We start from the raw sequence: 57,671 nt of genomic DNA, 5'->3' as shown, positions 1-57,671 counted from the left end.
GTTCTACTTTTACAAATTACAAATTACTATTTTGACGTTGATTAATATGAGATAAATGCTGACTAGCCCATTCGTGCATTGCATAGAGAATTGGTTTGAGACTTTCTCCTAAAGGTGTGAGTGAATATTCTACCTTAGGTGGGATTTGTGCATAGATTTCTCGGTGTACAATACCATCCTCTTCCAATTCTCTAAGTTGCTGAGTGAGCATCTTCTGAGTAATCCCGTGTAAAGAACGTTGCAACTCCCCAAACCTTTTTGCTCCCGTAATTAATTCTCTAATTATTAATACCTTCCAACGTCCACCGATGATCTTAATCGTGTTTTCCACTTCACAAGTCAGCCTCATCACACTATTGTTTTCTGCTTCTGCTTTCATAGTTACTTTTTAGTAAGTCTAGTACTTTTAAGTGCCTACTATTCATAGTAGTTGTACATAGGGTAAAGTCAATAGTTATTAGAGGAATAAGGAGAACACTATGAACGAACCTGTAATTGCTGATAAAAAACCTGCGATTTTAGAACTAGAAGCAGGGACTTATTACTGGTGTACCTGTGGAAATTCACAGAATCAGCCTTTTTGCGATGGTGGTCATAAAGGTAGCGAATTTATACCCCAAGCTTTTGAATTAACTGAGAAGAAAACAGTCGCTTTGTGTCAATGTAAATATACAGCTAATGCCCCTTTTTGTGATGGCGCTCACAGTAAACTTTAAGCTGTAGTGGGAACAAAAATTAACAGAAATATTTTTTGTTCTAGTAATTAGCGTTAAATAATTACTGTTGAAAAACTCAACAGCCCCTTTTCCTTTTTTCACCCATTTAGAGAATTGGTGGGTGTTTTATATTTGAATATCTTAGAGGATGTTTGAAAATTCCCAGAAGGTATAATTTGTCATTCTGAGCGCAATAAAACGGAGGGAATAATCTAGGGTTTCGGAGACATACCGAGATGTTTCACTCCGCTTCGCTGCATTCAACATGACATAGACAGAACTTTTTCTGATACTTTTAAAACATCCTCTTTGATGCTGTTAAGGTACTTCAATGGGAATCAAGGTATTTTCCGGTAAGTAGCTGTGAAAACATCCTTCATCTGCTAAAACCAGCATCAAACGCAGGGGATAATCTGGGGGAACTTGCAAATCTGCCCAAGGTATGGCTATTTCTAAACAAGTATCTAAAGCAGCTTGAGCGCGACTAACACGAGGATGCCATTGATAGTTATCTCCTGCTTCTCGAAATTGAATTGATTGTGTGAGTAAATTAATTTCTAGATGATGGTGAAACAGATAATTAACTGGCGATATATCTGGTGCTTCTGCTAAGGGTACGGGGCTATTAACCATTGTTCGGTCTGGATAAAACCAGAGTAAATTCAATTCTGGTGGTAGTTCTTTTCCTGGTGCAATGCCGCTTTTAAAGTCTACCCGCAAATAGAAATTCAGGTGATCTACTCCATACCACAGTCTCTGAACGAGGCTGCTGTTGTGCATTGTTCCCCGTGCGCCACCGATTTCTAAGCGTCCAGCTTTATCCCAGTCTTGTTCATCACCTAGACCATTAATAACTGGATGAATAAAGCCTTCAGGCCGATGATCTGCCCGTGCTGCATGGATTTCTAATGGTTTTGTCAAATAGGCGGGTATGGGTTCATTTAAGGCTTTATAAATGCCATAGAGATGTTCACGAAATAACTTGTCAAAGATGGCATCTTGATTTGAGGAATGTCCTTCGCCAAACCACCAAAACCAGTCCGAACCTTCGGCTGCATATAAGGCTTCCCAAGCCGTGGGGTTGTTCTCTTCTGTGGCTTCGGGGTGATTGGCTAAAACTTTTCTGGCGTGGGTGAGGTAGTCCCAGGCACGATTTTTGGCGGGATCACCTATCCAGGTGGTGAAGCTGCCATCTACCCAGGAACCGCTATGGAGTTGTTCTCCGGGAATGGTGGCTGTGGGGGGAAATTTGTCTAGGAATTCGGAGACGGTGACGAGTTTGATGTGAGGTTCGTCACTTAAGCTTTGATATAGGGTTTCTAGGAAGGGTTTACCATCTTGGGGATAAAATTCCCAGCAATTTTCACCATCTAGGGCGATGGTAACTAACCAGGGCTGTTCGCTGGGGTTCTCTCTTTGCATTTTAGCGATCGCTTGCAAATGTCCCACTAAGTCTGCTGTAGCCTGTTTTGGTGGCATCGAACTGTATGTAAAACCAATCAAATCTGATAATCTATGGTCGCGGAATACTATTGATACATCACCAGCGGGAGTTTGTAACCGATAAGGACGATAAAGCAATTCTGGTTGCATTACATTTCCTGCCCCGTCCCGATGGAAAAAGTGTTTCAGCGTCCAACCCAAAACGGCTTCATCTGAGCAAATCCACTTAAAACCTTGTTTAATAATATACGGTAAAATTTCTGGACTAACTGACTGTTCAGAAGGCCATAAACCGCGTGGTTCTTGCCCAAAGCGGTCTTGATATAAATCCCAAGATTTTTGTAAATGACGGGGAATATCTTCAGCCCACTGAAAACGATCATCCGGTAAGTTCATGTTGGGGACTGCTACCCGTCCGGAATTGGTATCTGCTAATAAGGGTAAAATCGGATGTGTGTAGGGGGTTGTAGTGACTTCTAGTTGACCCGTTTCCTGCATTTTCCGGTGTTGGGGAATAATGCGGCTGAGGATTTGGCGTTGTTTAGAATAAATGCGTTGGCGATCGCTTAAAGTAAAATTTCGTCCCTGTTTTAACCAAGCCGCAATTTCTGGGTCATCCCAAAACAGTGGGTCAATCCAAGCCAAATTATGCCAAGCCAGTAAATCGCTGTAATCTGAAGCTTGCCAATTTGCTAAACACCAACCTTGTCCTCGTTCCTGCCTTTGGCAGTACAACTCGGCATAGCGAGGATGAGGATCAATTAGTGTGTGGTGATTCGCATCAAAAAAATGCTCAACAATAAATTCCCGCTGTTCTGTGGTTAATTTTTCAACAGGTGTCAAGCTGGCTGTCAGGTAAGGATCAAAGGCAGTACCAGCAATATAATCTTCTAGTTGCAAAATCAAAGATGGTACTAAATTCACCGTTTGGTGTAACTTAGGATACTTTTCTAACAGCAATATCAAATCCAGATAATCTTTAGTTCCATGTAACCTTACCCAAGGTAGACGGTACTGCTGGCTAAGAGAACCCGCGCCACTGCTGCTAGGAGACTTATACAGTGGCTGATGTTGATGCCAGATAAAAGCGACATAGAGGGGGTGAGACATAGGGAGTGATCAAGTAATGGGGAATAATTTTGAATTATGAATGATAGTAATTCATACTGGGTAATTGGTGATTGGTAATTGGTAATTGGTAATTGGTGATTAGAACAATGACTTTCTCATCCTACCCATCTTTCCCAGTCCCAAGTCCCAAGTCCCCAATCCCCAGTTCCCAGTCCCCAGTCCTCAGTCTCTAGATAACCTGCTCGATTTCGGAGATTTCGGGGATCATTTCCTTAAGACGGCGTTCAATACCCATTCTCAGAGTCATTGCTGAACTGGGACAAGAACCGCAAGCACCTTGTAACCGCAGTTTTACAATCGGTCCATCGAGTTCTACCAGTTCCACATTACCGCCATCAGACATCAGGTAAGGACGCAATTCATCTAATACGGTTTCTACGTTTTCAGTTGTCAGTTCCAGAGTTGCCATAGTTGTAGACCTGCTAAATTAACGATTGGGGTGAAAATTGGAGTTTAGGAATTGTCTGCTTTACCCAAAATATCCAAAATTTATACTTTTGCTGATTTAAATCGATCCTAGATCCAATTGTCGCTATATTCTCAGTTATCTGTTTTTGATCACTAAAGCAGCTTGATATGAGAGTAGGTAAAATTAGTGATGGAATGAGCCGCATTCAAGGAAACATCACTAATACCATTTTCATACTCTTCTACCACTTGCTTAGTCATGATGTAATAATCATCAAATTTTTCATAAGTGTCTGTAAATTTCAGTACACTGCTAACTTCATTGGTTTGAGAGTCGCAAAACACCACATCATAGCGATTGGCAATGTAACCAGCACTAGTATCAAAGTAGTCCAGAGTCTCAATCAGCAAAGCCATACGACCCATGACTCGATTTTCTTGATAAATTCTGCGATCGCGGATTTTATACTGGGAATCTATAGATTTACCTTTCACTAAAACTATCACTGAGTCTGTTTCATCTGTCTGCCCCAAACTAAACTCGTGCTGACTGTAGGACTGCTGAAAATTAGTGCGTTTGCAGCGTGTAACTGTTTCTTGTAACTGGATATAAATGCCTTCTTCGATTTCGTTATCTACAACACCTGTAACTTCTATATTTAAGTCAGGGTTAATCTGAATTTTGCCAGTATAAGCATCACTTCCCTGTAGCAGTTGTACATCTGCGCTGTAACCAGGAAAGTTATCGTCCCAAGTGTAACGACTTTCGTAAGCAGTTTGAAATAAAATGCCTGCTGTTGTCTGAACTGTCATAAAAGCACTTTGACTTCACTTTTATTCACTCTAGCAGATACTTCAAGTTGGGTAATTTATGCCGATAGATAGGCAAAAACTCAACTCTCTTTTCTCTATTCCCTTTTAAAATTTAGTTTCTATCTCGCACTCGCTAGGGGAACACAACACGGGTTGTTGATAAAGTGGGACAGTAAACGTGACAGTTGATCCAAGCCCTTCGCCTAAACTGTAAAAATGTACCTCACCCCCCATAGCCTCTATCAGCTTTTGGGATATGGTTAGTCCCAAACCTGTACCACCATAATGACGAGTACGGGAACCATCCACCTGAGAAAATAATTGAAACAATTTATCTTGTTTATCTAAAGAAACACCAATACCAGTATCTGCAACTCTTACCTTCACCATGCCAGGTAATATCTGTGATTGTAATTTGCCTTTGCCTTTTTTGAGGACTAAATCGGCACTGATGGTGACACCACCTTCGTTAGTGAATTTCAAGGCATTGCCCACCAAATTAAGCAACACTTGTAATAACCTTCGGTAGTTACCTTGAACGATGATTTCATCGGATGTAGTCGGCATTTGGATCTGAAAGCTGAGGTTTTTCATCTCGGCTTGGGGACGCACAAAGTTTTCTACATCAGTGAATAACTCATGAAGTCTGACAGGACCGCAGCGGATGTCCATTTTGCCAGCTTCAATTTTGGCAAAGTCTAAAATATCATTAAGAATACTGAGAAGATGAATGGATAAGTCATGAGCATCTTGTACAAATTCATGCTCTTCTGGCCCATCTGCCATCCCTTCTAAAATCAGCTTTAACAACCCAATCATGCCGTTGAGAGGGGTACGAATTTCATGGGATACGTTAGCCAGAAATTCGCTTTTTAGGCGTGAAGCTTCTTCTGCTTCTTGCCGCGCCTCTTCTAGTTCTTTATATAAAGTAGCATGAGCGATCGCAGTTCCTAACTGGTCTGCTAATTCTCTGCTCAATTCCAATTCAGTTTCTGTTAATATGTGGCATTCATTGCTTAAGCTTAAGGCAAATAATGCATTCGCTTGGTCTTGATAGCAAGTAGCCACCAGCAAAAATTTTTGTTTTTGAGAATGCTTAGGAACTGGAAACTCTATCACCATCGGTTCTAAAGTTGCCAAAACTTGAGCAAAGGCAGGTTCAGAAGATATATCTATTTCTGAGCCAAGCATGGGATCTAAGCCTGGTTGGTGATACTCTGCGATGACCTGGACTTTCGTTATATCGGGCTGATAAGGACAGATAACACAGCGTTCTAGTTTGAGTACCTTTCCTAAACTATCAACCGTTTGCTGCCAAATAACATCTAAATTCAGGGTTCGCCGAATATTTCTGGTGATTTTATTTAATAATTTTTGGTGTTGCTGCGACACTTGCGACATTTTCAGCGCAGGCAAAGTCATTTCTGGTTGTGAAGGCTCTCTGGATTCTTGATTCACTACTTGAGTTTTAACTCTAGCTTGCAACAACCGCCCCATCACCAAAACTGTTGTCGCGACTTGACCTAATCGCGGCATGATCGGAGTAATTGTCAACTCCAACTCTAATAAATCCTGACTGCATTTAAACCAGCACTGAACCCTTTCTGGAACTAGATTTGTCAAAATCCGGTGCAATCGTTCCAGATAGGCAACTTCATCTACTGGACTAAAGGTTTTATGCTTATTAAGCACATCAAGTATTTTCCCAGTCTTTAAATCTAGGAATTCGCTATGCTGCCAATCAAATGTCAGATAACGCCCAGTTCTATCTTGCGTATATACCAACTCAGATCCGAGAGTTGCTAATAGGCTATCCGTGCTGCGGTTGATAGATTCCAGGTTCTGAGAAAATAAGTTCGCCAATTGGGTGTTCGCAGTAATAGTCATTAATCGAGTTGGATAGACAAATTGCTTTCCACCGTAGTTGTACTAAAGCTGTTTAAATTTTGGCATAAAGTTTTACAGCTTTTACATTTTCGATTGTGTATTTTTGACTTTTTTGGAATCTAGAGCCTTAAAATTTACATTTCTTATCATTAAGGGGTATATAGCGCAGGTAATTGATAGCTAATTTCAATCATTCCATTCACCACGAGGAGGAACTGGTGTCCGCATCGGAGTGCGTGTTAACTCATCATCTCTAGGTACATCTCCCCGCAACCATTGACGGATAGCAACCTCAATCACTTTACTAGGATCATTGGTGAGATGCTGAATTTGCGCTATTAACTCGGAGTCTAGGCGAACAGCTATTTCTACCTTATCGGGGTGTTTTTTTTCCACATCGGTAGGTTTTTCTTGCATATTCATGGGTTTAAATGCTCTGAAATGTTTTGTTTAAAGATATGTCAAGCAGTTATACTGATAATTTAGGCTATTTCACTGACAAAATTGCGCCTCCCTTTCGGGGTAAGTCCCTTTGGTGTAATTAATGCTTATTTATTGTATGCTCTTGGTTGAAAAATACTAGCAGCTATCATTAGACTTTCATAATATTATTAAAAATTCACCTATCTAGAGAGTGGGGATTGAGGAAGTACTCTACCACCAATCACCAATTACCAATTACTCATTGCCTAATAAAGCATTAAAATACATTAAGTAAATAGCTTTAACTTTTGTTTGCTGCTGAAGCAAAGATGGTATATGACTGACGTTCCCGCAGTTCGCATTCGTAATTTTTGTATTATTGCTCACATTGACCACGGGAAATCTACTCTCGCTGATCGCCTTCTACAAGCCACTGGGACTGTAGAAAATCGACAGATGAAAGAACAGTTTCTCGACAACATGGATCTGGAACGGGAGCGCGGCATTACAATTAAGCTGCAAGCTGCCCGGATGAACTATACTGCTAAAGATGGCCAGCAGTATGTTTTAAATTTAATTGATACTCCTGGACACGTAGACTTTTCTTATGAAGTGTCGCGTTCTCTAGCTGCTTGTGAGGGCGCTTTATTAGTAGTTGATGCTTCCCAAGGTGTAGAAGCACAAACTTTGGCCAATGTCTATTTGGCACTGGAGCATAATCTAGAAATTATCCCAGTTTTGAATAAAATTGACTTGCCAGGAGCAGAACCTGACAGGGTAATTGGTGAAATTGAAGAAATTATTGGTTTAGATTGCAGTGGTGCGATTCTGGCTTCTGCTAAAGAGGGAATTGGTGTTCCCGAAATTTTAGAAGCCATCGTCGATCGCATACCACCAGCACCAGATATCATTAATGAACGTTTACGGGCGTTGATTTTTGATAGTTACTATGATAGTTACCGGGGCGTAATTGTTTACTTCCGGGTAATGGATGGTAGTGTCAAAAAAGGCGATCGCATTTACTTGATGGCATCTGGTAAAGAATACGATATCGACGAGATAGGCGTTCTTTCTCCCACCCAAAAACAAGTTGAAGAACTACACGCTGGGGAAGTGGGCTATTTAGCTGCATCAATTAGGGCTGTAGCTGACGCACGGGTAGGAGACACCATTACTCTAGCTAAAGCCAAAGCCACAGAAGCTTTACCTGGTTACACCGAAGCCAACCCTATGGTTTTTTGTGGGATGTTCCCCATTGATGCTGATCAATTTGAAGATTTGCGGGAAGCTTTAGAAAAACTCGAACTCAATGATGCAGCCCTGCATTATGAACCAGAAACTTCTAGTGCTATGGGGTTTGGTTTCCGTTGTGGGTTCTTAGGTTTACTGCACATGGAAATTGTCCAGGAACGCCTAGAACGTGAGTATAATTTGGATTTAATCATCACAGCCCCATCGGTTGTTTATAAGGTGATTACGGTCAAAGGGGAGGAACTATACATTGATAATCCTAGTCGCCTACCCTCTCCGAATGAGCGCGAAAGAATAGAAGAACCCTACGTTAAAGTAGAAATGATTACGCCGGAAACCTACGTTGGCGCTTTAATGGAGTTGTCGCAGAATCGCCGGGGTATTTTCAAAGATATGAAATATCTCACCCAAGGACGAACCACACTCACCTATGAGTTGCCTTTGGCAGAAGTAGTCACAGACTTTTTTGACCAAATGAAATCGCGATCGCGCGGTTATGCCAGTATGGAATATCATATCATTGGCTACCGTGAGAATCATTTGGTGAAGCTGGACATCATGATTAACGGTGAGCCTGTAGATTCTTTAGCGATGATTGTTCATAGAGATAAAGCCTACAATGTCGGCAGAGCAATGGCTGAAAAGCTCAAAGAACTGATTCCCCGTCATCAATTCAAAGTCCCCATTCAGGCTTCTATTGGCAGTAAAGTCATTGCCAGTGAACACATTCCAGCTATGCGAAAAGACGTTTTAGCGAAATGTTACGGTGGTGACATTAGCCGCAAAAAGAAACTCTTACAAAAGCAAGCCAAGGGTAAAAAACGCATGAAAGCAGTAGGTACAGTAGATGTACCCCAAGAAGCATTTATGGCTGTGCTGCGTTTAGATCAAAACTAAGATTACCGAAGCAGGGTTTTTCCCTGCTTTTCGGAATCTACACCTGAAAAAATTATCCTTGCGGTTCTATTCCCAAAGCTCTTAACTGTGCTTCTAGTTGTAAAGTGCGTTGTCGAGCTAATTCGGCTTCTTCTTTTGCGGTTTGAGCTTCCTGTTGAGCTTGTTGTGCGCTTTCTGTACCTGTGGGGAGAATGTTTCCGGCTTTGTCGCACCAACGCAACCAAATATCTTGTTTCCCCTCAAATACTCCTTCCCACAAAGTTAAACCCAAACCTACTTCGGGAAAATAGAAATCATCGGTTTCTAAATATTGTCTAATTCCTAGTTGGTAAGTACGCAGTAGCTGATCTCCCAGCATTCCCAAAGGATCAAATATGGCATAATACCAGACACCCATGCGAGCATAATCTTTCAATTTAGAACCTAATTCCTTGCCTTCGCGGTTGGAAACTATCTCTATCACTACATCTGGCGCTTTACCAAACTGCCAATTAAAATAACTCCGGTTCTTCTTCTCTCCCCAATTTTCCGGCATAGTGACATCTAAACTGAGGAAAACATCCGGTACAAGCGGGGGGTAAACCGATGTTTTGACACTCCCCGGTCTAAAGACACAGGGATTCTTGGTTCAACGAGACCACTTAAACTAGACTCCTTGCGTTATCTAGTATCAGAGGTGGGACTCTCCACGCCAGTTGCTTCAAGTCGGGAAACCCGCCCAACGCACTGGCTTCCAAGCGTTAACTTTCGGTCTGCCCGACCGTAGTTGCATGACTGCAAGTCCTGTTGAGGATGAAACTTTTTAGTTTCAAAATTCTGATTTGTCTAGCTCCTATAAATTTTTTACCTACTGCTAGGGAGAAACTAGAACAATGCAGTAGAACCGCATAGATGAGGCAGTGCGGTCTTGGGGTCTCCCCAAATAGAACAACTGCCGTTTAATTGTCAAGGTACAGATTACCGCTAGGCAGTTAGGTTTTTATACAGGTTGATTACCTTTCCTGTCGCAAGCAGTATAACATAAGTCGCTGGAAGCTAAAGCCTCTAATTGGCTTTCATCCCTGGCTTAAAAGACACCAAAACCTAAAATTTTTTTGGGTTTTTAGATTTAGATTCCAGGGTTTTCAGCCTAATTTCTTATAATTTAGTTTATCCTCTGGAAGTGAGCAGTGCGATTGCCTCCAGCACTACACGCCGCACAATCGCACTCTTTGGGTATTTTAAAATCTCAAATAGTTCCCTAAGTTTGACAACTCTGATAAGCTTTATGAAAAAAACTATTAAAAAATTAAAAAGCTTTAGTAATCATCCTAATTGTCAAACTTGTATTTTGAGACAAATATAGTTTTTTAAAGTTTTGTAAATCATCGGGGAGTTGCGTAAATGAAAATACTAGTACTGAGTTGGGAATTTCCGCCGAGGATAGTGGGAGGAATTGCCCGTCATGTAGCAGAATTATACCCAGAACTGGTGAAGCTAGGACATGACATTCACCTGATTACACCTGAATTTAATCAAGCATCACTGTATGAAATAATTGAGGGTATTCATGTTCATCGCGTACCAGTAGAACAAGGCAACGACTTTTTCCACTGGGTAGCCAATTTAAACGATAGTATGGGAGATCACGGTGGTAAATTGATCATAGAGGAAGGCGGATTTGATATTATCCATGCCCATGATTGGTTAGTTGGAGATGCAGCGATCGCACTCAAGCATACTTTTAAAATCCCACTAATTGCTACTATTCATGCTACAGAGTACGGTCGTTATAATGGTATTTATAATGACACGCAAATGTATATTAGTGGTAAAGAAAAGTTGTTAACTTACAACGCTTGGCGAATTATTGTGTGTACTGAATATATGCGTGGAGAAGTAGTGAGAACACTACAGAGTCCTGGAAATAAAATAGATGTTATTTATAATGGTATCCGCCCCGAAAAAAAACAACATCACAAAGATTTTCATGCTCAAGATTTTCGTCGCCAATTTGCTGCTGATCATGAAAAAATAGTTTATTACCTTGGACGGATGACCTATGAAAAAGGTGTACCTGTATTACTTAATGCGGCTCCTAAAGTACTTTGGCAAATGGGAGGATATGTTAAATTTGTGATTGTTGGTGGTGGTAATACTGACCATCTCAAGCGTCAAGCTGGGGATTTAGGAATTTGGGATAAATGCTATTTTACTGGTTTCCTATCTGACGAATACTTGGATAAATTCCAAACAATTGCAGATTGTGCAGTTTTTCCTAGTCTTTACGAACCCTTTGGGATTGTGGCTTTAGAAAGCTTTGCTTCTCGTGTACCAGTCGTAGTTTCAGATACGGGTGGTTTTCCTGAAGTAGTGCAACATACCAAAACAGGAATTGTGACTTGGGCAAACAATTCTGATTCTTTAGCTTGGGGAATTTTGGAAGTTTTAAAAAATCCAGGTTATCAACAATGGTTGGTGGATAATGCTTATCAAGATTTAGAACGACGTTTTCGATGGCCGAAATTAGCCAAACGCACAGAGGCAGTATATGAGAGAGTGGTAAGAGAGCGATCGCAAATAGATTGGTAATTGATTAGTCATTTAACACAAAGCAAAACTGAGGTTTTTGCAGAGTAGTAGCGAGAATTAAAAATTACTCTGGATTTTTGGCGTAAAAAAACATTACAAGTCCTGTACGCTGGGAATTTTACCCTTTCTGGTGAGAGAGTTAGCAATAATTGCTGTTTGCGCCAAAAAATTAGTATGACAAGAGCATTCCCCATAACAAAGCGTTTGAAGAATGCAAGAACTAAGTTGTTGAGGATGGTAAACCGCATCATAAACCAACTCACAGCAAACTTGAAACGTTTTTTTAGAAACATCTCCACCGATGTCCGTCCTCCCTCAGCGAAAACTGGTTATAAATTGCCCCTCTTAGCTGGCCCTGTGCATAATCTGGGTGGAGGTGGGGTTGATGTCGATGACGCTATTCAATGGATGATTAACAGTGTCAGAGGCGGTTCTAACTCAGACACCAAAGTAAACGTTTTAGTGATTCGCGCTGCTGGTGACGATGATTACAATCAGCTAATTTATCGGATGAGAGGGGTAAATTATGTAGAAACTTTAATCATTAGTAACAGGCAAGAAGCAAACAGAACTGATATTTTTGATAAAGTTAGAAATGCTGGTGTAATTTTCTTTGCTGGTGGTGATCAATGTGAATATATTCGCAACTGGAAAAACACAAAATTAGAAGTTGCAGTCAAATCAGTTTACGATAAAGGTGGTGCTATTGGTGGTACAAGTGCAGGTGCAATGATTCAAAGTGAATATATTTATGATTCTTGCGCTTGTGAAGACAGCATTGAAAGTAAAGAAGTACTTAATGATCCCTATCGAAATGTCACCTTTAGTTATAACTTTTTTCAATGGAAATATTTGCGGAAAACCATCATTGATACCCACTTTGATGAACGCAAAAGAATGGGTAGAATCATGGTATTCATTGCGCGTCAAATTCAAGATGGTGTATCTGCAAGTGCTTTAGGTATAGCAATTAGTGAAGAAACATCTTTACTAGTTGATAAATACGGAATTGCAAAAGTCATGGGTAAGGGTGCAGCATATTTTGTTTTGGGAGATCATTTACCAGAAGTCTGTCAACCTGGCAGTCCTCTCACTTTTTCTAACTACAAAATTTGGAGAGTTCCTAGAGGTGATACTTTTGATTTAAACAAAATTCCCACTAAAGGTTATTATCTCAGAAGTGTGAAAAGAGGAAGATTTGACTCAGATCCTTATTAATTGGGTAGAGTGCAAAATTTGGCGTAACCAAAAATCAAGCATTGGTAGAGCTTACTGAAAATTTTTTGGTAAAGAGTAGAGGTAAAGCGCATTGCTTAATGGTGTCAACTTAAGCTCAAATCCTGATGATATTTTGTTCCCAGTCTCCGACTGAGAATACTATTACAGAGGCTCTGCCTCTGTTTTCATAGAAGGCAGAGCCTTAGAGAACTCCACAAAAAGAAATGCCCAATGTCATTCTGAACGGAACGAAGTGTAGTGAAGAATCCTCCGAGATGCTAGAGCCTCCGGCACGCTAACGCGAACGTTTCGCTTTGCTACACTCAGCATGACAAAACAGGATCATTTATTTTGTGGCTTACTCTTATAGAATTCATTCCCATACAGAGTATGGGAACGAAAACAGGGCTATTTCATTCTAAAATTTGACCTTTTGTGAATTTACAAAAATGAGTCATTTTAGACTTCATAGATTCTGTCTCTCGATGTCTAAAAAGTGCCTAAATTCGTTACTTAAATCTAGAATGAAATAACCCTGGGAACGAAAAAGAGTGAAACTGATATTTTACAAGGCTTTCACGTTAAGTTGACAACAATGAGCTTTTGCTTTACCCCTACAAAATTCAGTAGGTGGAATTAGCAAGAATTCAGAATAATCTCGAATCTGAAAAAGTATAAATATTTTAGCGTAATTACTCATCTGTAAAGTAATCAGAATCTATTTTTTTAATCTCGTAAATAGAGACAGTTGAAACACCAACATGATTATCAATCATCAATTGGGCTAATTCCTGTCCATCTATTAACACAATTTTACTATCTATTATAGATACATATTCTCTAGCTTCTTGGGAAAATCTAGAAGTAGTTATAAAAACACCTTTTCTAGCCCTTTGTCCATGTAAAGCACCGACAAATTTTTGAATTTCTGGTCTACCAACAACAGTATTATCCCATCTTTTAGCCTGAATATAAACAATATCTAAACCTAATTTATCTTCTTTAATTATGCCATCAATTCCCCCATCTCCGCTTTTACCAATTGCTCTCCCCGCATCACGCCTTGAGCCACCATAACCCATTTTTACGAGTAAATCTACCACTAATCTTTCAAAAAAATCAGGTGAACAACTTTTAACACGATTAAGTAATTCTAACTCTAATTCCTTTCTAATTTTCTGATATCCAAATTCTATAGATTCTTGGGGTGTAGTTTCCGATATTTCTATAATTTCCGGTTCTAATTTATCATTATCTTTTTTTGTAGTTTTAAATTCTATAAACTCTGGAAATTGATTAAGAAACTTGAGATTAATTTCTGATGGATTTTGAATTAATATATCCTTACCTCTGTCAGTAATTTGAAAAAATCCTCTTTTAGGAGAGATAAATAAACCTGCTTTTTTTAAATAAGTTCTAGCCCAACCTACTCGATTATCAAAAACCGCTTGTTGTCCACTGGGTAATAAATCCTTTCTTTCATCATCACTTAAATTAAAAACATCAGCTAAAAATGTAATAGCATCTCTTAAAGAGTGTTCTTTACCGTCACTTGCATATTGCAATAAAGGAAGCATAATAGTTTGAAAATCAGGAATAGTCATTTTTCACAAATCAATGTATTAGTTTTTTATACCATCTTCTTGTTTTCTTTTAGATCATCTTTGCATACTTTGCAAAATAAATACTATATAATAAGATAAGAGATAAAAAATCATAACATAATTTATAACTTTATGAATAAACCACATCGTCCACCGATTCTCAAAACTGATGAAACATACACATTTCGCAAATATTTTGATTTAAGGTTTGCACCTGCGGATATTTTACAAGAATTAGGAGTTAAATTAACTAGAGATACAATTAATTTATCAATAAGCAATAATAAAATCACTCGATTATTTGATTTAAAAGAACGATTAAAAGAAGCAATTCAAAGAGTTAGTTTAACTAGCGAAGCTGCCAGAAGAGAAGTTTTAATTGCTCCGATTCTCTTAGAAGTTGCACATATTACTGAGTCTAAAATTAATATTGAATATCCCATTGAAATAAATCAATTTTTGCGGGGTGATTTAGATTATTACCTGCAATCTGAACATCAGGTTTTAGTTGTCGAAGCAAAACACGCAGATTTAACGCGAGGGTTTACTCAACTTGCAGTTGAATTAATTGCTTTAGATCAATGGGTTGAAGGAGATGAACCAATATTATATGGTGCAGTAACAACTGGAGATATTTGGCAATTTGGAAGTTTTCAACGGGAAAATAAACTAATAACTCAGGATTTAATGTTATATCGAGTTCCTACAGATTTAGAAATATTAATGCAAATTTTAGTAGGAATTCTTACCCATAATTAATAAATGTAACTTTCTAATTTATTCCTTTGTGGCTTCTCTAAATAAGCAAATAGTAAGATTGAATTTTTTGATGTTTTTACAGTAATAGATTTTCTATACCTGTCATTGTCCCTACTGTGGAAACTTGGATAACTCTACTATATTGTAATCGCCATTGCAAAGCATTGGAAATGGTCAGATAGCCTATTTCTGGAGGTGATTGCAAAATTTTTTGCGCTAGTGCTTCACGTCCAATTTCATCTAAAGGAAAATTACGTTCTTCTAAAAATGCTATCACATCATCCTTAATTACCATTACGGCGTAAAATTTCTCTGATACCGTAACTTGTTTGATAATCTCCAGTGCATTCTTTATCAACAAAAACAACATTCTGGAATTTTAAATTAGCATTACGAGAACTATGATCATCAATTTTTTCATATGCAAATATTAATAAATTATATCCTAAACCATAGACTTTTTGACTGGCATTTCTAAAAGGACAAGAAGACTGAGGCTGTTTAATTGATGTTACTTTTAAATCTACTTCTAAGCCAGGGAAATCAATTCCTAATGCAGCACTACCAAGTGTGTATTCATACCTTGTAGATAAATATTGATTAAAAGCAGATTCAACATAAGTTCCTACTGCTTTTCCATCTGTAACCCCATATAAATTATGGATTTGTGTTGCACTTAGTTCTAAACAAAAATTACGTGCTGCCGTTTTTAGACTTCCTATCGTTAATAATTCCATACTAATTATATTGTTTAATTAAATAGCCAAACTTAATTGTTGCCAAGAAGATTTTCTAAATTCAATATTGCTTTTACCAATTCTTTGACATACCCATTCTACACAAGCAGGAACAATTGCATTACCGAATAAAGCATATTGATCATAAATTCTCGCAACTCGACACCAATCATCAGGAAAACCCATCAATCTCGCATATTCAACATTAGTTAAACGCCGAAATTTATTACCTATTTGATAACGTTCATAGTGTCTTGAAGTCGAAGCAGTTAATGTTGATACAATTCCATTAATTCCGAAAATTGTATAACCTAATCTTGCTCCTCTATCTTGATTGTATAATAATTCCACACCATCACAATAACGATTTACAGGCTTACTTTTTTTAATTCGTTCTAAAGTATCAGATGTGAAATCAAATTGAGCATCTACTATCAAATCATCTTGCAAAATATCTTTTAATTTTTGTCTAGGTTTGATATCTGGTAAGGTAGAAAGATTGAAGGTTAACATTTTATTTTTATAAGTAATTCCCCAATTATAATTCTTGCCTTTATTAGAATCTATAGGCATCATATTTTTTTCTATTAATATTTCCATATTTTCTAAATCAATTAAATCGGGTTGAGTTAAAAAATTGATTTTTTTTCTAAAACTTCAGATGTTATATCTGTTGAATTAAGCTTAGTCCCAAAAATAAAAATTCTGTCTCTGTTTTGAGGTATACCAAAACTGATGGGGCTAATAATTCTCCATTCTATAAAATAATCTAATTCAGATAGAGCATTTAAAATAACTCGGAAATGATAGCCATTTTCCATCGTTAAAAGTCTTTTGACATTTTCTAAGAAAAAATATTTAGGTTGTTTTTCATTTATAATTTCTACAATGCGTTCAAATAAAGAGCCTCTAACACTATCTCTCACACCTAGTTTTTTACCAGCAGGGCTAAATGGTTGACAAGGGAAGCCAGCAGTTAAAATATCATGATTGGGTATACATGATATCGGAATTTTGTTGATATCTCCTAAAACTATGGAATCTTTACCAAAATTACTTTCATAAACTTGACAACTCAGTTGATTGATATCATTAGCCCATACAGTTTCAATATTAGCATTTGTTAACCCTAAGCGAAAACCACCAATACCAGCAAATAATTCTACAGCTTTAAAATTGTTTGTTTTCATTTACAGTGTAACTAATTAAGAATAACTTATTATAATTTTATACCATATTCTTGCGCTCTTCTCCGCGCCTCTGCGTCTCTGCGTGAAAAAATCATATTTTAACTAAAAATAAACCCCCTACTAAAACTTAGTAGAGGGACTAATATCAAATTAAATCACTTAAGCTTTTGGTTTAAAAGTCGAAGCAACGTGCAACTCTTTCAACTGTTTTGCGTCCACACTTGAAGGAGCATCTGTTAACAAACAACGAGCTTGTTGTGTCTTGGGAAAAGCAATAACATCACGAATTGATTCTTCTCCAGCTAACAACATCACCAAACGATCTACACCGTAAGCAATACCACCATGAGGAGGTGTACCATATTCAAAAGCTTCTAACAAAAAGCCAAATTTACTTTGTGCTTCTTCTGGTGATAAACCAATAGCTTCAAACACCTGTTCTTGAATTTCTCGCTGATAAATCCGCAGGCTACCACCACCGATTTCAAAACCATTAAACACCAAATCATAAGCTTGTGCGCGGGCTGTTTTTAAGTCGCTGATATCATCGGGATGAGGTGCGGTAAATGGGTGATGTAATGCTTCCAGACGTTTTTCGTCTGCATTCCATTCAAACATCGGAAATTCGGTAATCCAGAGTAAGTTAATTTTATCTTCTGGAATTAACTTAAATTCTCTAGCGATAAATTGGCGAATTCTGTCTAAAGTTTTATTGACAGTGACCGTATCAGCAGCGGCAAATAATAACAAATGACCGGCTTTTGCACCTGTGCGGGTGAGAATTTCTTGCTTTTGTTCTGGTGTCAAGTTATCTTTAATCGCACCAATGGTATCAATTTCGCCATTTTCTCGAACGCGAATATAAGCTAATCCTTTTGCCCCTGCTTCTGCGGCTTCTTTGAAGATGTCTCCACTTTTACCTGGTTTAATACGAACATTAGAAATTGCATCGTTACCGTTAGGAATAGGCAGAATTTTGACTATACCACCGTTAGCGATCGCTTCTCGAAATACTTTGAAGCCAGAATCTTTTAAAACGTCGGAAACATCAACTAATTCTAAATCGTAGCGTGTATCTGGTTTATCACTTCCATAACGTTTCATGGCTTCCGCGTAGGGAAGACGAGGAAAAGGACGAGGTAAATCAATTCCTTTAACGGTTTTGAAAATATGACAAACTAATTTTTCGTTAAGTTCAATAATTTCATTTTCAGACATGAAACTCATTTCCATGTCTAATTGTGTAAATTCTGGTTGTCTGTCTGCGCGTAAATCTTCATCCCGGAAACATCGCGCAATTTGATAATATCTGTCCATTCCAGATACCATCAATAATTGTTTGAATAGTTGCGGTGATTGAGGTAAAGCAAACCATTCACCTTCATTAACTCGACTGGGTAAGATGTAATCTCTCGCACCTTCAGGAGTCGAACGGGTGAGAATTGGGGTTTCGACTTCGATAAAACCTTCTAAATCTTCCAAGTAGCGACGCATAGATTTAACGACTTGATGACGCAGTTGCATATTTTGCGCCATACGTTCCCGTCGTAAGTCTAAATAACGATATTTTAACCGCAAGTCTTCCCGCACGTTTTCGGTATCAGCGATGGAAACTTGGAATGGTAATTGTTTGCGGACGGCGTTGAGTAGTTCTATTTTATCAGCATAGATTTCTACTTCGCCTGTGGGGATGCGGGGGTTGAGTGATTCGTCTGGACGTTGGGTTACTCTACCAGTAATGGCGACAACGTATTCATTTCGTAGCGCGTTAGCCTGTTCGTAGGAGTCTGGGGTGCGTTGGGGGTCGCTAACGATTTGGACAATTCCAGTGCGATCGCGCAAATCTAAGAATATCACACCACCGTGATCGCGGCGACGGTCTACCCATCCGTAAAAAGTAACAGTTTCTCCAATATCCTCTTTTCGGAGTTCGCCGCAATAGTGAGTTCTCATAGTAATTTAGTTCTTTTTTCCGGGCTAGATGGGTGAATAAATAGTCAAAGCTTTCCCATTATCCAGCATCAACACTAATTGTAGTCATTTTGGGGTAAGAAAAATCATCTTTTTAGGAGTCAGGAGTCAGGAGTCGGGAGTCAGGAGGTAGAAAGAAGAAGAAGAAAGATAAATATTCGTTCCTATCTTTCTCATCTTCCCAATTACCAATTACCCATTACCAATTACCCATTACCTCATACAGTAACTGCTTCCCGCACTGCTATTGGTTCTCCAGTTAGGCTAAAAGGACGGACTTCGGTAATTTTCACTTGTACTAATTTTCCTTGAAGTTCGTTGATATCACCGTTGAAGAACGTTAAACGATTTCCGCGTGTGCGTCCCATTACTTGGGTTTTGTCCTTGGTGTTTTGGGTTTCGACTAAGATTTCTTCGATTCTGCCAAAATAACGCTGCGATCGCTCTGCTGCTTTGACATTAACTAAATGATTGAGTCTTTGCAAGCGATCGCTCTTCACTTCTTCACTCAGTTGATTATCCCACAAAGCCGCAGGTGTACCTGGACGGGGTGAATAAGCAGCAGTATTCAACAAATCAAAACCAATATCATCCACCAATTTCATCGTATTTTCAAACTGCGCTTCCGTTTCCCCCGGAAAACCCACAATTGCATCGCCACTAATTGACGCATCTGGCATATAACGGCGAATGGTATCAATAATCCGTCGATATTTTTCGTGAGTATAACCCCGTGACATCGCTTTCAAAAGCTCATTATCCCCAGACTGAAAGGGAATATGGAAATGTTCGCATACCTTCGGTAATTCCGCGCAAGCCTTAATTAGTCGTTCTGTAAAATAACGGGGGTGACTAGTAGCAAAACGTAACCTTTCCACCCCTGGCACATCATGTACATAATAAAGTAGATCTGTCAAGGTGTGCAGGTGACGGCCTTCGGGAGTTGCTCCTGGTAAATCTCTCCCGTAAGCATCAATATTTTGACCCAGAAGAGTAATTTCTTTATAACCTTGTTTCCCTAACTCTTCCATTTCTGCGCGAATAGCTGCTGGTGTCCGAGATTGTTCCACACCGCGCACGTTGGGAACTACACAATAAGTACAACGCTCATTACAACCATAAATTATATTTACCCAAGCTGTCACTTCACTATCTCGGCGTGGTTGGGTGATATCTTCAATAATATGCACCGCTTCTGTAGCCACAACTTGATTACCATCAAAAACCGACTCTAGCAAATCTTTCAGCCGATTAGCATGTTGCGGCCCCATCACCAAATCCAATTCTGGCACACGTCGCAATAATGCCTCACCTTCTTGTTGGGCAACACAACCAGCAACAATCAAAGTTAAATCAGGCTCTTCGTGCTTGCGTTTTGCTTGCCTACCTAAATAAGAATAAACCTTCTGCTCGGCATTATCCCGAATCGTACAAGTATTATAAAGAATCACATTGGCATCATTAGGATCTTCTGACCATTCAAAGCCCATGTCTTCTAGTATGCCAGCCATGCGCTCTGAATCGGCTTTATTCATTTGGCAACCGAAGGTAGTAATGTGGTAGCGACGGGTTGAAGTGGTCATTGGGAATTACGCTTAATCAGTATCATGTATTTTAAATCTATTTACCATTCTATCGAAAGCGATCGGCTTACAGCAGGGAACATCTTCCAAAACTGTGGTTTGTGGAAGTCTCCAGTAAGTCTACTTAAATTTTGGAGCAACTCATATATCATATAAATCTTCATTGGTCAATCAGTCTTTAGGTATATTTGTGCCTATTTCTTTAGATAGATGAGGTATAAGAGAAATAAGTTATATCTTCAGTTATGAGACATTGATAGGATTTCCTTGGGTGGAAACTACATAGTTGTTAAAGCTTTTCCTTGCATAATTACAGCTAACCTATAAACCAATTTCTCTGCCATATACCCCTCCCTTCAAAAGAGGCATTAGTGACTTCAAAATTATCCATCTACAGGTTCTAATTCTTATAGAAGCTATGGGTGGATTTTTTTTAACCGGATTAGCTATGAATTAATTTTTGGAAGCTTTGCTCATGCTTAATATCATCAAAATCTATATCGGTTGCAGCGTCTTCCTTATAACTAGGTTTAAGTTGAATTGCTGTTTGTAGATTTTCTATAGCTAACTCTACTTCTCTCTGTAGTGCATAACAAGCTGCTTTATTGTAATAAGCGCTAGGATAGTCTGATTTTATTTCTAGCGTTTTGTCAAAATCAGCGATCGCTTCGTCATCTCTTCCTAATCTTACCAGAGTGTAACCACGTTTATCTAAAATCTTAGGTGAATTAGGTTGAAATTGCAGCGCTTGATCAAAAGATGCAAGTGCATCTTCATAACGTTCTAACTCTACTAAAGACAAACCCCGATTTAACCAAGCGACACCATCATCTGGTTGAATTTGGGTAGCTTTATCAAAGCAGTTAAAGGCTTCTTTATGTTTTCCTAGATTCCCGCAAGCAACACCAATATCACACCAAGCTTGATGATAATCAGGTTTAATTTTGATAGCTTGATTATAGGAAGCAATAGCTTCTTTGTAGCGTTTTAGCCTATTCAAAATAATGCCACGTTTGAGCCAAATTTCTGCATCATCAGATTTAATATTTACTGCTTGCTCATAAATAGCCAAAGCATCTTCATAACGTTTTTCTGTAAACAGCATATCGGCTTCTTTGACATAATCATCAGCAGAAACTTCTGGTTGTGGTGGTTCTGATTTTGATATCGTTTCCAGTTTTGGTGTAGGTTTAACTTCCTTTAACTCTTCTAAAATAGCATCTTTGCGCTGTTGAGCATCTAATTTTAATTCTGAAAGTTGGTTAATAAATTCAGCTTCTAATTTTTCTAACTTCTTCAAAGTGAGATTGCGTTGTTTTTGAGCATCAGTTTTAATTTCTGAAAACTGAGAAGTAAATTCTCCACCGGATACTTCTAAAGTATCAATAATTTGCTGTTGACGAAGTTGAGCAGAATTCTGTAATTCTGCAAGCTGATTTACAAATTCGGATTCTAACTTTTGTAAATTTTCTAAAATTATCAATTTATTTTGTTGAACATCAGTTTGAATATCTGAGAATTGAGAAGTAAATTCTCTACCAGATGTTTCTAAATTTTCAATAATTTGCTGTTGACGAACTTGAGCAACATTTTGTAATTCTGCAAGCTGATTTACAAGTTCAGAATCTAACTTTTGTAAATTTTCCTGAATCAGAGCTTGCTGTTGTTGAACATCAGTGTGAATATCTGAAAACTGAGAAATAAATTCTCCACTAGATGTTGCTAAATTTTCAATAATTTGCTGTTGACGAACTTGAGCAGCATTCTGTAGTTCTGCAAGTTGGTGAGAGAATTCTAATTGTAAATTAACCAAAATATCAAAGACAGTATCTTTTTGGGTTAGAGCATCAGTTTGTAATTCTGCAATTTGTGATTTAAATAAATTATTTAATTTTTCTAAATGCTCTATAGTTATATCTTTTTTGTTTTTAGCATCTATCTGAAATTCAGATAATTCAGCCGTAAATTCTGACTGCAATTTTGATATATTTTCACAAGCATGATTTTTTTGCTGTAAAGCTTCTGACTCTAAGCCATGAAGTTGAGATATCAACTGAGAACGGGATTGCTCAATATCACCAGCAGCGATATCTTTTTGGTTTTCCAGTTCTAACTTCAGTCTAGTAAATTGAGCAACTAAATCAGCTTCTAATTTTTTAGCATTTTCAATTGCAATTTTCTGTTGTTGACTAGATAAATTTAATTGTTCTAATTGAATATTTAATTTAAATTCTAAATTGCTGATATTTTCTTGAGCAGATTCAACCTCACGTTCTAATGCTGTTAAAAATTCTTGTTTTGATTTTGGTAAATCCGATAATAAGATAGATAATTTATTCTCTTCACCTTGAATTTTTTGTTGAAGATTGTTAACTCCCTCTCCTAATTCATGGGTGAGATTTTGAGATATTTTAATCAGGTTTTCCGCATCTTGATTAACTGTAATTAATTGAGTTTGCAACTTCTCGATTCCTTGTACTTGTTGCATTGCTCGCTCAACAATTTCCCGAATTATAGCTTTACGCAACAACCATAATGTAGCAATTAAAACCACAGGAAACAAACTTAAGATTGTTAACCAGATATTGAGCAGGGTATTGGTGCGAGTGAAAGCACGTTCAAAGTCTGACTGTACTTGCTTTTGAAGTTTGGTTTCTGTTCGCAGTCTGGTTAATTCTTCCCGTTCCTGATTTGATAATACCTGAGCATGAGCAGATAGTTGGAGTTGTCCACTGAGAAAACCAGTAGATATCAGCAAGGGTGATAATAAAATGGCGCTTTTTAAAGCCAGAGTTGAGATTACGGGGTTTTTGCTCTTCATGACAACCTTCCCTATCCGTTGGTTAGTTTTTGCAGCTGTCTGCCTATATGCCATCTATGATAGATGATGGGTGTGGGGTTGCTAGATTTCAGAGCGGTTGTTTGATTTTAGCAGATTAGTGGAGAGATATTCGCTACTTTAGGACGGAAGTATGTAAAAATCAACCAGAGAACATCTAGAAGCTAGAGGTTAAAAAATTGGAACAGTCATAGAATTTCTAGAGATAGCTTTAAAGGAAGCAGCTTTATTAGAAATTAAATTAGCAATTAGTCGCGAAAGTAAGATTGCGAGTAAGCGATTACTTTTTTGATTTATTGATAACTTAATATATTTTAGTTATAAACACACAAACTTTAACTTATGTAGGTTGGGTTGCGCTGTCGCTTAATTCAATCTACGTGATAAAATAAGCACAATTGGTAATTTTTTAGTATGAAATATATATATTAATTATTGATAACACCACCATGAAAAACAAAGTAGCATTGCAAAAAACTGATCAAGGTTGGAAATTTATTGATGAGTCTGAATTAGAAACTTTTGTTTGGGAGAATTTAGAAGAAATATTTGAATTAAAGCCTTTATCACGTCAATTATCTATAAAAGGAGAGATTTGTGATATTATAGGAATTAGTAAAAATAACCAACTAGCAATTATTGAATTAAAGAACACAGAAGATCGTTATATTATCAATCAAATCACACGCTATTATGATAATTTAACAGAAGAACAACCTTTTAAACAGGAAGCTGATTATGAGCAAGAAATTAGGTTGTTGGCAATCTGTCCTAATTTTCATCGTCATAATTTAATTGATAAAAAATATAGTAATTTAAAATTTGATTTATTTAATTTTTCCATTGTCTACCAAAATGAAGAATTTTATTTTTCTGTATATCAAATTCATAATCAGTCAAGACCAAAACTGATAAAAATCAACTTTCAAGAAGTTAATCTAGAAAATAAACAAAATTATAATATTCCCGAAGCACCAAGATTATTATTAGATTGGTTAGGTGCATTAACAACTACAGAGTTAGAAAACATAACACAAATTAGACAGCAAATATTGAGCTTCGATCACAGAATAGAAGAAATTGTAGTTAATAAAAGTGTTGTTTATGCAAGTAAGTATGGCAAGGATAAGCTAAGACAATGCGCCGAATTTTCTTTTGATAGGAAATCAAAGAAGATCGTATTATTTTTATGGCTAATTATTCCCAACCGTAAAAACAATACTATTGCAAGAATGCAAATTGATACAATCGACGAATATCTAACATATTGGCGATATGCTCCTGTGAAATCAGGAACTATATTGTGGGACAAATTCTTTAACAAACAGTTTTATATAGTAACAAAATATTCAGATATAATAGTCAAATTTTGGGGTAAAGAATATAATATTGATCAAACTAAAAATATTGTTGAAAAAGCATTAAAAACATGGCTTGAAAGAATTCATTAACATGAAAGAACCTTTCCTCCACAACTACCGTCTACAATTTGACGTAGTGTACAGAATGTATAAACCATGAAAAACAGACACAAAATGGCTTGTCACCAAAAATCTCTCATCAGTCTCAGCTTAATTACTACCTTTCTCGCACCCTATTCCGTTGCTGCTACCACTCCACGCACCCCAGATAAAACCGTCAACTGTGAAATTCTTGTTGTTGGTGGTGGACTATCAGGAGTTGCTACAGCTTATGAAAGTTTACTCGCAGGACGGACAGTTTGTTTAACGGAAATAACCGACTGGTTAGGTGGACAAATTTCTTCTCAAGGTACATCTGCGTTAGATGAAAGACCAACCCAACGAGCTAAACAATTCTATTCTCGTGGATATTTGGAATTAAGAAACCGTATTCAACGTAAATATGGCAAACTAAATCCTGGTGATTGTTGGGTAAGCGACTCCTGCTTTCTTCCCCGTGATGCTCACAACATCATGACACAAATGCTCAAAGAGGCTGAAAAACGAGGTAAAGGAAAGTTGCAATGGTTCCCCAATACAGTAATTAAAGATTTAGCAATTAGTGAAGATGGTAAAATCATTGATAGTGCGATCGCAATTCAACATCAACCAGCAACAAACGCACCACCCCTAAACACCGCTACATTATCTCAAACCATTGAAGATGCTTATCGCTACGAAAACTCTCCACAATTAAGCAAAACTTTAATTCGCTTTCTCCCCAAACAAACTAAAAACAATACTTCCAAATGGTACGTTGTAGACACCAGCGAAACCGGGGAAATTATCGCTTTAGCCGATGTTCCCTATAGACTCGGAATTGATGCGCGTTCCTATCTAGAACCTTCATCTTCTAGTAGCAGTAACGATCCCTATTGTACCCAAGGTTTTACTTATACCTTTGCAATGGAGTCTACCAAAGACCCGCAAAATCAAGTAATGCCCCCATTTTATCCCCAATATGCGCCATATTTTAGTTACGAATTAGCGCGACTGGCAAATTTTGATTTAGTATTTACCTACAGACGGATTTGGAGTCCGCAAAAAGGACAACCAACTACATTCAATGGAGTTAAGTTTACCGCACCCACACCAGGAGACATCTCCATGCAAAACTGGACTTGGGGGAATGACTACCGTCCAGGGACTGCTAATGATAATCTCATTTATACTCGTCAACAATTACAAACTTCTGGACAGTTAAACCCTGAAGGTTGGAAAGGTGGACTAAGAACCGAAACACTCCGCAAAGGTGAAGAAAATGCTCTTGCTTATTATTACTGGTTAGTCGCGGGAAATACTGACTCCCAACTCGGTGCTGGTGTCAAGCAACCCCAACCAAATAACCGTTTGTTAACCGGGTTAAATTCTCCAATGGGGACTGCACACGGTTTATCAAAATACCCATATATGCGGGAAGGAAGACGCATTATCGGCCGTCCTAGTTGGGGACAACCGGAAGGTTTTGGAATTTGGGAAATTGATATTTCTCGCCGTAATTATAATGATGAATATTACCGCAAAAACTTGCCAGCGGATATATATCGTCGGTTAAAAGCGACACTTGCCGGTTTAGAAGCAACATCTGTGATTAGGGGTGAAGTTAGTCCAGATAAAGCTATGAAACGCAGTCGTTCGACTATTTTCCCGGATGCTGTGGGTATCGGTCATTACGCCATAGATTTTCATCCTTGCATGACAAAAACCCCCGCTGAAGCACCTGGTAATACTGAACGTGCGGGAGAAAGACGGGGTGCTGGCCAAGCATATCCTTTCCAAATTGCCCTCAGAGCCATGATTCCCCAAAAAATTGATAATTTATTGGTAGGGGGTAAAAGTATTGCTACCAGCCATATAGCTGCTGCTGCCTATCGGGTTCATTCCTTTGAATGGTCTTCTGGTGCGGCTGCGGGAACTGTGGCCAGTTTTGCAATCAAACAAAATATTGCACCCTATCAATTAGTTGATGATTTACCTAAACAAGAACCGCAGTTACAAGTTTTAAAACGGCTGTTGGAACAAAATGGTAATCCTACAGCTTTTCCTGATACCTCCATTTTTAACCAAAATTGGGAAGATTGGCGGTAGGTTCAACATCCTCCACAAGAACCCCACCCCCAACCCCCTCATCGCTTGCGGGGAGGGGGCTATGATGTATTTCATTCAAGTGCATACCGCTATATGACTTTCAGGGCTTACGCAAAATGTGACCGAAAACCTGATTCTTCCGTAGCGGTAATTCATGAATTACCGCTACTTTCGTTGTGTTGTGCGTAAGTTCTAACTTTATTGTGATGGTTGTTGATTTTGCTCTGACGATGCTGGTTGTTGCAAGCGTTGCCGCCAGCTGCTAGGTTTAGGGGTACTTTGACTATTGTTAGTGGCTGAGGAAGCTGGAGTTATGTCTCGTCTTCGTCTTCTTTTGGTTGTTTGTCCTGAAGATGAAGAAGCATTAGTTACTGCTGGATTTCTTCTTCTTCTGAGAGCTTCTCCTAAACGCTGACCTCTAGTTGCTGATGAAGTGGAAGTAGATTCTGTTGATGCTGCTGTGTTTCTGCTGCGGCGAATTCTTCTGGTGATTGGGTTCGGTTCTCTAGGAATATTTTCATTAATAGATGTTACCAATCTTCGGCTGCGTCTTGGTGTTTCACTTGCAGAGTTACTTGCGTTGTTTGTAGATGCAGCGTTTCTTTGTTCTGATTCTCTTTGTTTCTTGCGTTCTTGCAGTTGGCGATATCGTTGGGAACCTGCGATCGCATATTCAGTCCCAATACTAACACCTTGTCTCCCTTCTGAACTAGGTTTGAGTTTCCACTTTTGCGCTCGTTCTAAATGTTCTGCATCTAATTTCTCGTTACCACTGGATCTCAACAACCGCACTTTAGTAACATTACCCTGATTATCCGTATCAACAGCTACTTCAACTCTGCCTTCTACTCCTCTTCTCCTCGCCCAATCTGGATAATTTGTATTACACTCCCGACAAGCAGCACGGCCATTACCGCTACCAGAGTTAGTACCTAATTTGGGAGATGTAGGTGCAGTGGCAACTTTTGAACTATGGCTGTTGTTACCACTATCACTATCACTACCGCTTCTACTACTGCCGCTGTTGTTACCACTACCGTTACCACTACCAGGAATCCCTATTGAGTTTGATGTTACGCCACCATTCCCACCCGCAGTCGCTTGAGAGGGTTGTGAAACTTCTTGATTTGCCCTTCCATCTCTGATTCCTGCTAACAATTTACTGAGATTAGAACTGGATTGTGAAGATGGTTGAACGGCAGTTGTTTCAGTAGATAAAGGTTTAATAGCGGTATCTTTTGACCGAGAAACTTCTTGAGGCTGGGTATCTGCTGTTTTTGGTGATACAGTTTCCTTTGCGATCGCAGGTAAAGGTTTGAGAGGTTCGATTTTCGGAGCAGGAATCACAGCAGGTTGAGGCGAAACTACTGTGTTCTTTTGTGGTTGCGGAACAAATACGGTTGGAGAAGTATTAGAAATTGAACTTGTGAAAATCCTGGAATTATCAATAACTTTAGGTTTTATTTCCTTTTCTGGTTCTTCTATTGGTTTTATTTCTTCTTCTGGTGGAGTCTCAACAAAAGTGATTTCTAGAGGCTCTTCTTCCGGGACTTTTGTGAGTAGACTACCAATACCAGAAGCCAGCAACCCAATATGTATAGCCAAAGAGCCAATCAAGCTATAAGTCAAAAAGGTTGTTAGAGTCTTTAATTCTTTTTCTCGCTGCTCTAGGGCTGTGCTGGAAAAACTCATAGTTCTTTGCTACCTATTTTATTGCTACCTATTTTCAGTAACCTTGGCAGATTAGCAGAAATTTGCTGCAAATGTCAATCAATAAATTTGAGCTTTTTATAGTTGCGGATTTTAGCCTAAATCTCTCATCAACAAAAGATTACAGCGATTTCAACCCCTACTTGGGCTGTATTTTTACCCTTTAGATGTAGCAAAAGATTGACATATATTTTCATTTGCTCTAATTTAAGTTGAGAACTTATATCAGCTATCTCCGCTGAAAATAGTCAGAAAATTTTATTGAAAGGCTTGCAAATCGGACATGGATATTAAAAATCTGTTTATCGCAGGTGGTGTGGTAATGTGGCCGCTGCTACTGTCTTCTGTGTTGGCAGTAGGGTTAATTATCGAACGGATCAAATTTTGGGTAAATATTAGTAGTCGCCAGCAACGGGTAGTCAGAAATGTATTGAATTTCTATCGTCAGGATAATGTGGTCAGTACAATTGATACACTGCAAAAGAATGCAGATTTACCAATTGCACGGATTTTTTTAACGGCTTTAGAATTAGAAGAACCAAATCCAGAAGAATTTCGCTTGGCGTTGGAGAGTGAAGCCCAAGCTGAGATACCTTTGTTTAAACGGTTCAATACAATTTTTGATACTATTATTGCCCTTGCGCCCCTGTTAGGATTACTGGGAACTGTGTTGGGGTTAATTGGTTCTTTTGCATCTCTCAATATTGGTGATGTTGGCGGAACAAAAGCGGCTGGGGTAACTAGCGGTATTAGTGAGGCGTTGGTTTCTACAGCTACTGGATTAATTGTGGCAATTTTTACCCTTGTTTTTGCTAATACCTTTCGGGGATTTTATCAACGACAAATTGCTTTGATTCAAGAATATGGTGGTCATTTAGAACTGCTATACCGTCGTCGCTACGAAAGAGGAGAAAAAACCTATGCGTCTACAAGATGAGCCGGAAATACCAGCACAGATTAACATTGTGCCGATGATTGATGTTATCTTTGCAATTTTGACATTTTTTATCATGTCAACGTTGTATTTAACTCGTTCTGAGGGTTTACCAGTTAATTTACCTCAAGCCGCTACGGGAAAAACAGATCGTCCTGCACAGGTGACACTAACAATCAATAATACTGGCAAGATTTTTCTGAATAAAGAAGCAGTTAGTTTAGAGCAATTAGCAGCTGAGGTAAGAGAAAAAGTAGAACCTTCACAGCCATTGATGGTAATACTCAATGCAGATGCATCTGTTCAGCACGGTCAAGTAGTAGCGGTAATGGATAAAGTCCGACAGGTAGAAGGAGTGAAATTAGGTATAGCTACACGGAAATAATCTAGGAGTTCGTTCGGAGTTCGGAGTTCGGTGTTAGGAGTTCGGAGTCAGGAGTCAGGAGTCAGGAGTTCGGAGTTCGGAGTCAATAAGAAAGGATAAAAACAGAACAGTATAAAGTATGACAGCAGATTTTTTCGTTTTTAACGAGCAGATAACGCCACCAGTGGGAGGCTAATATTTTGATTAATTCGGCGGCTAAACCCGTATTCAGTTTGGTTGTTTGTGTGGTGCTGCTGCTAGTTTGTTTGGTATCTAGTGTCACGTTAGGAGCAGCAGAAATACCAATAGATCAGATTTTGACTTCCTTTGTTAGCTTTGATGGTTCATATCAACATCTAGTTATTCAAACAGTCAGATTACCGCGATCGCTCATTGCCATTTTAGTCGGTGCAGCCTTGGCAGTATCTGGGGCATTAATGCAAGGTTTAACACGCAACCCTTTAGCAGATCCAGGTATTTTGGGCATTGAAGCCGGTGCTGCACTTTCTGTAGTTGTCACAATTTTTGTGTTTGGTACTTCATCTGTTGCTACTTTGACAATTGCGGCCTTTTTGGGTGCGGGAATCACAGCAACTTTAGTCTACTTCCTGGGTTCACTGGGAAAGGGAGGCGCTACCCCACTCAATCTCACAGTAGCAGGTGCAGCACTGACAGCATTAATTTCTTCCCTCACCACTGCGATTTTAATCATCAGTCAACGCACATTAGAAGAAATTAGATTTTGGTTAGCTGGTTCATTAGCAGGTAGAGATACCCCTGTCATAGTTTCCGCACTACCGTTTGTCATCATCGGCTTAGTAATTGCCTTGGCTTTGGGTAGACAAATTACCACCATGAGTCTAGGTGACGATGTAGCCAAAGGTTTAGGTCAAAAAACAGCCTGGATAAAAATCCTTACCGCCATCAGCGTAGTTTTACTAGCAGGAAGTTCCGTAGCCCTTGCTGGCCCCATCGGTTTTATTGGTTTAGTCGTTCCTCATGTTGTCCGATTTTTCATTAAAACTGATTATCGCTGGATTTTGCCTTATTCCGCCGTTGTCGGGGCAACTTTACTGTTAGTAGCAGATATTACTGCCCGTATCATCCTCAAACCCCAGGAATTACCTGTAGGTGTAATGACTGCACTGGTGGGCGCTCCCTTTTTTGTCTATCTGGCTAAATCAAAGGTGAAGAAATGAAGGTTGATTGGTTGGTTATTCGTTCCTCAGCAATATCTTTTCGCCTAGACCGGCGTGTACCAGTAATGCTGTTATTTTTACTAGCAGTGATTGGGGTAGCGATGGTGATCAATGTGGGTAGAGGTGAATATCCTATCTCTCCCCTAGATATTATTAAAACTTTATTGGGTGTCGATACGGGAAATCCTGATCATCTGTTTGTCATTAATTCCCTGCGTCTACCCCGTACCGTTGTGGCTTTTATGGTGGGAGTGGCGCTGGCCATTTCTGGAACTATCTTCCAAGGTTTAACACGCAATCCCTTAGCTGACCCTGGTATTATTGGCATCAATTCTGGCGCAAGTTTAGCCGCAGTTACAGTTATTGTCTTATTTCCCTCTGCACCAATTTATATCTTGCCTTTATCAGCCTTTTGCGGGGCTTTGTTGATGGCTACTTTAATTTACTGGTTAGCTTGGAATAATGGCAGTTCGCCGATTTTATTAATTTTAATGGGTGTGGGTTTATCTGCGATCGCTAGTGCCTTCACCAGTTTAATGATTACCTTCGGTGACATTTACAGCGTTAGTGATGCTTTGGTGTGGTTAGCTGGTAGTGTTTACGGGCGCACCTGGGAACAGGTATTTTCATTTTTACCTTGGCTGATTATTTTTGTACCCATGTCTTTATTACTAGCAAGACATTTGAACGCCTTAAATTTAGGAGATGATATCGCTAGAAGTTTAGGAATTACCGTAGAAATTCAGCGTAGTTTATTGCTATTGGTAGCAGTAGCATTAGCTGGTGCATCAGTAGCCACTGCGGGAATGATCGGTTTTGTCGGTTTAATTGCACCCCATTTAGGCAGACAATTAGTAGGTACAAATCATCAAGGTTTAATCCCCACATCAGCACTGTTAGGGGGAATGATTGTTACTATTGCAGACTTGTTAGGAAGAACTTTATTTACACCTATTGAAATTCCTTGTGGAGTTGTCACTGCTGCTGTGGGCGCTCCTTATTTTTTGTATTTATTAATTAGTAATCGGAAAAAATAGGTGACTGAGGACTGGGTAATCAATTTTATGTTTCCTAACTACCATGTACCAATCCAAAATCTAAAATCTAAAATCTAAAATTGTTATGAAAGGTTTATCAACTAAAAGTTTAACTTTAGCTTATGATGGTACTACAATTATCCGTGATTTAAATTTAGCAATTCCTCACGGAAAAATTAGTGCTTTAGTTGGTGCTAATGGTTGTGGAAAATCTACATTATTAAGAGGCTTGGCAAGATTACTTAAACCGAGCGTTGGTAATGTATATCTGGATGGAGAATCTATTTTTCAGCTTTCCACAAAAGAAGTAGCTCAACAATTAGGAATTTTGCCTCAAAGCCCTGTAGCACCGGAAGGTTTAACAGTCAAAGATTTAGTAGCGCAAGGACGTTATCCCTATCAAAATTGGTTACAACAGTGGTCAAAACAAGATGAAAAAATTGTTAACCAAGCATTAGAAATTACCGATTTATTCAAATTATCAGAAAGATCATTAGATACTTTATCTGGTGGACAAAGACAAAGAGCTTGGATTGCCATGGCATTAGCTCAAGATACAGATATTTTACTATTAGATGAACCAACTACTTTTTTAGATTTGGCACATCAAATAGAAGTTTTAGATTTGTTGTATGAATTGAACCAGCATCAAAATAGAACTATTGTCATGGTATTACATGATTTAAATCAAGCTTGTCGTTATGCTGATTATTTAGTAGCAGTTAAAGAAGGCAGAATTTTTACTGCTGGAGAACCACAAGAAGTCATGACTGAGGAAATGGTAAAAGAGGTTTTTGGGTTAGATTGTCGTGTTGTTACTGACCCAGTTGTGGGAACACCAATGTGTGTACCAATAGGACGTAAAGGTAAATGATATACAGCAGAATTCAGGAGTCAGGAGTCAGGAGGAACAAAGAAGGAAGAAGAAAATTTCTCCCTCTGACTGTTAAGAGTTCCCTACTATATCAAACATTTTGTATCCTGAATCCTTACATAAACAGATTATTTCTGATGCACCATACCAATGTGCCAGTTGCATTCGATTGAGATAAGGCGTTTTTTAGGTTAGCACATGGCAAATATAATTTCACTCGCAGATTACCAAGAATTTTGGAGAGAACGCAATCAAAATACTAGACGAGCAGACCCGTCAGATCCATCTGATATTATTAATATATGTCCTCAACAATTTGGTAGTGGATATGAACGTTGGATTGAACTGCGGGACATTAGTTTATTAATTATTGATGCGGAATTTTATGATGATTTAATGATAGAGAAAAACTGTTCAGATAGTTTTATTGGTGGGTTTGAATTTGGATTTCATCTTTTAGGTACTTGGCATAATATTAATGCCGGAAAAAATTTTTTTCAATGTGGATATTTTCACCAGAATAAAACATCAGAATTATTGCGATCGCAGCGACTTTTAAAGGTAGATATCCATCCCCAATCCCCTAAATTACTCCATAGTTTGATTACAGATGACTTAAATACCATATCTCCAAAAATCCTCAAAATGCTCATTGATCCTGATCAAAATTCATCTTTTCAAATAGATTATACCACTCCAGAAATGCGAGTTGCCCTAGAACAAATTATCAATTGCCCCTTTATTGGCTTAACTAAAAAAATTTATTTAGAAAGTAAATGTTTAGAAATAATTGCCTTAAAGCTGGAACAATTAGCCACAAAAGAAAGTAATTATACAAAAGCCCCGACTTTAAAAAGAGATGATATTGATAGAATTCATTATGCCAAGAAAATCTTAACTGAAAATTTAGACAATCCCCCTTCTTTAATAGAACTAGCCAGACAAATAGGATTAAACGACTATAAACTCAAGCTAGGTTTTCGCCAAGTATTTGGTACAACTGCGTTTAGCTACTTACACCAACAACGCATGGAAAAAGCACGGCAATTATTTTTAGAAGGCCAAATGAATGTCAAAGAAGTAGCGCGTGCTGTTGGATATGCCAATCAAAGCCGTTTTGCCACAGCTTTCCGTAAGCAGTTTGGCACTAATCCCAAATCCTATGATTTATTACTAAAAGCTTGAAAATTAATCAATATATAGCTACCTGCTATAGCAGTATGCATGTGAATGAAATACATCATAGCCACCTCCCCGTAAGCGATGAGGGGCTTGGGGGTGGGGTTCTTGTATCTCACTCAACCGAAAACCGCTATATCAACTTGTAAAAAAATCCGTTTGAGGCGTAAAAAAATCCGTTTGAGGTTCAATTAGGTCTTCAAAGTCACACCAATTGTAGATTAAGCTTCTTGCTAAAGATTCTTAGCTGTCAAAATTACACACTCTAGGATGAGAAGCTGGTCTACATGAGAAGATAATCTCAATTATTTGACAATTAATCTTCTTAAAAGAGCAATCCAATCATTATTAACAAAGTCTTTGATCACAGTTTAACCGTGTAGGTTTCAATAGGAGAAGGAGTAAGGGGAATGAAGTTCAAGTTAATTATTGAGATACATTCAGCGGGATTAGCACTAGCTGTTATTAGCACCTTAATACAACCAGCTTATGCCCAAAAGCAACCAAAAGAAATATATAGCGTTAAAACCAGCACAATACAGCTACTAGCACAAACTCGCAATATATCCGCTACTAAAATTACAGGTGTTAAAGTTAATACTACCGATAAAGGCATTGAAGTAATTCTGGAAAGTCCTAATATAGAAGCAATTCAGCCAGTAAATAAAAGCCAAGGCAGCAACTTTATAGTAGAGATACCCAACGCAGCTTTATCACTGGATAAACAAAACAGCTTTAACCAAAATAATCCAGTTTCCGGTATTACTAATGTTAGTGTTACTCAAATTAATCTTAACACCGTTCAACTAACAGTTATCGGTGAACAAGGCGTACCTAAAGCCGAACTATTTGATGGTGATGAAGGCTTAATTTTTGAAATTACACCCGTTACATCCGCTACCGATTCACCAACTACTCAATCAGAAAATCAAACTCAACCAGAACAACCAATCGTTGCCGAAACACCCATAGAACTAATAGTTACAGGTGAAAAAAATAGCGGTTACTTAATCCCCGAAGCCACAACCGCTGCTAAAATTGCTGTACCATTGCGTGATATTCCTGCATCTGTACAAGTCATACCCAAAGAACTCATTCAAGACAGACAAGTAGTTAAACTCAACGAACTAGCAGATAACGTTAGTGGTGTGCGTCCTCAAGAAACATACGGTGGACTTGCATCTCAAGGTTATTTTATTCGCGGTTTTGCTACAGACTTTGAAAACCTTCGTGATGGCGTAAAAGATTTTGGTTTTTTGAGCCCTCGTGATGTTGCTAATATTGAGCGTGTAGAATTCCTTAAAGGGCCAGCATCTGTTCTTTATGGTAGCGCCACCAGTCCCGGTGGTGTGGTCAATACTATTACCAAAAAGCCCCTTGAAGATCCTTTTTATCAACTTAACGGCACTATTGGTAGTAACGAATTTTACCGGACAGCAATTGATTTTTCAGGGCCTTTATTAGAAAATCGCGCCGCACTTTATCGGTTAAATGTAGCTTACGAAAATGCCAACAGTTTTCGTGATTTCGGAGAAAATGAAAGCACCTTTGTTGCCCCAATAATTACCGTCAAAGCGGGAGAAAGAACCAATATTACCTTTGGGTATGAATACCAAAAATATGACTACACTTTTGACCGGGGTTTTCCTTCCAATAATAAAGTAGTTTTTGACCTGCCTATCAACCGCTTTTTAGGTGAACCGAATCTCAATCGAGGTGAAATGAAATCTAATAATTTCACCTATACACTCGAAAGTGAATTTGGACATAACAATAACTGGAAATTCCGTCAAGTCTTTAATGTCATTAACGTGAGTGGTCATACCCAAGGAGCGCAACCAGGCGATATCAACCCTGATGGGCGGACAATATCACGGGATTATCGCAATGTTTATGAAGAATCAAATAACCTATCATTTCAAAATGAAATTAGTGGCAAATTTAAAACGGGTTCAATTGTTCATAATGCACTGATTGGAGTGGAGTTATCCCGCAATAAATTCGCTTACGACTTTTATAGTGGTAGCATTGGCGATTTAGATATTTTCAATCCTGTTTACGGCGCACCTGCACCTACGGATCTTAGCAGGTTTAATGATGAGTATGGTGGAGATGGTATTGCCATCTATTTCCAGAATTTAATGGAATTAACACCACAAATCAAATTACTTGCAGGTGGTCGTTTTGATAGTGTGGATTCTTTTTATCGAAATATAGAAACGGGTACAGACTATAATGAAAATTCAGACTCTAAGTTTTCTCCAAGAGTAGGGTTAGTTTATCAACCTACTGATTCTACATCTATTTACGCTAGTTGGACTAATTCCTTCAACCCACAAATATTTAGTAGAAATCGGAATAATGAACCTTTTAAACCAGAAACGGCAGAACAATTTGAAATAGGAATTAAGCAGGAATTTTTTAATAAACGTCTGTCAGCAACTTTAGCTTATTTTGATATCACCAAGAAAAATGTTTTAACGACAGATCCTGTTGATGATAACTTTAGCATTCAAACAGGTGAACAAAAAAGTCGGGGTGTTGAATTAGATATTGTTGGTGAAATTCTTCCTGGTTGGAAAGTCATTGGTACTTATGCTTACACAGATGCCTACATTAGCGAAGATAATAATTTATCATTACTTAATGATGGTTTAGTTGGTGTACCTTACAATAGTGCAAGTTTATGGACTACTTACGAATTTCAAACAGGTAAATTGCAGGGTTTCGGTTTAGGACTGGGATTTGTTTATGCTGGAGAAAGAGAGGCTACTTTACCAAATAATCTCAAACTTCCTTCCTATCTCAGAACGGATGCTAGTATTTTCTATAAGCGGGATAATTGGCGTGCTGCCATTAACTTTAAGAACCTGCTAGATACTAAATATTACGAGGCTCAAGGTTACTATATTGTTCCATCTGCACCATTAACAGTGTTGGGAACTGTTTCTTTTGAGTTTTAATTTGTGTTATAGATCGGGTTAAATATTCAACCCCAATGGGCGGGAAAAACCCGCCTCTAAAACTTCACATATTAGTTCACAAATAACTAATTTCTCCTGATGATGAAAATAAGATGGTTGAAAATCACAGATGCTAATCCTCAAAATTAGGATTACACTGGAAATTTTCATAGATCCTTACTCAGTGATTTCATTATGTTGAATTCTTTTTGTGCGCTAGAATCTCGTTATGTTGGAGAAGACCCAATTGCTAATGCTTACAATTTTGATTTTTTTGTAATTATTGAATGTCCAACACCTTGGACAAAAGAGGCTTTCGATTCCAAGCCTATTCCCGAAAATTTAAAAAATTTAGTTGAGGAGTTTAATCAATCTCAAACAACTGTAGAGTTCTTATTATTTTATAATGAAGAACTTAAACAACCGGATGTAACGCGAGTTTTCATTTTTCATAAACCAACTGGTTTTGCTCAAGGTTATAGTAAATATGAATTCGGCGTATCTGATATTAGTGAAGTAGCACCTGCTGTCAAAAAATGCTTAGTTGATAAAAATTTAGAAGTTTATAGTCTAGAATCTACCACAAGAGATATTTTTATCTGTACTCATGGTAGCCAGGATAAATGCTGCGCTAAATTTGGCAATCCTTTTTATCGTCAAGCAAAAACTATTGTTAATAATTTAGGTCTAAATCATGTCAGAATTTGGCAAACTACGCATTTTGGTGGTCATCGTTTTGCTCCGACTGCTCTAGATTTTCCTGATGCTAGATACTATGCAAGATTAGATCCTGAATCATTCACTGCTCTTTTGACACGCACAGGTAATCTTGATTTTATCAAGCGTGTTTATCGGGGGTGGGCAATATTACCAACAGAAGCACAGGTTTTAGAAAGAGAAATGATTTTGATGTATGGTTGGCAATGGTTCAACTTTAAAGTTACGCATCAAATAATTACTCAAAGTGATGATGGTAAATTCAACCATATAGAGTTAAGTTTTATCAAACCAGATGGAAGTTTTGACACCGTGCAAGCAGATGTTTTGGTAGATGATAATAAAACATTATATCTGAAGGATTGCAGTGGTGGAGAAGCCGAAACTATTCCTCAATATTATGTGCAGAATTTACTCACCTACGTTAATGCTTAGTTAATGATTTAAAATTATACGCAATGAAAAAACGACATTTTGCTGATCTAAGGCTATGTATTTTGACTGTTATCTCTTTGTTGATAATTACTGTTTGTCATCAGGGTTTTTATCAAAATACTAGAGAAATAACAGCAAAGCCATCAGCATTAGCGGCAGAATGTCGATTAGTTAAGCATGAATTAGGTGAAAGTTGTGTTCCAATTCAGCCCAAAAGGGTAATAGCCACTGAACAATTAGCTTTAGAAGTTGTCTTAGCATTAGGAATCAAACCAATAGCTACTGCCGAATCAGATTTTGTAGCTAATAAAGCTAATTTTTTAGGTAGTAAAATAGAGGGTATACCTTATATAGGTAAGGAGAGTCAGTTAAATATTGAGACGATTATTCATTTACAGCCAGATTTGATTGTTAGTTTATATGGTATCAATCCAGAAACCTATAAATTATTTTCGCAAATTGCCCCCACAGTGCAATTGAAATATTCCCAAAGTAAATGGAAAGATTCTTTACAACAAATGGGGGACATATTAGGTAAAAGTGATATTGCCAAAGAATTACTAACTCAATATCAAGAAAAATTAACAAATCTCCGGTCTGTGTTGGGTGATAAAGTTGAGAAAATCAAAGTTTCTGTGAGTAGATTTCATGGACAAGTTCAATTACCTGAATTTCGTTCTCAATATTCTTTTCCTGGGAGTATTTTAGCAGAGCTAGGAATTTCTATGCCAGATAATCAAAAGAATTTAATCAAGTCTCCTGATGATAATTTAATTATCTTGAGCTTAGAAAAGATTGACTTACTCGATGCAGATATTTTATTTGTAGCTGTAGATCCAGGAGCTACAGAATTATTTAAAAAATATCAAAATAGTCAGCTTTGGCAAACATTAAATGTAGTCAAAAGTCAACGAGTTTATAGTGTTGATTCTAGTTACTGGATATTTGGTAGTATTCTGTCAGCTAATGTAATAATTGATGATTTATGGAAATATCTCAATTTAGAAGAAGTCCATAATTAATATATCATCTATAGGAATCTTATTTGATTTTTGATAGCTTGCGTGGCGTAGCCATACAAGACTCAGTAGGTATCAATTCTGTCTTTCCTGTTCCCTGTTAAGAGTTCCCTGACTACTCAAGTAAATATGCCTACGGCACGCTACCGCGAACACGAATCAAACCAGATTCCTATATAATTTCTTAGCATTTGATGATCATTAATGAAATTTAGTGAATTTCTCACTAAGTAGATATTTCGCTAAATCATCAAGGATAGCATTAGCTGAGAGGATGCTGCCATGCACCCAGTACCCAGAATCGACAGTATAAACTTGTTGATTTTTAACTACATCTAGTGTTTGCCATAGAGGAGTCTTTTGATATTGTTGAAATGCTTCTTTTGCACCTGGGTCTACTGCTATAAACAAAGCATCTGCATCCAGTAAGTCTAGGCGTTCTAAACTCAGGATTACCAAAATATCATCAGTTGTTTTAATCAACTGACGTTGATGAATAGGCATAGAAATCCCAACGGCATTGACAATACCACCAGGAAAGGAAAATTGGGAGCTAAATTCAGGAATTTTCATCCCACCGTGAATACGGCTAACAGTAACTTCTAGTTCACCAAATTTATTTTCTAATTGCTCGCTAAGAATTTTAACTCGCTGCTCATATTGAGTGAGTAATTCTTCAACTTTTTCACTTTTATTGATTACCTTACCAATTTCGTGTAAAGGTGTTTGCCAATCAGATTGAAAATGCTTTATTTTAACTGTAGGAGCTATTTGGGACAATAATTGATAACTGTGTGCTTCTATGCCATATACACCCACAATTAAATCAGGATTTAATTGCAATAATTTTTCTAGATTAATCTGAAATTCCTTGCCGATATAGCTTATTCCCGTGATTTTGTTTTTGAGAAGATTTGCTTTGCTAGCAAAAAACTGTGGATTTGTTATTCCTATTGGTGTTTTATCTAATGCAACTAGAGCTTCTAATGCGATTGAGTCTACAGCAATAATACGTTGGGGGTTGAGGGGAACACAAGTTTCTCCCAATTCATGCTTAATTAATCGACATTCTGACACTGGTGATTTTTTATCTGCTAAGTTTGGGTGTGAATGGCTATAACAAGCAGTAACTATCACCAAGGTTATTATGAGTAACAAGTAATGCAATTTTCGCCATTTCACACTATTTTTCCTCTAAATGACTTGAGAATTTAGAACTTGACCGAAACTGTTCCCAAAACTGTGAATGGTGCGCCAGGAGCAAGTAAAAAGCCTGAAGAATCATAGTAACGGGTATCAAATAGGTTTTTGAAGTTCAGTCCAATTTGATAATTGTCTCGTCGATAGAAAATAGTAGCATCTGTTCTGACAAAGGAAGGAATTGCAATAGTATTTGGTACCGTAGCTTCTCTATCGCCAACAAAAAAGACTCCTCCACCAAAACCTAACCCCTGCAAATTACCTTTTTGAATCTGGTAGGTTGTCCACAAACTAGCACTATTCCTTGGTGCATTTGCTAATCTGTCACCAACTGGTAAGCTATTATCCTCACTCACATAGGCATCGTTATGGGAATAAGAAGCAATCACATTCCAACCAGGTAAAATCTCTCCTGCTATATCTAGTTCAAGACCTCGACTTTTGACTTCTCCAGCAGCAATAGTAAAATCTGGATTGTTCAAGTCTGTTGTGGATACATTGTTCTTAGTAATCTCATAAGCTGCTAATGTCGCTGTCAGCTTACGATCTAAAAACTCACCTTTAATTCCTACTTCGTATTGCGAAGCACTTTCTGGTTCTAATGGACCGCTAACACTTAGTGCATATTCATTCGGTTTAAAAGCACGACTGTAACTAGCGTAAAGAGATAGATTTTGGAGCGGTTGATAAACTAAGCCAATGCGTGGGGAAAATTTCTCATAATAACGCTCTGTAATGTCAGTCCCTGCACCATTGATAGTATCAGGCTGGTATTCATCTTTGAAGTTGACAAAATCTAATCTTCCACCCAGTAATATCTTAAAATTAGGTAATAATGCTACTTGATCTTGGAAATAAAGACCTACCCGATATGTATTACTTTCATCTTCAAAGCCTTCCTCAAAGGTAGTTGGAGTTGCTGCACCATATACTGGATTCAAAATGTCAAGGGCTGGGACGTTATAAGAAATCCGAAATGGAAAGCCAAAAACACTTCTACCTAGTTCAAAACCTAACAGGACTTCATGTGCAATTGAGCCTGTCTTAAATTTGCCGATTAAGTCATTTTGCCAAGAATAATCTCTAGAGTAATCACCTACTTTGTTGTACCTCCTAGCAACTGTCCGACCATCTTCCGCAAAGGGGTTACTAAAATCAACTGGCTGAAAGTTGGAACGTGCTGTGTCAACAGTTTGCACAGAAACTGCACTGCGGAATCGCCAATTTTCTGTAAATCGATGATCCAAAGCAACATTGACCCGATTGGCAAACAGTTCATAGCGATCGCTTGGTTCACCAAAGTTGAAACTAATTGGTAAATCAAAGGTTCTGCTTATCGGTGGTAAACCTCTGTCATAGGATTGGTTGAGGTTAACGTATTCATATTGCAAATCTAAATTTGTGCGATCGCCTAATTTAACGCTTAAACTGGGAGCAAAAGTATAAAGCTCTTTATCAGCGAAATCTCGAAATCCACCAGAGTTTTCGTAAGCAGCAACAAAACGATATAAAACATCCTTATCTGGAGTCAGGGGTCCAGAAATGTCAATTTCTGGACGATAGTAACCATAACTACCTGTAGAAAATGTTGCAGAGTAGTAAGGTATGCTAAGTGGCTGTTTAGTGATGTAGTTAACAATACCCCCAGGTTCTAGTTGCCCATAGAGTACCGAAGCCGGGCCTTTCAAAACTTCTACCCTTTCTATAGTGGCAGTGTCAGTAAAAGAGGTAAAACTATCCTGCCTAAAACCATTTCTGAGGTTAGCATTAGTATCAAATCCCCGAATGGTATAGCCATCAGTGCCAGCGTAATCTGTTTTGACTGTAACACCACTAACGTTACGCAAAACGTCTGCAATCCTTTGTACTTTTTGATCCTCAATTACCTGTCGAGGAATCACCTGTATTGCTTGGGGAATCTCTAGTAAAGGTGTATCGGTTTTAGTTGCAGTGCTGGCATCTGGAACTTTATATCCTGAATCTTGCGAACCTGTCACCACCAATTCAATGGGGTCGTCGGCTTGAACTTTTGGTTGTTCTGGGAATACTTCAGCAGTAGATTGATTTTCTTGGGGCTGTTGTGGTTGCGTTGTGGAACTTGTTGCAGGTGTCACACTCAATATTAAGCCTTCATCACCATCAAATAGTTCATAACTAGGTATTCCCGCCTCTGTCGTGACAGTTATTCTAATAGTTTTACTGTCTTGGTTGACAACTATAACTTCAGTAATTCCTGCAAAAGGTTGTTCTTTCCGAAATGTATTACCGGAAGGCAAACGTAGTTGAGCATTGGTAATATCAGCAATGAAGCTATTCCCAGAACTGCTATTTGCTACTTGTAATTGTTCGCCTTGCTTAGTCTCTACAATCACTTCTATCCCTTTATCTGTAGTCTCAACCCGTACTCCCTTGATCAGAATTGGAGACTGAGGAGTTGGGGCTTGAGACAGCAAATCTTTGGCAGTTCTAGAGGTACTATCTCCCTCAGATAAGGGAAGACTTTTCTGTATTTTTTCATTTGCCCAAGCGGATTGAGCAGCAAAGACTACCCCTGTTAACCATAGACTTATCAATAGTTGCGGTCGTTTCCACATAATCTTCTCACACAAAACAGACTCTATCCAAAGGGCAACCGATTTTTAGCCATGTAAACTAAGAATCTTTGTTAATTAAGATACAGGGAATGGATGTGATTTAGAAGGCTTTTGTTACCCGGAAACGGATTTTTTTGACCCGGAAACGGATTTTTTATGCAAGCTGATGTCAAGTAGATATATCTTGTTGAAGATATCAAACTTTAATTAATAAATCATAAGATTTAGGATTAATACCAAATTGCTTACGAAAAGCAGCTGCAAAATGGCTTTGGTTTGCATAACCAACAGCACGCGCTATTTCTTTAACATTCATTTTACTCTCTAGGAGTAATTGGCGTGCTTTTTCCATTCGTTGTTGTTGTAAATAGCTAAATGCAGTTGTACCAAGCACTTGCCGAAAACCTAACTTTAGTTTGTAGTCATTTAATCCTACTTTTCGCGCTAGTTCTAGCAAGGAAGGTGGATTATCTAAATTTTGAGTTAGAATTTCTTTAGCATAATGAATTCTTGTGATATCATCTCGCTTGAGCAAAATCACTTTTTTATCACTGTTTTCAATTTTGGCTAACTGTTCTATTTTGAAAGCAATCAATTCTAAACATTTACTTTCTAGATAAATTTTTTTGGTTAAACCTGTAAAGGGACAATTGATAATTTGTTCAAGCGCAACACGCATTTCCGGAGTAGTATGGCTTATTTGATGATAGGGTTCTTCGTTTGGCTCAATCATCTTTTGCAAAGTTTTTGGAGAGATTTTTATATCACTGGTAATAAAACTATTTAATAATTTAGGGCATTCTAAATGTATATCGACTTTTAAAAGCCGTCTCTGACCTAAAACTTCTACTTTAGTATCTTTATAAATACCACTACCTATAAAAAAATTTTGTCCACTATTCGTTTCATTCCAGTATCCTAATACATGGAAACCAAATTCTACACATCTAATAAAATTTTCATCTGACGTACCATCAATAATCAAATCATCGTAAAATTCTGCATCAATAATTAATAAACTTATATCCCGTAGTTCAATCCAACGTTCATAGCCACGACCGAATTGTTGGGGACACAAGTTGATAATATCATCTGGGTCTGATAAATCTGGTTGTTGAGTGTTCTGATTATGTTCAGTCCACAATTCTTGGTAATCTGCCAGTGAAATAATATTCCCCATCTTTTCCTAAGCGTACACTTAAACCTGAATTAATTTATGGCAATTATAGAGAATTTTTCTCAAATAGCTGTAGATATTAAGTCTATCAGTGTTGAGGAATGGTGTCTAGACATTGGGAAAATTAACACTAATGCAGAATTACCTCTAATGGCTTGAGGACTCCAAACTGAAGGCGATCGCCTGAAAAATTGTCAGATTTCCTACAGGATCTGGTGTGATGTGAAAAATTCTTTTGTTGGGACAATTCTAGAAGATGCTAGTTTACAGCATCCTTCGTCCCGGTATAATGAAGCGTAAAATACGAAAAATAGCTTTCTTGCTACCTAATTTTTAAATCAGCCTCTACAATCCGCCTTGCTGATCGCTAAAACTTTATGAAAATTGGACTAAGGCAATACTGGAATTTACTTGTAGATTATCTCAAGCCCCAAAAGGGAAGAGTTATCAAGTTTGCGATCGCACTCTTAGCCAGCATCGGACTACAATTAGTCAACCCCCAAATTCTCCGCTATTTCATCGACACAGCCGTAGCTGGTGGTTCAGGACAAAACTTACTCATATCTGCTCTCCTTTTTATTGGTGTAGCTTTAATCACCCAACTAATCACAATTGCTGCTACTTATTACGGTGAAAACGTCGCCTGGAGAGCTACCAACGCCTTACGTGCTGACTTAGTTAAACATTGTTTGCAACTGGATTTATCCTTTCATAAATTCTCGACACCCGGTGAATTACTAGAGAGAGTAGACGGTGATGTTCATACCCTTTCGGAATTCTTCTCCAAATTTACCGTTTACATCTTGGGCAATTTGCTCTTGATGTCCGGTGTAATTGTAGTGCTATTTGCCGAAGATTGGCGTGCTGGTTTAGCGATCGCCTTTTTTAGTCTAACAGCATTATCTACTTTAATCCGTCTGCGTTCTATCGCCGTTCCCTATTGGCAAACTTATCGCCAAATTAGTGCTGATTTTTTTGGTTTTGTGGGTGAACAACTCACCGGCATGGAAGACATACGCGCCAATGGTGCTAAAAGCTATGTCATGCAACGCTTCCACAAAATTTTGCAAAGCTGGCTACCCATCTTTCACAAAGCCCGTTTTGCCAGCACTATTCTTTGGGGTACAACCAACGGTATTTTTACATTAGGAACTGCGATCGCTTTAAGCGTCGGTGCTTACCTTTGGAGTCAAAATATTGTTACCATTGGTACAGTATATATACTATACTATTATACTAACTTACTTAGCGAACCAATCGAGCAAATTCGCAACCAATTTGAAGAACTCCAACAAGCAGAAGCCAGCATTTACCGCATTCAAGATTTACTGCAAGTAAAATCTCAACTCAGTGCAGGAGGCGAACAACGACTTCCTCAAGGCGCACTTTCCGTAACCTTTGATCACCTTTACTTTAGCTACAACGACCGGAAAGCAGGAGAAGGGGATTTAGTACTGCAAGATATATCCTTTAATTTACCTGCTGGACAAGTATTAGGTTTATTAGGGCGGACAGGTAGCGGTAAATCTTCCCTAGCGCGGTTATTACTGAGATTATATGACCCCAAATCAGGCTCAATTCACTTAAGCGGTGTACCAATTAACCAGACTTACTCAACAGACTTACCCCAAAAAATCGGCTTAGTCACCCAAGATGTACAACTATTTCAAACCACAGTACGGAATAACCTGACCTTTTTTAACCAGGAAATTAGCGACGAACGCATCTATGAAACCCTAGAAATATTAGGACTATCACAATGGTTACATTCATTACCCCAAGGCTTAGACACAAACTTGGGTCCAGATAGTAGCGGCTTATCGGCGGGACAAGCGCAGTTACTCGCCTTTACGCGCGTATTTCTCAAAGACCCTGGTTTAGTGATCTTAGATGAAGCCTCTTCACGCCTTGACCCTATTACCGAAAAACTGATTGAAACAGCCATTGATAAATTACTAACTGGACGTACAGGCATAATTATTGCCCACCGTTTAGCCACCGTACAAAAAGCAAATCAAATCTTAATTTTAGAACAAGGTCGCATTAGTGAATATGGTCAACGCGAAGAATTAGTTAAAAATCACGAATCACGTTTTGCCCAGTTATTACAAACTGGATTAACCGATTTATTAGTTTAATTAGATAACAATTACCTATTACCTATTATTATCAATTATCATGAATTCAACAAAAAAGCGTAAACATTGGGAATTAATATGGCAACTGATATGCTACAAACCAAAACTATATATCCTTGATAGCATCTACTGGATTTTAATCACTGGTTTGCCCGCCCTACCTGGGTTAATTATCCGGGAATTTTTCAACAGTTTAACAAACAAGGCACAATTAGGATTATCACCTCTAGCTTTAATTGCACTATTAATAGCTCTGAATTTAGGACATATTGTAATTATATTTGCAGGGAGAATTACCAAAACCCAGCACCGTTTTTTGATGCGGTCATTACTTCAACATAATTTATTAGATCGCCTATTTAAAAATCCCACAGCACAGCCAATAGTTATTAATCAAGACACTGCAATAACTGTATCTCAAGGTGAAATAATTAGCTATTTTCGTGATGATGCCGAACAAATAGAAGACAATATTGCATGGATATCAGAACTTTCAGGAGAAGGAATATTTGCTATTGTTTGTTTAGTAACTTTATTAAGTATCAATGTGCAGATGACACTATTTGTATTTCTGCCATTATTAGCAATGGTAGCAATTATTCAACGAGCCGAAACTCTGATTAAAAAGTATAGAAAAGCCAGCCGCCAAGCCACCGAAAAAGTTACAGGAATTTTAGGGGAAATATTTGGTTCAGTGCAAGCGATTAAAGTAGCTGGCGCAGAAAAAAATGTATTAGATTATTTTCGCACTTTAAATGATCAACGCCGCCAAACCATGATTAAGGATAGTCTATTTAACGCTATTCTCAAATCTTCGTTTCAAAATATGGTGAATTTGGGGACAGGAATAATTTTGCTCCTAGCTTCTCAATTAATGCAGAGTGGGGTTAATCAGTTAACAGTAGGTGACTTTGCTTTATTTGTTTATAATTTCTCATTTGTAACTGGCTTTTTTACGTCTGTTGGTGGTTTTATGGCATTATCTAAACACACAGAAGTGTCTTTTGATCGGATGGCTAGTTTACTATCTGGTGCATCGGCAGATACATTGGTAGCCCCCAATCAACTTTATCTAAAAGACTTGAATAGTCCCCAAAAACATTTACCAAAAATAGAACAACCTTTGCGGAATGCAAAAGATCATCTTCAATCTTTGACAGTTTCTCATCTGACTTATATTTATCCTGGTACAAACCAAGGAATTACAGATATTAGCTTTGAAATTCATCGCGGTAGTTTAACTGTAATTACTGGTCAAATTGGTTCTGGAAAAACTACATTACTACGGCTATTATTAGGATTGCTACCTAAGCAAACCGGGGAAATTTATTGGAATGGTAATATTGTGGAAAATCCCGATACTTTCTTTGTTCCCCCTCGCAGTGCTTATACTCCCCAAATTCCACAATTGTTTAGCTATACCCTGCGGGAAAATATTTTGTTGGGCTTGTCTAAAGATGATCAAGATATCGCCACCGCTTTAAATATGGCTGTATTTGAACAAGATTTAGCAACTATGCATGAAAGTTTAGAAACTTTAGTTGGTTCTAAAGGTGTGCGGCTTTCTGGTGGACAAATGCAAAGAGTAGCAGCAGCACGGATGTTTGTTCGTCAACCGGAATTAATGGTATTTGATGACCTTTCCAGCGCCTTGGATGTGGAGACAGAATTGGCGTTGTGGTCGCGGATATTTGTGAATACAGAACAGAGAGAAAATCCTTGGACACCAACTTGTCTTGTGGTTTCTCATCGTCCTTCTGTGTTGCGTCGCGCTGACCAGATTATTGTCATGAAAGCAGGTAGAGTAGAAGCACAAGGAAAGTTTGAGGAAATTTTTTAGTAGAAAGGCGATCGCACGGGATACGAAACATCAGGGTTTGAGATTGGGGGGCTGACATAGCAAACCATATTATCTTGAATTTATATTTGGGAGAGGGAACAGGGAAAAGATAAGGAATACAGAGATTTTTGTTTGTTCCAAAAATGTTAAATTAATTTTGCCCAGTTAATTCTGTATAATATTGTGGATAGATTTTAGCCCTTACAAAATTACCCTACTTGAGCAATTACCTGTCCGATCTCTTGAGGTTTTGAAAAGTCTAATTTATAACCCGCCTGGCGACTGGAAGTCGCGGCTACACAGACAAAACCCACCTTCGTGGGTTAATTTTTCATTAGTCCACGCAGGTGGACTTTGCTTGTGTAGTAGCGATTTCTAATCGCCGAAAACTTTTCAAACATCCTCTTACGGAGAATTCATAACTGCTATATAATGGAAGTCTAAATTATTCCCCAGATTTTACTCAAAATTGAAATTTAATGACTAGGTTCATACATGATAAATTCGCCAAAGACTATCTAGAAGAATTATTAAAAGATTACGGAGAAGTCAAAGCATCAGAAAAAGTTTCAGGAGAAATTAAAGAAATAGATGTTTTATTCACACCTGCTAAACAACAAACTTCTAAATTACAAATACTGGGTTTACTAGGAAGACTTGCCGAAAATCCTGCAATAATAGAACCATACCGCAATCCAGCCTCTACCGATGAAATCTGCGACTGTATTCTCAAGTTATTAGAAGTCAAGGCTTTATTGCGACGAGAAGCCAAAGCCAATAAAATCAAACTTCAGGAGTCAGAAATTCCTAATTTGTGGATTTTAACCCCTACTATATCGGAAACTCGTTTATCTAGCTTTGGAACTATCCAAAAAGAAGGTTGGTTATCGGGAGTACATTTTTTAGCAGATGCCTTTCGGACAGCAATTGTGGCAATACACCAACTACCACAAACACCGGAGACTTTATGGTTGAGGCTTTTGGGTAGGGGAAGCGTACAATCACAAGCAATTATCGAGTTGCAAGCGTTACCATTAGATCACCCTTACCAAAAAGCCACCCTGGAATTAGTTTACAACTTGCGCGAAAATTTGAGAGTAAATCAAGAACTAGAAACAGATGATAGGGAGTTAATTATGCGACTAGAACCACTTTATCAAAGAGATAGAGAACAAGCTAAAGAAGAAGGAAGACAAGAAGGAGAAAAAGACTTAATACTGCGCCTACTACATCGCCGGATTGGGGAAATTGATGCGTTATTAATCGAGCGAATTACAGGATTATCAATTGAACAGTTAGAAAATTTAGGAGAGGCGTTATTAGACTTTTCTAGTGTTGCTGATTTAGAAGCTTGGTTAACCCAACATTCAATCTAATTCATTTTGATTGTTCGGGAGTTAATTATGCGACTATAACCACTTTTCAAACAACCTCTAACTCACTGGTGAAGATTGCTATATCATTAATTAACAATACTCATTAATTCAAGGTGATGTCATGAGTGCTGACAAAACACCAGATGTCGGTGGAGGAATGCCTGTCATTAAATACTGGGCAGAAAAGACCATATCTGCTGATGGTGTGCAGGTTTGGCAGAAGTTATTGCACAAAAGTGCTTGTCTTTCTTGCGCGTGGGGGACAGGTGGACAAAAAGGTGGTTTTGTGAATGAAGATGGGGAAGTATTACAACGCTGCGCTAAGAGTGTAGAAGCGATCGCATCAGAACTACAAGCAGCAACTTATTTTGAACAACAGTATACATTGACGCAGTTGCAGGAATTAAATTCCCAGTCAGCAAATAATTTAGGTAGATTGAGTCATCCGTTGATTTTACGTTCTGGGAGTTCGCGGTATGAGCGAATTTCTTGGGATGAAGTTTATCAAATTGCAGAGATAGCATTTAGAAAATCACCACAAAGAATAGCTTCCTACAGTTCTGGGAGATCATCGAATGAAGCAGCCTTTCTGTTACAGTTAATGATGCGATCGCTTAATTCCAATAACTTGGCTGATTGTTCAGATTTATGTCATGCCGCTTCAACAGTGGGATTAAAACAGATGTTTGGTTCTGGAACTTCAATGGTAAGTTTAGAAAGTCTCAAACAAGCTGATTGTATAGTTTTGATTGGTTCTAATGCCCCTGCTAATCATCCCCGGTTGATGAATGAATTGATTAAGTTAAGGGAAAGAGGTGGAAAGGTAATTGTTGTCAACCCAATTATAGAAGTTGGTTTAGTGAAGTTTGCATCTCCAGCCTATCCTATAAAATCCATGTTGGCTGGTGGTTCGGAAATTTCTTCGCTGTACCTGCAACCAATTCCCGGTAGTGATGTCGCTTTATTTGTGGGGATACAAAAATCTTTAATTGCCCAAAATTTAATTAAACCAGATTTTCTCAAAGCCTATACAAAAGACTGGGAAAATATTCTTAAATATGCCGAATCTACTCCTTGGGAAAAAATAACTGCAATTTGCGGAATTTCTCAATCTGAAATTAATAACGCCGCACAAATAATTGGTACATCTACAAGTGTAATATTTGCTTGGGCAATGGGAGTTACACAACAAGAAAATGGCGTTGATAACATTTATAGTATTGCTAATACTGCACTTTTAACGGGAAATGCTGGCAAACCGGGTGCAGGAACAATGCCAATTCGCGGACACTCAAACGTACAAGGATTTGGTTCAATGGGTGTCACTATCCACTTGAAAACAGAAATTCAGCAAGCTTTAGAAAAACTTCTACAACGTCCACTTAGCCGTCTTCCTGGCTATGATACTAGGGCATTAATTACAGCGGCAGAACAGGGAGAAGTTGATACTTTGATCTGTTTGGGTGGAAATCTCTATGCAGCAAACCCAAATTTAAACCAAGCAAAACAAGCTTTGGGAAAAATAGAAACCATTTTTTATGTGGCTACAAAACCAAATCTCGGACATTTTCACGGTTTAGCCAAGCAAAATACGATTATTCTGCCAGTATTTACTCGCTTTGAGAATCCCCATAAAACTACCACCGAATCTGGTAATAATTTTGTTCGTCTTAATGATGTAGGAACAACTCATTTAAAAGATGCTGATTTAATTTCAGAAATAGAATTAATTGTAGAAATTGCCCATAGAGTTTTAGGAGATAATCCTGTAAATTGGCGCAAACTCCAAGATCCAAAATATATTCGTGAATTGATTGCTAGGATAATTCCTGGTTATGAGAAAATTGCAACTATTGATAATACAGGAGAAGAATTTACTATTTCTAGACGGATTTTCAATGAACCAAAATTCGCTACAGCTACAGGTAAAGCCAAGATGTTTGTTACTGATTTACCAAACTTGAATTTACCCAGTCAAACAGACTTTGGTTTAAGTGAATCAATCTCAGGTATTGTTTTAATTTTGGGAACTGGAAGAAGTTATTCTCAACACAATACTGTTGTTTATAAAGATGGAGATTATTATCGCGGAATGCCACATCGTAACTGTATTTTGATGAATCATCACGATATAGAAAAAGCTGGTTTCAGTCAACATCAACGGGTAACAGTTCAAGGTGATGCAGGTAAATTAGAAAATGTAGAAATTATTTGCGGAGAGATTCGTCAAGGTGCAGCGATGATGTTTTATCCTGAAGTAAACGTAATTTTCCAAGCAAAAATTGATCCGCATTCTGGTACACCTGCTTATAAAAGAGTGCCAGTATTTGTTTATCAATAAGAAATTCCGAAATTCAAATTTTGAATTAAATAAGATATCAAGAATCATTGAACGCAGATAAACGCAGATAGACGCAGATAAAGATGGTTTTGCGTTGAAAAAATTTAGGATTTGGCACAACTTCACAAATAAATGGTATTAGCATGATATATGCATACCTAGCGGGCAAGATGCCCACACCACAAGAGTTTCACGATTCAAGTTTGTATCTCATTTAAATCAAATCCGCTGTAATTTCTGCCCTTAACACTGTTGCATCAGTTGTGGGTGTAATTTTGAAACCGAGTTTTTCGCATACTCGTTGCATACCTGAATTATCAGCGAGAATATCGGCATAGATACAGCAGATTTGCTCATTTTTACCAATTTCTAGCAATCTGCGGAGTAATTCTGTTCCTAAGCCTTGACACTGAAAGCGATCGCTCACCAGCATAGCAAATTCAGCCGCATTATTACCATGTAATTTACTCAAACGCCCCACAGCTATAATTTCCTGGGTTCCTGTTTCCAAATTTTGGGACTCTGCAACTAAAGCCATTTCCCGATCATAATCAATAAAACATATCCGCGTCAGTCGTTCATGGGTGATGCGATGACTCAATTTCATGAGGTGGAAATATCGGAAATAAACGCTTTCTTCTGATAGGGTTTGATGAAATTTTACCATCAAAGGTTCGTCTTCAGGACGGATAGGACGAATGGTAATTGGGTTCCCATTTTTTAGTTTCCAATCGCCTACATATTGGGTAGGATAGGGACGAATTGCTAATTTTGGTAATTGGCTTTCTTCGACATCTGGAGAATGGAGAACTATCCGCGCATCTAAAGCAATTAAACCACCAGGATTTGCAGGAGTTGGCGGAATTGCTAACAAGGGATTAATATCAATTTCTTTAATCCATTTTTGTTCGACAACCAATTGACTAAACACTACTAATAATTGCTCAAGTGCAGACATATCAATACTGTTACGTCCTCTCACACCTTGGAGAGCTTTATAAATTTTGGTGTGTTCCATCATCCGTCGTGCTAAAGTTGTGTTGAGAGGCGGGAGTGCGATCGCACTATCTTGAAAAATTTCCACCAACTGTCCCCCAGCCCCAAACAATAACACTGGCCCAAATTGCGGATCTAAACTACTACCAACAATCAACTCATAGCCATCAGTTTTCACCATTGGCTGTACAGTGACACCAAGAAAGTGTTCTGCACCAGCTTTTTCTCTTACCGATGTTTCAATAGCCCAATAAGCATTTTTTACAGCTTCTGCATCTTGCAGATTTAGCTGTACACCACCCACATCTGTTTTATGGGTAATAGTTTGGGAATAAAGTTTTAAAACTATTGGATAACCAAAACTTTCTGCACATTCAACTGCTTTATCTGCACTGTCAGCAATACAACTTGCAACCACTGGAATACCATAAGCTGCTAAAATTTGCTTAGATTCAAATTCAGTCAGAATTGTTCTTTCTGCTTGTCTGGCAGATTGAATAATCTTCTCAACTATGGTAAAATTATCAGTAGTAGAATCACAACTTAAATTGGGTAAAATTGGAGTTTCATAAATACCCTTTAAGTTATAACTATACCGCCACATATAACTAAATACCCGCGCCGCAGTATCGGGATAAGGGTATGTAGGAATACCTTGATGGTTGAGAATTTGTTCCCCAGCAGCGACATCAGCCCCACCCATCCAACTTGCTAAAATCGGTTTATTAGAAATTTGAGAATAGGGTTTTAATTGTTGGGCTGTTTGGGTAGGATCTGTCATCGACTGTGGTGTCAGAATCACTAACAAGCCATCACTATTGGGATTTTTTGCGGCAATTTCTAAAGCTTGAGTATATCTTTGAGGATCAGCATCTCCTAAAATATCAATAGGATTACTATGACTCCATTGGGGAGGTAAAACTTGATTTAAATTAGTGATCAATTCTTCAGAAATTGGTGCAAGTTCTCCCCCACTTTCAATTAATGTATCTGTTGCTAATACTCCCGGACCACCAGCATTAGTTAAAATTGTCAAACGTGAACCTTGGGGACGGGGTTGTTTTGCTAATACTTCTGCCATATCAAATAAGTCAGAAATACTATTTACTCGTAACACTCCACAACGTCGAAAAGCAGCATCTAAAACAGCATCACTTCCGGCTAATGCACCTGTGTGGGAAGCTGCGGCTTTAGCTGCGGCTGCGGTACGACCAGCTTTAATTACAATAATTGGTTTAGTTAAAGCAACTTCTCGCGCTGCTGACAAGAATGAACGCGCATCCCCAATAGATTCCATATAAATTACAATACTTTTTGTATGGGGATCATCACCAAGATAATATATTAAATCTCCCCAACCAATATCTAACATTGAACCAATAGAAACAAAGGCACTAAAACCGACATTTTCTTTAAAACTCCAATCCAAAATAGCTGTACATAAAGCCCCACTTTGGCTGATAAAACCAACATTTCCCGGACGCGCCATTGTGCTAGCAAAGGTAGCATTTAAACCTGTGCGAGGACTCATTAAGCCTAGACAATTGGGGCCAATAATGCGAATTTTACCCCGGTGTGCGTGTTGGAGTATTTCTTGTTCTAAAGCTATACCTTTGACACCTGCTTCTTTGAAGCCAGCAGAAATAATAATTGCTCCTTTTATTCCTGCGTCCACACAATCAGATATAATTTTAGGAACGGTAGCTGCTGGTGTAGCAATTACCGCTAAATCTATCTTTTCAGGAACATCAAAAATAGTAGGATAGGCTTTAATTCCTAATACGCTATGACGCTGAGGATTAATAGGAAAAACAGTTCCCCCAAACGGATGACTAATTAAGTTCCAAAGCAATGTACGTCCCACACTTCCAGCTTTTTCACTGGCACCAATCACCGCTACACTCTGAGGTGTGAAAATAGCATCTAGAGGATTAACTCTTTCTGTTTGCAATATATCATAAGCCCGGTCACTGGTCGATTTCATATATTTTTGCATAGAGATTAGAGATTATTGGAGTTGGGAATTGGTAATTGGGAATTGGTAATTGGGAATTGGTAATTGGTAATTGGTAAGAACTCTTACTTATTACCTGTCACCTGTCACCTGTCACCTGTCACCTGTCACCTGTCACCTGTCACCTGTCACCTGTCACCTGTTCCCTTCTTCCTTCATTCACACTACATCCATACATTTCTACATTTATCCAAAATTCCGATAATTTTAATAAGTGCGATCGCAATTCCATCTTTAGCACTGGGTGATATGCGATCGCTAATTTCAAAGTTAACCCCTGGTACAGTCACCAACCAAGCCGGGGGACAGTGGCCATATAAGGATTCTGTGAGGGCTAAGAGCGATCGCGGATCACCTGTATGCCCATGAATAGTGCTATAATCTCTAGATGACAGCGATCGCACTTGTACATCTAAAGGTTCACAATTAATACAAGCATCAACAAAAATTGCCAAATCAGCATTTGCCAAATTTACAGCTAATTCCGGTGTCAATTGATGAACTGCAAGGGATTTTACGGTTAACAAATGCCAAGAATCAACAGCATTTGCTATATATTTACCAATACCATCATCACCACGTAATTCATTACCGTAACCAATCACCATTGCAGTTCCACGCATTGCTTTAACACTCTTTTAGACAATTACTAAACTATTTTTTTCAACTGGAATTTTCACATCAGCATCTTCATAAATCACTGCTGTAATAGGTTTGTAAATCAACTCATACCAAGCATGACCAACCTTGGCATCAAATCCTTCTGGTTGACCACGCATGAAAAAATGCAGACACTTGGCATATTCCCCCGGTAATAACTGCCAAGAGAAACAGCTTTGATTTCCCTGATGGGGATGTGTTATTGATTCTATATGCAAATTGGTTGCTAAACCGTAAGCTGCATGGGGATGTGTAGTAGAACCAAACGCGAACCAATCAGGAACAGGAAATACTTGCTCAATATCTTGCGTTTTTCCTAAATTCATGTGAGCAAAATAGTGTATTCCCACAGGAAGATTCACAACTTCCTCTCCATCTTCTTCATGCTTAGGTTTACCTTTAACAAATAATTCTTCTGTTAGGTAATCCGCACCAGCATACAAGCTAATTACCCGATAAAGTTCACAAACCAAATGCCGATTATTACCAGTTACTGGGTCTAAACCCATATAATCAAAAGGTTCTGAAGCAATGGTAATACTAGCACGCACAGCACCACTTGATTTCGCTACTAGTCTATAGGCATGATTAAACAAAGATACCTGATAAAAAAGTGATTTGGGATGATAATCACCTGGTAATTGAATTTCACTAACTTGTAAACAACGTTTTTCTGGATCTTGACCTAACCATTCACCTTTTGCAGCTAAAAATGGATCAAGGATTTCTTGATGGTCAAGTTGTATACTAGTTGCTGAACCAGAAAACCAATTCCTACCATTATCTTCAGGTGCAGGAATTAAATTAAACCAAACAATCAAACGGTTGTTAACAAGTCTAACACCACGTTCATGATCCTCAGACCCATAAACGACTTCTATATAAGGTTCACCGATTTGTTTAGGAATGGCTTGACCTTGATCCACTCTCATAAAACCAGAAGCCAAAATATCATCTTCCGAATGGGGTGGAATTGGCTTTGGTAAGAAGAAAACTAAAGTATCGCGGGTAGGATCTTCAGGATCAATGCGATCAATTTGGGTTGGTATAGGTGTATGTGAAAGGTCGCGTAGGTCGCTTAATACCAGTTGTTCTGGTGAGATTTGAAACTTTTGGGCAATGGTTTGCCAAGGTATAGTAACATAACCATTACGCCAGTAATTTGAGGGATTGAAAACAGCTAATAAATTCAGGGATGACATCACTCTGCCCTCCTTTATGCTTATTATAGGATTATTGAATCTATTTTAAAATTAACGCAAAAGTTTGAGGAACCTGTGAGGAAATACAAAACCTTTTAAATCAAAAATTTTATTATTGAACAAATTTATGTTAATTTTGATTTAATTTCGGGGATTATTGGTTATATGATGAACATATATTTATTTTATTCAACTTTAGATTTAACAGTGAGGCTGTTATATGCCTGAAGCCAAGTTCCAACAGCCCATTGATACTGCTGCCAAGATTTTAGAGGAGTATGCAGCGGGAAACCGAGACTTTGAAAAAGCAGAATTAGGCGACGCAGATTTACAAAGTGTTGACTTAAAAGGCTCTAACCTCAGCTATGCTGATTTGAGTCAAGCTAATCTCAGCAGTGCTAATCTACGGGGTTGCGATCTCAGTTTTGCCGATTTAAGCCAAGCTAACTTGCATAATGCAGATTTGCGGGGATCAATGTTGTTTTCTGCGGATTTACGTCAAGCTAATTTAGAAGGAGCGCACTTTGAGAAAGCAGATTGCGATCGCACCACCCATTTTCCCGCAGATTTTGACCTAGTGCAAGCTGGTGTAAAGTTAAGTGAAGAAATTCAGTAGACAACTAGACATCAACCTCATCCTGACCATACCTTGTTCCCAGTCTCTGACTGGGAATGCTATCAAAAGGCTCTGCCTTTCCTATAATTTTCATATG

Annotated in this window: 41 protein-coding genes and 1 pseudogene; 21 read left to right on the top strand and 21 right to left on the bottom strand. The window is 38.2% G+C overall.

The features are described 5' to 3' along the window. Positions 1-16: 16 nt before the first annotated feature. Complete coding sequence (locus AC012T_RS19265) at positions 17-379, bottom strand: winged helix-turn-helix transcriptional regulator (RefSeq protein WP_487060341.1); 363 nt, start codon at positions 377-379, stop codon at positions 17-19. A 100-nt stretch (positions 380-479) separates the two neighbouring features. Between AC012T_RS19265 and AC012T_RS19260 the strand changes: the two genes are divergently transcribed. After that, the gene (locus AC012T_RS19260) at positions 480-716 is read left to right on the top strand and encodes a CDGSH iron-sulfur domain-containing protein (protein ID WP_487060340.1); all 237 of its coding nucleotides are present in this window, start codon (positions 480-482) and stop codon (positions 714-716) included. 318 nt (positions 717-1,034) lie between these two features. Here the strand turns inward: AC012T_RS19260 and AC012T_RS19255 are convergent, their stop codons facing one another. The 5 genes from AC012T_RS19255 to AC012T_RS19235 form a co-directional block, all read right to left on the bottom strand. Further along, positions 1,035-3,269, bottom strand: a complete 2,235-nt coding sequence (locus tag AC012T_RS19255; protein WP_487060339.1) for a glycoside hydrolase — start codon at positions 3,267-3,269, stop codon at positions 1,035-1,037. A 190-nt stretch (positions 3,270-3,459) separates the two neighbouring features. Further along, on the bottom strand, positions 3,460-3,690 hold the full coding sequence (locus AC012T_RS19250) for a NifU family protein (protein WP_042466033.1): 231 nt from the start codon (positions 3,688-3,690) through the stop codon (positions 3,460-3,462). Between the two features lie 161 nt (positions 3,691-3,851). After that, the gene (locus AC012T_RS19245; RefSeq protein WP_487060338.1) at positions 3,852-4,511 is read right to left on the bottom strand and encodes a DUF3386 domain-containing protein; all 660 of its coding nucleotides are present in this window, start codon (positions 4,509-4,511) and stop codon (positions 3,852-3,854) included. Between the two features lie 105 nt (positions 4,512-4,616). After that, complete coding sequence (locus AC012T_RS19240; RefSeq protein ID WP_487060337.1) at positions 4,617-6,398, bottom strand: ATP-binding protein; 1,782 nt, start codon at positions 6,396-6,398, stop codon at positions 4,617-4,619. 186 nt (positions 6,399-6,584) lie between these two features. After that, positions 6,585-6,821: a hypothetical protein gene (locus AC012T_RS19235; RefSeq protein WP_015215319.1), complete on the bottom strand. Its 237-nt coding sequence runs from the start codon at positions 6,819-6,821 to the stop codon at positions 6,585-6,587. A 336-nt stretch (positions 6,822-7,157) separates the two neighbouring features. On the opposite strand from AC012T_RS19235, the gene lepA reads away from it, so the two are divergent. Then, on the top strand, positions 7,158-8,969 hold the full coding sequence (gene lepA / locus AC012T_RS19230) for a translation elongation factor 4 (protein ID WP_015215320.1): 1,812 nt from the start codon (positions 7,158-7,160) through the stop codon (positions 8,967-8,969). Positions 8,970-9,021: 52 nt separating this feature from the next. On the opposite strand, the gene AC012T_RS19225 is transcribed toward lepA, so the two are convergent. Next, positions 9,022-9,504 carry a Uma2 family endonuclease gene (locus tag AC012T_RS19225; protein WP_487060336.1) on the bottom strand — a complete coding sequence of 161 codons (483 nt, stop codon included), beginning with the start codon at positions 9,502-9,504 and terminating at the stop codon, positions 9,022-9,024. A gap of 848 nt (positions 9,505-10,352) precedes the next feature. Here AC012T_RS19225 and AC012T_RS19220 point away from each other — a divergent pair. Both AC012T_RS19220 and AC012T_RS19215 read left to right on the top strand, forming a co-directional pair. Continuing rightward, positions 10,353-11,540 carry a glycosyltransferase family 4 protein gene (locus AC012T_RS19220; protein WP_487060335.1) on the top strand — a complete coding sequence of 396 codons (1,188 nt, stop codon included), beginning with the start codon at positions 10,353-10,355 and terminating at the stop codon, positions 11,538-11,540. Positions 11,541-11,714: 174 nt separating this feature from the next. Next, positions 11,715-12,758, top strand: a complete 1,044-nt coding sequence (locus tag AC012T_RS19215; protein WP_487060334.1) for a cyanophycinase — start codon at positions 11,715-11,717, stop codon at positions 12,756-12,758. A 692-nt stretch (positions 12,759-13,450) separates the two neighbouring features. On the opposite strand, the gene AC012T_RS19210 is transcribed toward AC012T_RS19215, so the two are convergent. After that, on the bottom strand, positions 13,451-14,362 hold the full coding sequence (locus AC012T_RS19210) for a restriction endonuclease (protein ID WP_487060333.1): 912 nt from the start codon (positions 14,360-14,362) through the stop codon (positions 13,451-13,453). A 132-nt stretch (positions 14,363-14,494) separates the two neighbouring features. Between AC012T_RS19210 and AC012T_RS19205 the strand changes: the two genes are divergently transcribed. Continuing rightward, positions 14,495-15,121, top strand: a complete 627-nt coding sequence (locus AC012T_RS19205; protein WP_487060332.1) for a hypothetical protein — start codon at positions 14,495-14,497, stop codon at positions 15,119-15,121. Positions 15,122-15,197: 76 nt separating this feature from the next. Here the strand turns inward: AC012T_RS19205 and AC012T_RS19200 are convergent. The 6 genes and pseudogenes from AC012T_RS19200 to AC012T_RS19175 form a co-directional block, all read right to left on the bottom strand. Continuing rightward, positions 15,198-15,858: pseudogene (locus AC012T_RS19200) on the bottom strand (type II restriction-modification system restriction endonuclease). An 18-nt stretch (positions 15,859-15,876) separates the two neighbouring features. Further along, positions 15,877-16,434 (bottom strand): DNA cytosine methyltransferase, encoded by a 558-nt coding sequence (locus AC012T_RS19195; RefSeq protein ID WP_487060331.1) that lies wholly within the window; start codon positions 16,432-16,434, stop codon positions 15,877-15,879. A gap of 53 nt (positions 16,435-16,487) precedes the next feature. After that, positions 16,488-17,048, bottom strand: coding sequence for a DNA cytosine methyltransferase (locus tag AC012T_RS19190; RefSeq protein WP_487060330.1), 561 nt, complete (start codon positions 17,046-17,048; stop codon positions 16,488-16,490). 159 nt (positions 17,049-17,207) lie between these two features. Beyond that, on the bottom strand, positions 17,208-19,001 hold the full coding sequence (aspS, locus tag AC012T_RS19185) for an aspartate--tRNA ligase (protein ID WP_487060329.1): 1,794 nt from the start codon (positions 18,999-19,001) through the stop codon (positions 17,208-17,210). Between the two features lie 236 nt (positions 19,002-19,237). After that, the gene (gene miaB / locus AC012T_RS19180) at positions 19,238-20,602 is read right to left on the bottom strand and encodes a tRNA (N6-isopentenyl adenosine(37)-C2)-methylthiotransferase MiaB (protein ID WP_487060328.1); all 1,365 of its coding nucleotides are present in this window, start codon (positions 20,600-20,602) and stop codon (positions 19,238-19,240) included. A 442-nt stretch (positions 20,603-21,044) separates the two neighbouring features. Further along, positions 21,045-23,423: a tetratricopeptide repeat protein gene (locus AC012T_RS19175; RefSeq protein ID WP_487060327.1), complete on the bottom strand. Its 2,379-nt coding sequence runs from the start codon at positions 23,421-23,423 to the stop codon at positions 21,045-21,047. A gap of 467 nt (positions 23,424-23,890) precedes the next feature. Between AC012T_RS19175 and AC012T_RS19170 the strand changes: the two genes are divergently transcribed. Continuing rightward, positions 23,891-24,892 (top strand): endonuclease NucS domain-containing protein, encoded by a 1,002-nt coding sequence (locus AC012T_RS19170; protein ID WP_487060326.1) that lies wholly within the window; start codon positions 23,891-23,893, stop codon positions 24,890-24,892. 66 nt (positions 24,893-24,958) lie between these two features. Beyond that, the gene (locus AC012T_RS19165; RefSeq protein WP_487060325.1) at positions 24,959-26,989 is read left to right on the top strand and encodes an FAD-dependent oxidoreductase; all 2,031 of its coding nucleotides are present in this window, start codon (positions 24,959-24,961) and stop codon (positions 26,987-26,989) included. A gap of 198 nt (positions 26,990-27,187) precedes the next feature. Here the strand turns inward: AC012T_RS19165 and AC012T_RS19160 are convergent, their stop codons facing one another. Continuing rightward, entirely contained in the window at positions 27,188-28,681 is a 1,494-nt protein-coding gene (locus tag AC012T_RS19160) for an energy transducer TonB (protein WP_487060324.1), read from the bottom strand. Between the two features lie 301 nt (positions 28,682-28,982). Between AC012T_RS19160 and AC012T_RS19155 the strand changes: the two genes are divergently transcribed. From AC012T_RS19155 to AC012T_RS19115, 9 genes are all read left to right on the top strand, one after another. Further along, a complete protein-coding gene (locus tag AC012T_RS19155) occupies positions 28,983-29,636 on the top strand; it encodes a MotA/TolQ/ExbB proton channel family protein (RefSeq protein ID WP_487060323.1) in 654 nt (217 codons plus the stop codon). After that, positions 29,620-30,018, top strand: coding sequence for an ExbD/TolR family protein (locus AC012T_RS19150; RefSeq protein ID WP_487060322.1), 399 nt, complete (start codon positions 29,620-29,622; stop codon positions 30,016-30,018). The genes AC012T_RS19155 and AC012T_RS19150 overlap by 17 nt, the downstream gene beginning before the upstream one ends. A 182-nt stretch (positions 30,019-30,200) precedes the next feature. Further along, a complete protein-coding gene (locus AC012T_RS19145; RefSeq protein ID WP_487066664.1) occupies positions 30,201-31,196 on the top strand; it encodes a FecCD family ABC transporter permease in 996 nt (331 codons plus the stop codon). Further along, positions 31,193-32,233 carry a FecCD family ABC transporter permease gene (locus tag AC012T_RS19140; protein ID WP_487060321.1) on the top strand — a complete coding sequence of 347 codons (1,041 nt, stop codon included), beginning with the start codon at positions 31,193-31,195 and terminating at the stop codon, positions 32,231-32,233. Before AC012T_RS19145 ends, AC012T_RS19140 begins: the two co-directional genes overlap by 4 nt. A gap of 85 nt (positions 32,234-32,318) precedes the next feature. Continuing rightward, positions 32,319-33,107, top strand: a complete 789-nt coding sequence (locus tag AC012T_RS19135) for an ABC transporter ATP-binding protein (protein WP_487060320.1) — start codon at positions 32,319-32,321, stop codon at positions 33,105-33,107. Positions 33,108-33,305: 198 nt separating this feature from the next. Further along, the gene (locus AC012T_RS19130; RefSeq protein ID WP_487060319.1) at positions 33,306-34,292 is read left to right on the top strand and encodes a helix-turn-helix transcriptional regulator; all 987 of its coding nucleotides are present in this window, start codon (positions 33,306-33,308) and stop codon (positions 34,290-34,292) included. Positions 34,293-34,696: 404 nt separating this feature from the next. Continuing rightward, entirely contained in the window at positions 34,697-37,249 is a 2,553-nt protein-coding gene (locus AC012T_RS19125; protein WP_487060318.1) for a TonB-dependent siderophore receptor, read from the top strand. 195 nt (positions 37,250-37,444) lie between these two features. After that, positions 37,445-38,401 carry a ferredoxin family protein gene (locus AC012T_RS19120; RefSeq protein ID WP_487060317.1) on the top strand — a complete coding sequence of 319 codons (957 nt, stop codon included), beginning with the start codon at positions 37,445-37,447 and terminating at the stop codon, positions 38,399-38,401. A gap of 62 nt (positions 38,402-38,463) precedes the next feature. Then, the gene (locus AC012T_RS19115) at positions 38,464-39,423 is read left to right on the top strand and encodes an iron-siderophore ABC transporter substrate-binding protein (protein ID WP_487060316.1); all 960 of its coding nucleotides are present in this window, start codon (positions 38,464-38,466) and stop codon (positions 39,421-39,423) included. A 198-nt stretch (positions 39,424-39,621) separates the two neighbouring features. On the opposite strand, the gene AC012T_RS19110 is transcribed toward AC012T_RS19115, so the two are convergent. The 3 genes from AC012T_RS19110 to AC012T_RS19100 form a co-directional block, all read right to left on the bottom strand. Next, positions 39,622-40,602, bottom strand: a complete 981-nt coding sequence (locus AC012T_RS19110; protein ID WP_487060315.1) for an iron-siderophore ABC transporter substrate-binding protein — start codon at positions 40,600-40,602, stop codon at positions 39,622-39,624. 29 nt (positions 40,603-40,631) lie between these two features. Continuing rightward, a complete protein-coding gene (locus tag AC012T_RS19105; RefSeq protein WP_487060314.1) occupies positions 40,632-43,214 on the bottom strand; it encodes a TonB-dependent siderophore receptor in 2,583 nt (860 codons plus the stop codon). Between the two features lie 196 nt (positions 43,215-43,410). Then, positions 43,411-44,394, bottom strand: a complete 984-nt coding sequence (locus AC012T_RS19100) for a helix-turn-helix transcriptional regulator (protein ID WP_487060313.1) — start codon at positions 44,392-44,394, stop codon at positions 43,411-43,413. A gap of 374 nt (positions 44,395-44,768) precedes the next feature. Between AC012T_RS19100 and AC012T_RS19095 the strand changes: the two genes are divergently transcribed. The 4 genes from AC012T_RS19095 to AC012T_RS19080 all read left to right on the top strand — a co-directional run bounded on the left by AC012T_RS19095 (position 44,769) and on the right by AC012T_RS19080 (position 52,086). Continuing rightward, positions 44,769-46,529, top strand: coding sequence for an ABC transporter ATP-binding protein (locus AC012T_RS19095; RefSeq protein ID WP_487060312.1), 1,761 nt, complete (start codon positions 44,769-44,771; stop codon positions 46,527-46,529). Between the two features lie 40 nt (positions 46,530-46,569). Beyond that, positions 46,570-48,369 (top strand): ATP-binding cassette domain-containing protein, encoded by a 1,800-nt coding sequence (locus AC012T_RS19090; protein ID WP_487060311.1) that lies wholly within the window; start codon positions 46,570-46,572, stop codon positions 48,367-48,369. 479 nt (positions 48,370-48,848) lie between these two features. Beyond that, positions 48,849-49,745 carry a DUF4351 domain-containing protein gene (locus tag AC012T_RS19085; protein WP_487060310.1) on the top strand — a complete coding sequence of 299 codons (897 nt, stop codon included), beginning with the start codon at positions 48,849-48,851 and terminating at the stop codon, positions 49,743-49,745. A gap of 121 nt (positions 49,746-49,866) precedes the next feature. Further along, a complete protein-coding gene (locus AC012T_RS19080) occupies positions 49,867-52,086 on the top strand; it encodes an FdhF/YdeP family oxidoreductase (RefSeq protein ID WP_487060309.1) in 2,220 nt (739 codons plus the stop codon). A gap of 214 nt (positions 52,087-52,300) precedes the next feature. Here AC012T_RS19080 and AC012T_RS19075 read toward each other — a convergent pair whose 3' ends face one another. From AC012T_RS19075 to AC012T_RS19065, 3 genes are all read right to left on the bottom strand, one after another. Continuing rightward, positions 52,301-55,078, bottom strand: coding sequence for a bifunctional acetate--CoA ligase family protein/GNAT family N-acetyltransferase (locus AC012T_RS19075; protein ID WP_487060308.1), 2,778 nt, complete (start codon positions 55,076-55,078; stop codon positions 52,301-52,303). Between the two features lie 182 nt (positions 55,079-55,260). Continuing rightward, positions 55,261-55,719, bottom strand: a complete 459-nt coding sequence (locus tag AC012T_RS19070; protein WP_487060307.1) for a hydrogenase maturation protease — start codon at positions 55,717-55,719, stop codon at positions 55,261-55,263. Positions 55,720-55,734: 15 nt separating this feature from the next. Continuing rightward, positions 55,735-56,958: a hypothetical protein gene (locus tag AC012T_RS19065; RefSeq protein WP_487060306.1), complete on the bottom strand. Its 1,224-nt coding sequence runs from the start codon at positions 56,956-56,958 to the stop codon at positions 55,735-55,737. Between the two features lie 220 nt (positions 56,959-57,178). On the opposite strand from AC012T_RS19065, the gene AC012T_RS19060 reads away from it, so the two are divergent. Further along, positions 57,179-57,574, top strand: a complete 396-nt coding sequence (locus tag AC012T_RS19060) for an Alr5209 family pentapeptide repeat protein (RefSeq protein ID WP_487060305.1) — start codon at positions 57,179-57,181, stop codon at positions 57,572-57,574. The last annotated feature ends 97 nt before the right edge of the window (positions 57,575-57,671 follow it).

The sequence above is a fragment of the Anabaena sp. EIM26 genome (assembly GCF_057568715.1).
Note: the sequence above shows the minus strand (reverse complement) of the source record. Positions and strands in the feature narration are given on the sequence as shown.

Coding starts and splice junctions, on each gene's coding strand:
- AC012T_RS19265 (WP_487060341.1), bottom strand. CDS start 379: ATGAAAGCAGAAGCAGAAAACAATAGTGTGATGAGGCTGACTTGTGAA.
- AC012T_RS19260 (WP_487060340.1), top strand. CDS start 480: ATGAACGAACCTGTAATTGCTGATAAAAAACCTGCGATTTTAGAACTA.
- AC012T_RS19255 (WP_487060339.1), bottom strand. CDS start 3,269: ATGTCTCACCCCCTCTATGTCGCTTTTATCTGGCATCAACATCAGCCA.
- AC012T_RS19245 (WP_487060338.1), bottom strand. CDS start 4,511: ATGACAGTTCAGACAACAGCAGGCATTTTATTTCAAACTGCTTACGAA.
- AC012T_RS19240 (WP_487060337.1), bottom strand. CDS start 6,398: ATGACTATTACTGCGAACACCCAATTGGCGAACTTATTTTCTCAGAAC.
- AC012T_RS19235 (WP_015215319.1), bottom strand. CDS start 6,821: ATGAATATGCAAGAAAAACCTACCGATGTGGAAAAAAAACACCCCGAT.
- lepA (WP_015215320.1), top strand. CDS start 7,158: ATGACTGACGTTCCCGCAGTTCGCATTCGTAATTTTTGTATTATTGCT.
- AC012T_RS19225 (WP_487060336.1), bottom strand. CDS start 9,504: ATGCCGGAAAATTGGGGAGAGAAGAAGAACCGGAGTTATTTTAATTGG.
- AC012T_RS19220 (WP_487060335.1), top strand. CDS start 10,353: ATGAAAATACTAGTACTGAGTTGGGAATTTCCGCCGAGGATAGTGGGA.
- AC012T_RS19215 (WP_487060334.1), top strand. CDS start 11,715: ATGACAAGAGCATTCCCCATAACAAAGCGTTTGAAGAATGCAAGAACT.
- AC012T_RS19210 (WP_487060333.1), bottom strand. CDS start 14,362: ATGACTATTCCTGATTTTCAAACTATTATGCTTCCTTTATTGCAATAT.
- AC012T_RS19205 (WP_487060332.1), top strand. CDS start 14,495: ATGAATAAACCACATCGTCCACCGATTCTCAAAACTGATGAAACATAC.
- AC012T_RS19195 (WP_487060331.1), bottom strand. CDS start 16,434: ATGATGCCTATAGATTCTAATAAAGGCAAGAATTATAATTGGGGAATT.
- AC012T_RS19190 (WP_487060330.1), bottom strand. CDS start 17,048: ATGAAAACAAACAATTTTAAAGCTGTAGAATTATTTGCTGGTATTGGT.
- aspS (WP_487060329.1), bottom strand. CDS start 19,001: ATGAGAACTCACTATTGCGGCGAACTCCGAAAAGAGGATATTGGAGAA.
- miaB (WP_487060328.1), bottom strand. CDS start 20,602: ATGACCACTTCAACCCGTCGCTACCACATTACTACCTTCGGTTGCCAA.
- AC012T_RS19175 (WP_487060327.1), bottom strand. CDS start 23,423: ATGAAGAGCAAAAACCCCGTAATCTCAACTCTGGCTTTAAAAAGCGCC.
- AC012T_RS19170 (WP_487060326.1), top strand. CDS start 23,891: ATGAAAAACAAAGTAGCATTGCAAAAAACTGATCAAGGTTGGAAATTT.
- AC012T_RS19165 (WP_487060325.1), top strand. CDS start 24,959: ATGAAAAACAGACACAAAATGGCTTGTCACCAAAAATCTCTCATCAGT.
- AC012T_RS19160 (WP_487060324.1), bottom strand. CDS start 28,681: ATGAGTTTTTCCAGCACAGCCCTAGAGCAGCGAGAAAAAGAATTAAAG.
- AC012T_RS19155 (WP_487060323.1), top strand. CDS start 28,983: ATGGATATTAAAAATCTGTTTATCGCAGGTGGTGTGGTAATGTGGCCG.
- AC012T_RS19150 (WP_487060322.1), top strand. CDS start 29,620: ATGCGTCTACAAGATGAGCCGGAAATACCAGCACAGATTAACATTGTG.
- AC012T_RS19140 (WP_487060321.1), top strand. CDS start 31,193: ATGAAGGTTGATTGGTTGGTTATTCGTTCCTCAGCAATATCTTTTCGC.
- AC012T_RS19135 (WP_487060320.1), top strand. CDS start 32,319: ATGAAAGGTTTATCAACTAAAAGTTTAACTTTAGCTTATGATGGTACT.
- AC012T_RS19130 (WP_487060319.1), top strand. CDS start 33,306: ATGGCAAATATAATTTCACTCGCAGATTACCAAGAATTTTGGAGAGAA.
- AC012T_RS19125 (WP_487060318.1), top strand. CDS start 34,697: ATGAAGTTCAAGTTAATTATTGAGATACATTCAGCGGGATTAGCACTA.
- AC012T_RS19120 (WP_487060317.1), top strand. CDS start 37,445: ATGTTGAATTCTTTTTGTGCGCTAGAATCTCGTTATGTTGGAGAAGAC.
- AC012T_RS19105 (WP_487060314.1), bottom strand. CDS start 43,214: ATGTGGAAACGACCGCAACTATTGATAAGTCTATGGTTAACAGGGGTA.
- AC012T_RS19100 (WP_487060313.1), bottom strand. CDS start 44,394: ATGGGGAATATTATTTCACTGGCAGATTACCAAGAATTGTGGACTGAA.
- AC012T_RS19095 (WP_487060312.1), top strand. CDS start 44,769: ATGAAAATTGGACTAAGGCAATACTGGAATTTACTTGTAGATTATCTC.
- AC012T_RS19090 (WP_487060311.1), top strand. CDS start 46,570: ATGAATTCAACAAAAAAGCGTAAACATTGGGAATTAATATGGCAACTG.
- AC012T_RS19085 (WP_487060310.1), top strand. CDS start 48,849: ATGACTAGGTTCATACATGATAAATTCGCCAAAGACTATCTAGAAGAA.
- AC012T_RS19080 (WP_487060309.1), top strand. CDS start 49,867: ATGAGTGCTGACAAAACACCAGATGTCGGTGGAGGAATGCCTGTCATT.
- AC012T_RS19075 (WP_487060308.1), bottom strand. CDS start 55,078: ATGCAAAAATATATGAAATCGACCAGTGACCGGGCTTATGATATATTG.
- AC012T_RS19070 (WP_487060307.1), bottom strand. CDS start 55,719: ATGCGTGGAACTGCAATGGTGATTGGTTACGGTAATGAATTACGTGGT.
- AC012T_RS19065 (WP_487060306.1), bottom strand. CDS start 56,958: ATGTCATCCCTGAATTTATTAGCTGTTTTCAATCCCTCAAATTACTGG.
- AC012T_RS19060 (WP_487060305.1), top strand. CDS start 57,179: ATGCCTGAAGCCAAGTTCCAACAGCCCATTGATACTGCTGCCAAGATT.